Consider the following 57,671-nt stretch of genomic DNA (forward strand, 5'->3'; position numbering starts at 1 on the left):
ACGCCGTTTGCGAAACCAATGGCAAATAAGTGGTATTTTCTGTGTAGGTAAAAGTATCGTTATCTGTCGTCCAGTTGCTGGATAAATACAGCTCATTATTTAATGGATCTATAAACCCGTTGAAATCCTCTCCTTCAAAACGATAACCCTGAAATTGGCAAGGCGTAATACCATCGTTACATAAGCTATGCGTAGTTTTGGCAGGATAAAACGTAACTGAGTAGGGTGCGTTATCGAGCTTTTCTCCTAGTTGCTTTGTTTGTAGTAATCGTCCCAGATCAGGCGCGACCAATAGCATATCACTACAGGTCACATGTCCTTCTGAGCAGCCTTTATATAGATTAAGACGCTGACCTTGGATATCCATACCCAAAATAAAGTTTGATTGTATTGGCGTTACTGCCGAGCCTACCGTAGTCACTAAAGCTAGGCTTAAGAACACCATAATACGCTTGAGTGAGCGGTATTTATGAAGGCTTGAGACAGACCTAGCAATAGACATATCGGTTTACACCTGCAATAAAAAATTACTTAGCAAACGCTTAGCACCTTCAGTGGCAAAGGACTCAGGGTGGAATTGTACGCCTTGAATCGGGTAGTTTTTGTGTGCCAGCCCCATAATCTCATCGCCTGTCAACGCAGACTCATCAAAGCTCAACGTCGCGCGTTCGTCATTGGCGACGACTGAGGTAATGGTCAGACAATCTGGAATGGTGTCTGCTTTTACGACGAGTGAGTGATAGCGCATGATCTCAAGCTCTTGCGGTAATCCTTGATAGATGCCTGTGCCATCATGACGAATAGAGGATACTTTGCCGTGCATCGGCACACTGGCGCGTATCACATCACCGCCGAATACATGGGCAATGCCTTGCATACCCAAGCAGACGCCTAGTAGTGGTACTGTCTTGCCCAATGTCTCAATAACTTCCGCACAGATGCCAAAATACGCTGGATCATCAGGCGAACCAGGGCCGGGTGAGATAATGATTCTATCTAAATTCATGGCTTGTACGTCAGCTAGAGTGATCTCGTTATTACGTTTGACAGTGACTTTGGCTTCATTGCTGCCGTCCAAAGTTTGTAAAATCTCGCCGACATACTGATAGAGGTTAAAGGTAAACGAGTCGTAGTTATCGATAATTAAAACATTCATGGGACATAAACTCTTTTGTAAAAATATAACGAGGTAAAATAGGGTCAGTTGGCGCACGATGCTTAGTGCCAATTACGGCTGCATAAAGCTGTCTAATACGACTTTCATCGCAGACAGTTTGCGCTGAATCTCCAGATACTCATCGGCTGGATTTGAGTCATAGACATTGCCACCGCAGGTCTGGGCGTAGGCTGACTCGCCGCTGATAAACAGGCTACGAATAGGAATGGCAAAGATACAATCGCCATTGAAGTTGAATGATCCTAGCGCACCGCCATAAGCACCGCGTCCATCTGGCTCTAGCTCATTGATGACTTTGATGGCCTCTACCTTAGGTGCGCCTGATAGCGTGCCCGCAGGGAAGTTGCTGGCAAGGGCACTAAACATATCCTCATCAGGATGCAAGATACCGACGATCTCAGAGGAGATATGCTGCACGTGCGAGAAGCGTTTGATATCCATGAGACTACGGACTTTTACCGTACCAAATCGCGCCACACGGCCGATATCATTGCGGTGCAAGTCGACCAGCATGTTGTGCTCGGCAATTTCTTTGTCATCGTTGAGTAGGGCGCGGGCAAGCTTACGGTCTTCTATTACATCGACGCCGCGCTTAGCCGTCCCTGCTAGTGGGTAAGTCTCCATCTCGCCTTGACGCAAGCGGAACAGCAGCTCAGGCGACGCGCCAATGATGCACTGTTGCGCAAATTTCATAAAATACATGTGCGGTGATGGATTGACCGCACGCAGTTTTTCGTAGATAGGCATCTTGTCACCAGCGATACGATATTTGGATTTGAACCCAACTTCACACTGAAAGATACGGCCAGAGATGATGTCTTCTTTGACTTGCATGACGACGTTGGCATGTTCTTCTTGGCTCATACCATCGCCCAAGAACTCAACGGTAGGCGCTTCATAATTTGGAATCGGGTCATTAAGTAGCGCTTTGATCTGTTCGATACGGTTGTTTTGCTGCGCAGTTGGATAATAAAAGTAGAAAATCTCGCCTGTCATCTTATCAAGCGTCAATCCATCTAGATACACACCAAACTTAAACGGCTCAAAGTCTTCACTGGCTTTTGCCGTCAGGCTTGGCTCAAAAAAGTTCACACAGTCATAACCCAAATAACCGACAAGTCCGCCGCTCTGATCACGGGCAATAACATGTTGCGGCGTGATGGCGCGTAGTAGCTCATAAGGGTTTTCGGTTTGGTAATGGCGTGTTTCAGTGGTTTTGTTATCAGTGATAGCAAGCGTATGGCGGTCTAACGCTGCGATGGTAGTCACAGGGTCGAAGCCGATCGCATGATGGCGCGAAATATGACTGTCTTCACCCAACGATTCGAGCAAATAACAGGTATTAAACGAGCTCTCGATACGTTTGAATAACGCAAAAAAGTCAATATCCTGTGTGAGCTTAATGCGCTGTGGTTTGCTAGGGATATCGATAGGTGCAGGCTGGGTCTGTGCAAGTGTACTAGAAGTCATAACAAAGTCCGAAATTCATCAAATAGGTGTCGATTAGGCAATTAATAAAGTAGTTATTAAGAAGGTAGTTAGTAAAAGAGTAGCAAATGCGCTATATAGTGGTTTAAGAGCGCGCTCTATGAGTAGCAAGTAACGCGCTTACATCATGGCTTTGCATGGCTCTAGCACCGCGAGAGACCGTGGCAATACCAACGCCCAGTTGCTCAGAGATATCACGTTGTGTAACGCCTTGCTCGAGCAAGTCAAAAATACGAATACGATTGGCAATATCGTGTTGCTCTTTATTTGTCAGTAGCGCACTCAATAGCTTATCGATGTCTTTGCTATCAGTACTGTTTGTCAAATGGGTTAGTAAGCTCTGATAAGGATCGGTAGTCATAGTAGTCATCTTAAAAAAAGGAGACAGCACATTCGTCAAGCAGCTATTCTGCAAAGAACTGCCTTGTTTCAGTATTCTAGTACAGTAGTACAAGAAAAACAAGGGCTAGGTGACCTACTATTGTCTATCGATATGATCTGTCATTCATCAATACAGTCTTGAGCTGTTCTTCGCTGTCATATGTCATCAGAACCAAGCAATGAAGGCTGAACAATCAAAGCCAAGTGAGTATGAGTGAGCATAGAGTTGAATAGTGACTCGAGCTGTTGATACCGCTGTGCTAACCGATATAGAAACCTCACATCTTAGGTTTACCCTTAGCCAATGTCATTCATGTAAATTCTGCACATTAATTATTGCCAAATTGTTAATACTTCGTTATTATGCCCCACATAATTAAATGCTAATCATTATCATTAACATTAATGATGTTATTCGCATATCAGCTTGAATATATAAAAGAAGATGTAGTTTAAAGGGTAGTGTCATAAGAGACCGTTTATCGACGGCTTAAAAATTCTAATAGTAAATAAAGTGAGTGTGTTATGCGTGAAGTAAGGTTATCTAGCCCATTGACTGTGCTATCTGTAGGCGTGGCAGCGGTATTGTGGACACAAGCGGCCAGCGCCGCTACGGCAGATGATATGCCAAATACCACACTACAGACCATTACAGTGACAGCCAACAGCTCGGTACGCGATAGTGTGCAAGAGGACTCTGTTTATATAGATGACTATACCCCAGCTGCTCAAGCAAGCCATTTGAGTGATTTTTTAGATGTGGTACCAGGAGTAGATGTAGGCGGTACCTCATCGGTCAATCAGCGCATACGTGTGCGTGGTCTTGATGATACCAATCTGAAAGTCACTATCGATGGTGCCCGTCAAGAGGGTGCGCTGTTCTACCATATGGGCGATGTCACTATCGATCCAGACTTGCTCAAGCAAGCAGAAGTGTCAGTAGGTAATAACTCAGTAACGCTTGGCAACGATGCCATCGGCGGCGCGGTTGCTTTTGAAACCGTCGATGCAGCAGATCTACTCAAGCCTGGTCAAACAGTAGGCGCCAAAATCCACGCAGGCTATGGCAGTAATAACGATGAGCTGTTGACCTCGGCGACCGTCTATGGCGCCCCAACAGAAAACATCGACTTACTTGCTTATTATGGCAAGCGTGATGCCAATGCTGGCGAAGATGGTAGCGGCCGCAAAATTCAAACCGAAGACAGCGAAGGCGAAAACATTCTTCTAAAAGCAGGCGCATATGTTGGTCAGGATCATCATGCGGGTGCTAGCTTTAGCCGTACCGAAAACAAAGGGCTATTCCCATTACGTCCAGATTTCCCTGCTGGCGGTTGGAACCCAATCCTGCCGCAAGAAGTCAAACGCGACACTTACGCGCTGGATCATACTTATAATCCTGCCAATCAATTGGTTGATATAGACACTAATGTCTATCAGACCAGCACGCAGATCTTGCGTAACTCTGATGGCGAGCCTGGGTTCGAGTTTGATGCAGAGGTCAAAACCACTGGCGGAAAAGTACAAAACACCAGTATTGTCGATAGCAGCATCATTGATGGTATCAAAGGCACTCATAAGCTAATCGCAGGTGTTGAGCATTACAAAAAAGAATCTAAGATGTCACGAGACTTTGCGGATGCTAGTACCGATGAAGCAACCAATACATCGGTATACTTAGAAGACCAATGGCAAATCGGCAAACTTAGCTTAACGCCAGGCGTTCGTTACGACCGCTACGAGTCTCCTGAGTTTGTATCGGCAGGCAAGACTTATGACAATGTCGTTGGCGCGCTAGCGGCCAGTTATGAGATTGCACCACGCACCCAGCTATTTGCAAGCTATACCCAGTTGTTTAATGGTCCAGACCTGAGCCAAACGATTTTCAATACTGATGGTGCTGGCACCTATGTCAATGATGATCTAAAAGCAGAAGAAGGCGACAATGCCGAAGTTGGTATCGCAACGACTTTGCGTGGTCTAACGACAGCAAATGATTCGTTAAAATTAAGCGGTAAGTACTTTGAAACCAATATCGAAAACTACATCGAGTTTGTACGTGCTGGTGGTAGCAGAACTGGTCTGAACTGTACGACGGGACAGTTGGGTACGAGCGCTGCTCCTGAGCTGTGTCAAGGCGTTATTAATAACGACGAAGATTTCAAAATCAAAGGCGTGGAGCTGTCAGCGGATTATAGAGTAGATAACTTCAATATGGGTCTAAGCTATGCGCGTGCACGTAGCGAGGGTGAGGATACGGGTTATAACATCGCTTCAGTGAGCGGTAGTGGCTCTGAGTCTGGTGACAAGTACATGGTCAACCTTGGCTATGCACCCACTGAGACTACTGAGCTTGGCTGGCGCAGCACTTACGTCGCCTCAGTGACGCCGAACACCGCGGGCGATGACAACGAAAAACCAAACTATGACGTGCATGATATCTTTATGAGCTATACACCAACTCAAGTTGAAGGCTTAAAAGCCACGCTTGGGGTATACAATATCTTTGATGAGACCTATGCCAGCCATGCATCACGTAACTCTATAGATGATGACTATACTGACTTTGAGATGGGACGCAACATCAAAACCTCATTAACGTATCAGTTCTAATCTCACTTATCTGGTTTAATTTAATATAAATCTAATCGTATCAATAGAGTCAGCTGTCTACATATGGGAGCTGACTTTTTATTGTGGATAGGTTTTAAATTATCACAACAGCGATGACGTATGCGCTAATGAGCACTCGCTGATAAGTGTCTACTGACAAATGCTCATTGATAAGTACCTACTAAAATATTATATGAATAAAGAACAAAAACTCATGACTTCACTCAATCCGCGCCAAGTCTGTTTATGGATTCACCGTTATACTGGGCTTGCTATGGCAGCCTTTTTGATCATTGCCAGCATCACTGGGACATTACTGGCGTTTCATCATGAGCTTGATGATGTATTCAATCGCAAGCTGGTCAGTATCGACGCCCAAAAGTCACCGCTTCTGTCTATCGCAGCGCTACATGATAAGGTTGTAGCGAGCTACCCCGCACAAAAATTCTCCAGTATGCCCACATCTATAGAACCCGATAAGGCAGTTGTGTTTTCGGTCGATAGGAGCCGAGGCAGGAGCGGCAATAAACCAAAACCAGCATTCCAAGAAGTATATATTAACCCCTATACTAGCGATATCATTGGCACGCGTGACAAAGACGCGTGGGCATGGAACAACACCATGTGGAAGGTGTTTTGGTTACACCGCGACTTACTGCTTGGTGATATTGGTAAATGGGTATTAGGTATTGTCTCATTGGTCTGGACGATTAACTGCTTTATTGGCTTTTATCTGACCTTTCCACGAGCCATCAAACCATCCAAAAACAAGCAGCCTTCTCACAAAAAACGGGCATCATTCTTTAAGCGTTGGTTACCTGCTTGGAAGATTCGTCGCAAGACCAATACCTTTAAGCTCAATTATGATTTGCACCATGCTTTTGGATTATGGCTTTGGGTCATGTTGTTCGTCATCGCATGGTCGAGCGTCGGCTTTAATCTAAAATCCGTCTATCAACCAGTTATGCAAGCCGTGGTCGGGCTAACACCAAGAGAGGGCCGACCTACCAAATCTGAACCGAACAAACCAGCGGAGCAGCAGGGTAGAACAGAGAGAGCGGCAAATTCGCATACGCCTGTCAGCAATAGTACAAATGACGCGCATATAAGCACGCAAGTTGTCGGCAAGTCCAATAGCATTGCCTACTTAAGCACGCAAGCCGAGATTGCTGCTAAGCAGAACGGCGTATTTGTACAGCAGCTATTAGGTATCCGCTGGGTTGAAGAAGACAAACAATGGCAAATGCGCTTTAAAACAAATAAGGATATTGGTGAAAAAGGTGGGGCATCATCTATCACGGTTGATGCCGCGACAAGCAGGGTTGAGCGCGTCAATTTTGGGTATCAAACTACCTTTGGTACTAAGGCAGACCAATGGTTATCTACCTTGCATATGGGGCATATCGGTCAAGGCTGGGGACATAGACTGTACCAAGTATTCTTAGCGATGATTGGACTGGCCGTTGCAGTACTGTCAGGGACAGGCGTCTATCTGTGGTGGAAAGGTCGACAACAGCGTTTAAAGGCATTGCAAAAAAGTAGATAGTGGTTATCACTGAGATGTAAGGTCAGTACGTTTGATAGGCTAAATATAATACCGATACAGATGTAGCGGTAGGCGTACTGACAGGGTATCGAGCCGTCTGATTACTGATCAATCAACTACTAGTCTCTAAACTGTATCGACAATCACGGGGCGTCCTTGATGGCTTAGGACCGTAACATCGACGTTGTACAGATCTTTCATTGTCTCTTGGGTAATGACCTCAGCAGGACGACCTATAGCAGTCACTTGACCTGATTTCATCGTAACCACCGTATCGGCAAACTGCGCCGCTTGGTTGATATCATGCAGGACGATCACCACGGTTTTTTGCTGAGAATGACTAAGTGTGCGCAGCTCACGCATGAGGCGACCAGCATGATACATATCTAGGTTGTTGAGTGGTTCATCAAGCAGTAAATAGGGTGTTTCTTGACAGACAATCATGGCAATGAGTACGCGCTGCCGCTGTCCACCTGATAGCGTTGACAAAAAACGCTCGGCAAGGGGTTCAAGCTCAAAGCGTTCGAGGATCTCTTGGACTTTTTGCACATCGTCTGCGGTTGGTTGTCCTTGATGATAAGGGTAACGACCAAACATCAACAGCTCGTGTACGCGTAGGCGTCCTTGTACTTGATTGTCTTGTCCGAGCATGGCGACGGTCTTGGCAAGCGTACGCGCCTGACAACTGGCAATATCATGCTCGCCAAAGCTTACTTGTCCAGCCTGTAGTGGTTGCAAGCGCGCCATCACCGAAAACAATGTCGATTTGCCCGCACCGTTAGGGCCAATCAACGCAATGACCTGCGCAGTAGGTAAGGACAGCGTGATGTCATGTAGGATTTGCTGCTTACCAATATGGTGAGAGATGTTATTTAGTCGAATCATAATGCGTCTTATCTCAAAAAGGTCTTGTATGAGCTTTAAATAATAATGCTGGCTAATCGATCAGGACGTACGGCGCTGAGACATAAATATCAATGCCAAGAACATCAAGCCACCTGCCAGTTCTATGACGACGGACAATACGCCTGCCATGTCTAGCACTTGCTCAAAAATAGTCTGCCCTAGTACCAAGCAAATCATAGCAACCAAGCTCACCAATATCAGCCGCTCACTATGATACATATGACGAGCCATACGATTGGTCAATGCGCAAACCAGTAGCCCAAAGAAAGTCACTGGACCGACCAATGCGGTGGCAGTAGCGACCAATACGGCAATGATGGTTAATAAACCAAATGCCAGACGTTGATAATTAATACCAAGATTGATGGCTTGCGACTGACCGAGCATCAGGACATCGCACTGATAGCGCCAGCGCCAGACAAATACTGCCGTGATGGCACAGATAATCAGGCTAATGCCAAGCAGTTGTGGATTGACCGTGTTGAACTGAGCATAGCTTGCAGACTGCACGACTATAAAGTCATCTGGATTTATGAGTCGTGCAATAAGCGCTGATAAACTGCGAAACAACACGCCAAAGATAACGCCCACCAGTATCAAGCGCGTCAAATCCTGACTGCTCTTAGAAAATAGCAGCTTAAATAATAACAAAGACGCCCCAAACATTAGGACAATCTCTAGCGTGAATTTAGCGATAGGGTCAAAACTGGTAAAGCTAATCGCACCCAAAAAGAACACTAGCAAGCTTTGCAGCAGCACATAAAGTGAGTCAAACCCAAGTAAAGAAGGCGTCAAAATAGGATTGTGGGTCAATGTCTGGAACAGCAAGGTTGATACGCCAATGGCATAGCCAACCACCATCAATGCCAACAGTTTCTTGCCCCGTAGTGGTAGCGCAAAATCCCAGTAGCCATTGACATTTAACGTCAAAAATAAAGTTATGGAGATCAGTAGGGTGACAGCTGCTATAGACTTTGGATGTGCCGCTATGAATTCCCAAAATTTTGCCAACTGACCTTGTGCAGCGGCTGAATACTGTCCGTTTGCTAAAGATGAATTATCTATCGCGGCGCTAGTTTTGGTAGCATCAGTCTTGGTGGAAGTAAGCTTAGTCGATGAGAACATAAAAAATCCTATGGTGCCAAGCCTATCTAGTAATAAAAAAATGAGCAATGGTCATTCAGCTTTTAAGGCGTTGAACACTGAGTATTCAATCCGCTATCGCTCAGATGGCGCACGTAATAACAGCCACAAAAACAGCACCGTACCCACCACGCCAAAGACCGTGGCGACAGGGACTTCAAATGGATAGCGAATAGAGCGACCGATAATATCGCACAGCAATACCGCTGAAGCACCGAGTAGGGCAACGGCTGGCAAGCTGCGACGTAATTTATCACCCATCAGACGGCTGACGATGTTGGGTACAATTAAGCCAATAAAAGGAATCATACCGACCGTCACGACGACAACAGCGCTCATCATCGCGACCATTCCCACGCCGATCCATGTGACCTGCCGCTTACTGATACCCAGGTTCAGCGCGATATTGTCGCCTAGACCGATGATGGTTAGTTTGTCTGCGATGATATAAGCGAGCACACACAGACCGCCTGTCAGCCATAGCAGCTCATAGCGACCTGCCAGTACGCCTGAAAAATCTCCAAACTGCCACACACTGAGCATCTGTAGCGATTCGGTTTGGTAGGCAATGAATGTCGTCACAGCCTCGATAATGCCACCAAAGACAATCCCAATCAGCGGAATCATCAAAAAATCAGTCGGCGGTATACGATGAATCAGTAGCATAAAAAGCATCATGCCGACTACAGCGGCAATAGTCGCCACGCCCATTTTTATGATGAGTGCACTGGCAGGAAATAGCAGACTGACCACCAACAATCCAAGCGCCGCACTTTGGGTGGCACCAACCATAGATGGCTCTACAAAACGGTTCTTTAGGACCACCTGTATGATCATCCCAGCCACTGCCATCGCAACACCAGTCAAGATAATCGCAATGGTGCGTGGTATACGGCTGACCATCAGTAGTGAGCTGTCGGAGTTGGCACTATGGCTAATGATGCTTTGCAAAATACCTGACCACGAAAAGTCTGCCACCCCGATAGATAAACTTAACAACACCAAAAGCCCCATAATAATGAGGCTTGCGGTATTTATTAACCATGGTGGTATGGCAGCACGTCGAGCTTCTGTGCCTAGGTTGTGGCTGGCACTTCTTCGCCAAGATGATGTTGGCAAAGAAGTGTTAGGTTTGAGCCTAGCGTGAGTACGGTGTGAAAATAACGACATAATCTCTACTGGCTAAAAAATAAAAGATCATTACAGTGACTATGCTTAGTGATTGTGATTAGTGACTGTCTGAACAGGGACGGCTGACTAAAAACGAAAGTCTAATTAACCGTTATTTGGCGCTAGCAAAAGCACCTTTAATAGTGGTCAGATCTTGCATCCATTGATAGTAGCCACCAAATGCAAGGTAAGAGTCTGGGCTGAGATAGACTACCTGCTGCTTGCTCCACGCATTGGTTTGGGCGACCAATGGATTGTCCAATACGGCTTTGGCACCAATACCGTCTTCGCCGATTGCCGCACTGCGGTCGATGACAAACAACCAATCTGGATTGGCCTTTTGTAAATATTCAAAAGATATTGGCTGACCATGAGGCGCATCAGCAATTTGGTTATCTGCCATTGGTACACCCAGTACAGTATGGATAAAGCCATAGCGAGACTTGTCGCCATAAGCTGACATCTTGTTGCCATTAACCATAACGACCAGACCAGTACCTTTGTTTTCTTCGGTGAGGCTATTAGTCTCGTCGATGAGGTCATCTATGTTTTGTTGTAGTGTGGCTGCCTTATCGCTTTTACCAAACAAAGCTCCCAAGTCATGTAGGCGCTGCTTACTAGACTCATAGATATTGGCTGTATCAATACTCATATCCAACGTCGGTGCGATGCTGGATAACTCATCGTATTTTTCTGCCATACGTGAGCCAACCAAAATGGCTTGCGGGCGCATCGCATTCAATGCTTCAAGATCTGGCTCAAACACCGTACCAACTGATTTTGGTTCAGGCTGCGTGTCGGAGTGTAGGTTATCCAAAAGCATCCCGCCAGGCATCCCGTCAACAGCCACATCTAATGCTGCCAAATCTTGCATCAACGTCATGTCATACACGACGAGTGGTGATGGGTTGATGGGCATCTCGACATCGCCTTTTACGGTATTTACCGTAATCTTTTCGGCAGAGACCGCATCATTACTGGCGACATTTGATGATTCATCAGCCGTCTGGTTGGCAGTGTTGGCATCGGCTGGCTCAGAATCGTTCGCTTCGTTTGAGCTACAACCTGTCACGCCGATAGTCGCGACTAAAGCGGTTATCATAGCTGTCAACAATGGACGTTTAAAAAGAGGGCTGGTAGGGCGTGTTGATAGTGAACTAATAGACATAATGGACTCGGTATATCAGATGTTTGGATGATCTTTTTAGAAGATAACGTCAAGTATTAGACCATAACAATATATGACAATAAAAATGACAAGAATCGACTGGGTATAGGTATGCCAATAGGATGTCTGCTCCTATCGATATTTAATTTTTCGGCTTATTTTGTTCTTAGCGAATTATGTTCTTATAAATAGGGCATTGCTATACCCCTTTTTTACGAAAATATATGGATAATAAAACAGCCGTTATGATAAATTAATTGAGACTCATTATCAATAAAAATGATAATGGTTTTTATTACCAATAAATGATTGTCTAAAGAATAGGTAGCTGCCCAAAAAGTGAGCTGCTAATGTCACGTTCCGATAGGGGTATTTGCTTACTCAAGGTTGGATATAACTGCAGTACATGGTCAAAGTAAATGCTTCAGTCAATTATAGGACGGCGTGTAGAGAGCTTAATGGATATGGCTCTGAGGAGAAAATATTGTAAATTATTATTGATAATAATTATCGTTTGCATTATTATCTACGCCATTCCGTCTTGGACAATAAATATTAGGCTGTTATGAGTTCAACAGAGTTAGACGCGCCGCCAATCAGATCGATACTGTTAGCCATCATCACAGTGGTAGGGTTACACCTGCTGACAGCATTTGCATTGGTAACCATAAAAACGCCTACAATAAAACCTGAGCCAGAAACAGAGACACCACCTGTTGAAATTCAGTTTGTGACGTTACCTACCAAAAGTGCAGCGCCCAAAGCTGAAGTATTGCCACAAGAAGTCAGCGTCCAAAAACCAGCGCAACCAACAGTAGAACCGCAGTCTACAACACCGCCTAAAACTGAGACGCCGCCCAAACAGCGTGTCGAGACACCCATAGAACCTGTTGTGAAAAAGAAAGCACCTGAAGCGGTGCCTGTTATTGCAACAGAGCAGAATGCTCCTGACAGCAGTCAAAAACCTCTGCCAGAACAAGCAGTGCCAAAAAAGACAAGCCCAGAACCGATAGTTGATACGTCAGCTGCTGATGAACGTCGCAAAGAAGCTGCCGCTCAAGCAAAAAAATCCGCTCAAGACGCTGAAGCAAAAGCGGCTGGAATCGAAAAGGCTAAACTCAAAGAAGCTGAGCTCAAAGCCGCGAGAGCTGCCCAAGAAGCCAGAAGCATTGCAAATGCCAAAGCCGCTGCACAAGCAAAAGCTGCTAAAGATGCAGCAGAGGCGGCTGCACGAGCGAAAGCCGAGGCAGAAGCTGCAGCTCAGAGTAATGAGCCAGTGAGCTTTACTGCTAGCGCGGCCAATTGGGCGTCTGCACCAAACTTTAGTTTTCCTGAGCGTGCGGCACGTCGCGCCCGATCAGGGGATACACTAAACGTGGTTCTAGTATTGCGAGTCAATAAGCAAGGCGGGATAGACAGTGTTAGCGTTGCTCAGTCATCAGGTAACTCACTGCTAGATCGAGAAGCCCAGCGTCAGGTACGTTCTGGCAAGTTCAAACCCTTTACCAAGAATGGTGTACCGGTCGTGGGTAATGTAACCTTGCCGATCAGCTACGCGGTTCCTTGATGGTTTATATTTTATAACAACGTATTTATTGATAATCTTTCATAATAAGACTAAACATGATACTTATCTCAGTAGCATGTGCTTGCATTACACATTAAGGAGTCTGACATGGACTTTATGCAATACTGGCAAATCAGCGACATGGTGACAAAAACATTGTTCTTTTTGTTGCTTGCGTTATCTATTCTCTCTTGGGTGACGGGTATCGTACGTGTGCTGCAAAGCCGCAAATTGGCAAACAGTGTGGCAGACGACTTGAGCCAACAGTTGCAAGCTAGGCAAGCTGACTTGGTCGGCTCTGATTCGGCGGCTCGACGTTTGATTACTGAGCAGACACTGCTCAAGCACATAGGCCGCTACCGGTTTGCGAGCGAGCGCGGTTTACCTATTCTTGGTACCACGGCCGCCATCGCACCATTTATTGGACTGTTTGGGACTGTGTGGGGTATTTTCCACGCGTTGCATAATATCGGTATGAGTGGACAAGCAGGTCTAGGACAAGTAGCAGGGCCTGTTGGTGAGGCACTGATTATGACAGGTCTAGGTATCGCCGTCGCCATTCCAGCTGTCGTTTTTTATAACGTAGCGGTACGGATCAATCGCCGCATCATGTACCAAGCCAACGATAGAGCACATGACCTACTGGCAGTATCTACTGATAATAATGCTGGCGTAACATCAGTACAAGCCGCAAAAACCAGTCGCTCAAATACGCTTGAGACAACCGCGAAGCCTCAGCAAACGAGTCATTACAACAGTTCAGTTCCGGAACAGCTATAAGCCAGAGCAGCTATAAGAAGTATTGAAATACGGGATAGAGATGTGAGAGCAGCGCAGTATTTGGGCATAAAGCAAAAATACCAAACAGCGAATAAGTACGGCGCAGCCTTTTAGTAGTATGAAAATAAACACAAGTATTGAGAGTAACTATGGCATTTCAATTGGGTGATGATGACGTACGCAGCATGGATGAGATGAACCTCATTCCGCTCATCGATATCATGCTGGTATTGATGATTATCTTTTTATTGACCGCAACTGTGCTGAACCCGACGGTGCCTTTGGACTTGCCAAAAACCAGTGCTGAGGTAAGTCAGACCCCGCCAGAAGCCATTCAGATCAGTATTGATAAGGATGCAGGGCTATTTTGGGACAGTGATCCCATCAGTATGGAAGCGCTAGAGATGCGTCTACAACAGCAAGGCGCAACAGATGAGGATATTCCAGTACAGCTGCGTGCAGATAAAGAAGGCAAATACGATACGGTCGCTCAAGTCTTGGCAGCGGCAAGTAACGCTGGACTGACCAAAATTGCTTTCGTCAATGAATAGTCTTGGTGCTCAATAGTGGCAGGTAGGAAGTAGACACTATACTTATAAGGGCTATTATGCTCACAAAAGCTATAGCTATTTGTGAATCATAGTTGTGGCTCATGATGTCTATAAGGCGCAATATCTATAAAACAATGTCGATAATAAAGTGCCGTATCGATGCCGAAGTGTTTAGTGACAAATCACATAGCTATAGCAAAAAGCGGGCTAGATAGAACAAAAAGCCAATCAGTAGAACGACCATAACCGCAATAAAAAGAACAATTAAAATAATAAGTTTTTCTCCAACCTCATTGACGACTTAAACCTCAAATTAAGTCATCAGTGAGGTTTTCTTTTTACTAGCCATTTACCAGCCATAACCAAATGGGCGATAGCCGTAGCCGAAGACCCCATGTCCATAGCCAAATGGGTAAGGCGATCGCAAGTAGTCTAGATCGCGCTGACGAATATAGTAGTAGCGCCCTTGAGAATAAGCCTCTTCTAATTTCTCGATACCCTCTAGTGGACAGACAGGCTGCCAATCATAGCCTTCGCGGCCAATCTTATAGGCGTTTAGCTCGGTACAGTAGTTTTTGAGCCCTTGCTGTCGTCCTTGTTCCCACTGTATGCGGTTGGGGCTAGCGCCGCCTACGCTAGCGCAGCTGTTGGTATAGTGACCGAAGTGAGCACCTGAGCGCCCTTGTAGACCGTCAGCAAAACCAACGTCCTGCCAGTTACTGCTTTGACATTGTTGGAGCGTCAGGTTTTGGGTGGTGGCACAGCCCGATAGTGTTAGTACAACGGCACCGAACAATGACAGGCTCATACCCGTTTTGCTCATAAGTTTACTGGTCAGCTTGCGAGCGTTACTAGCATTAGAAGCGCTCGATGCGTTCGACTTGATAAGATAATTCATAATAAACCTGCGCGCGTTTAAAATTATGGTTTATCATAGCACTTTTTTGCGCCGACCACGTTTCGTATCTGGTTTTTGTATAGGACTATGATACGTATATCTACGTATGCTAAATAGTTGATTTAACAGTGTAATTAATGAATAGGTAGTGAGGTGTGACGCTGTCTGTTGCGCCATGGATGAGCTACTATGCTTGATTTTTCAGGGTTTGGGCTCATTATAAGCCTTGCTATATCGTTATCTGTTATTCGGTATTGAGCAGGTAAGATAATATTGTCTTGCTTATGCGTTAGCTATTTATAAGACAGTGGTGTTCAGGCTGAGCATAGCTAGCAGTGGTTATACTTATATTATTTAGCTTCACTTTTATTTAGTCAAAAGGTCAGAGCCTCATGGGAACATTGATTGGTATTGTCATTGTACTATTCGTATTAGGGAGTATGATGGCGCTCAAACCGAACGGTATCGATCAGCGTTTGGATAAGCTGCGTATGACCGCGCGCCGGTTAGAGTTAAACCCAAAGCTCGTTACTTGTCCTGATTGGATAAAGGGGAAGGATAATGAGTATGGTCGCGGTATGCTTGGGCAGTATTGCCTGATATTAGAAGAGACCAAGCTGCCGCACACCCGTTATCAAGTGATTGATGGGCAGTGGCGACCAGACAGTAGCTTTGTCGATACCAGTACTGATGACAAGATACTAACTATTCCAAGTGCTATTCGTTCTACTCAAAGCAAGAAAGTAACGGTCAGTAAGACCAATTTTAGTCTGGACAAAGCGTCATTAGACTTGCCAGTAAGTATTGAGCCGTTTGTTAAAGGGTTATTGACCAAAGCAAATAGTATTGTCATCTATTGGGAAGATATTGCGTATGTGCGTCCATCATCCAATCCTGCGTACCAGCAAAAAATGATTGAGGCAGATCTGTTAGTGCTCAAAGCAAACCTAGAGAAATGGGCATTACAAATGCAGCAGCAGTCATAAACCTAGTAAAGCATTTGTTTGTCTCCATTAAGAGCAATATATATGCGATTCGTCATATTCAATTTATTTAAAGTTGACATTTTGACGCTTAGCAGTGTAACGTCTTTATAACTATATCTTTATTTTATGGTTATAATTTGTTTTATAACCTTTTTTATTAGCAGCACTTATTACTATAAATCGCTGAACCATAGCAAAACTATGAGTATCCGCTTCCATAAATCGCCGTGCTGCTAAATTTACTTTTAATCTACTTATATTATGGTGTCGTCAAATATGGCAAAAACCACAACCAAAAAAGCCGCAGCATCGACTGCTGATAGCCCAAAAGGCAAGTCTTTGGTGATCGTAGAATCACCAGCCAAGGCAAAAACGATCAATAAATACCTTGGTAATGACTTTGTCGTACGTTCAAGTATCGGTCACGTCCGCGATTTGCCAGTCAGTGCAAGTAAGAGTGCAAAGAAAGCGACAACTGCCAAAAAAGATGACAGTCTGACGAAAGAAGAAAAAGCACAGCAAGCGCTGGTACGTCGTATGGGCGTAGACCCAGAGCACGACTGGGCAGCTGTCTATGAAGTCCTGCCGAATAAGACCAAAGTCATTAAAGAGCTCAAAGCACTCGCCAAAGACGCTGACAAAATCTATCTGGCAACGGATATGGATAGAGAAGGGGAAGCGATTGCTTGGCATCTAAAAGAAGTCATCGGCGGTGCTGATAGCAAATACCAGCGAGTGGTGTTTAATGAGATTACTAAATCTGCCATCCAAAATGCCTTTAAACAACCATCGAAGCTCGATATCGATCGTGTCAATGCGCAGCAAGCGCGCAGGTTCTTAGACCGTGTGGTTGGCTTTATGGTATCACCACTGTTATGGCAAAAGATTGCTCGCGGACTATCAGCAGGTCGTGTACAGTCAGTCGCCATGCGTTTGGTTGTTGAGCGTGAGCATGAGATTCGTGCGTTCATTCCAGAAGAGTACTGGCAGATTCATGCGGATACGCATATTGCTAATGACAAAGCCAAAAAAACCTCAGACGCTGAACAAATCGGCATACGCTTAGAGGCTACCAAGCAAAGCGGCAAAACCCTAAAGCTTGGCAATAAAGAGCAGACCGATAAAATCTTAGAGATACTCAAAGCCAGTGACTTTATTGTCAAAGAGCGTGAAGAGAAGCCAACGCAATCGCGTCCAAGCGCGCCTTTTATCACCTCAACTTTGCAGCAAGCCGCCAGTACGCGTTTGGGATTCTCTGTCAAAAAGACCATGATTTTGGCGCAGCGTCTGTATGAAGCGGGGCATATTACTTATATGCGTACCGACTCGACATTCTTGTCTGGTGATGCACTTGCTGCGGTCCGCGGTCATATCGAAGACAGCTATGGCGCAAAGTATGTGCCAGAAAAGCCAAACTTCTATGGCAACAAGCAAGGCGCACAAGAGGCCCATGAAGCGATTCGTCCCTCTAACGTCAACATGAAATCAACGCAGCTAAAAGGCGTGGAGCGTGATGCTATTCGTCTATATGAGCTGATCTGGCGTCAGTTTGTGGCGTGTCAGATGTTGCCTGCCAAATATCTATCAGTGAACCTATTTGTTGGTGCCGATGACGTCGAGCTAAAAGCCCGTGGTCGTACCATGGTGTTTGATGGCTATACAAGAGTGATGCCACCAGCCAAGACTGACGATACCCTATTGCCTGATGTCAAAAAAGGCGATAAGTTAAACCTAGATAAACTAGATCCAAGTCAGCACTTTACCAAGCCTGCGCCTCGCTATACTGAAGCGAGTCTGGTCAAGGAGCTTGAGAAAAAAGGTATTGGCCGTCCATCGACCTATGCCTCAATCATCTCAACCATTCAAGATCGCGGTTATGTAAAACTTGAGAATAAGCGCCTGTTTGCCGAAAAAATGGGTGATATCGTCACGGATAGGTTGACGGCTAGCTTCCCAGACTTAATGGACTATACCTTTACTGCGGCGTTAGAAGACAAGCTCGATCATGTGGCAGAAGGTGATCAAGATTGGAAAGATGTGCTCGATAATTTCTATGGCGAGTTCAAAACAACGCTTGAGCGCGCCAAAGAAAAAGACGGTATGCGTCCAAATGATCCAACTGATGTGCCAGATGTTCACTGTGATATTTGTGATCGTCCGATGCAGCTGCGTACAGGTTCAACTGGTGTATTCTTAGGCTGTACGGGCTACAACTTGCCGCCAAAAGAGCGCTGTAAAGGCACCAAAAACTTGATGCCTGTTGAAGCGTTTGCCAACTTGGATGATCCAGAAGGTGATGATGAAGCGGCAGAAGTTAAAGATTTGATGGAGAAAAAACGCTGTCCAAAATGCGGCACAGCGATGAATGGTTATATTGTCGATGGCGGTCTCAAACTACATATCTGCGGTAACAATCCTGATTGCGATGGCTATATCTTAGAAGAAGGTAAATTTGAAGTACCCGGCTCAGATGCGCCAACCATCGACTGTAACAAGTGTGATGGGCAAATGGAGCTAAAGACAGGTCGCTTTGGTCCTTACTTTGCTTGTCAGAATTGCGATAACACACGCAAGGTACTAAAGACAGGCGAAGCTGCGCCGCCGCGTATGGATCCAATCCATCTCCCAGAACTGAAATCAACCAAGCATGATGATTACTTCATCTTGCGTGAAGGAGCGGCTGGCATGTTCCTTGCGGCTTCTAAGTTCCCAAAAGTGCGTGAGACCCGCGCACCAAAGCTTGCTGAGCTACGCGATGTTAAAGATAAAATGGAAGACAAGTTCCAGTATCTGTTCGCAGGGCCAGATGAAGATCCAGATGGCAATCCAACTATTTTGCGTTGGTCACGTAAGAAAAAAGAGCAGTATATCGGCTCTGAAAAGAATGGCAAAGCCACACGCTGGGGTGTGTACTGGCGTAAAGGTGAATGGGTAGAAGAATAAGTTTTTCTATTGAGCATAAAAAAACCTCTTAGATGCTAAGAGGTTTTTTTATGCTATCCATAATAGCTTAAATGTAGATGCTATTAGTTCTTTTCGATAATACCACAAGCAACGCGATCGCCTGCATCACCTGCTGGTTGGCTGGTGTAGTCATCAGTACCAGCATGAACGATAAAGGCTAAGCGATTGACACTATATTTACCTGCTTCATCAGCAGTGATCTTTTTATTCACATAGTTAATAGTAGCCACGCCGTCTTCACTGGCTGTCAAGTTAGGTAAGTCACCTGCGTGACCATTCATATCATCTGGATTAGAGTGTGGGTTGTTGTCAGGGTTGAAGTGACCACCTGCCGCTTTACCCATGTCGGCACAGCTGCCTGTTTCATGAATATGGAGCGCGACTGTTTGGCCTGGCTGTAAGTTCATTAACTTACCATAGACCTGTACACCGCCATCGACTGGACGTAGAAAAACTTGGCCGACTTCTTTTTTGTCACCGCTTACTGTGTTGATGGTTGATTTTAGGGTAGGCTGCGCCAAAGGGTTACCCGTTTGCATTTGGCTTTGTACCGTTTGGCAACCAGTCATCGCCAACGCTGATCCGCATAGTAGGGCACTTGCTAGCATTGTCTTATTCATTATTATCTCCGATTGTTTTATTCATTATTGTAATTATCGTCATTATAGCTGTCGTCAAAGTCACAAATATTCAGAACTGTTTTTGTATTAAAACAGGTATCAATATTCGTTAACAACAGGGTCAGTATAGCTAAGCGATGCTCGTAGTTATTCATCAAATGCGCAACAATCAGTTAATATATGTAAGTTTCGTATGGGTTTACAAAACCAGATGGTACAAAAAACCTATGAAATCAATTGAACAACAAAATGCATTTGACTACTCAAAAAACACGAGTTGGCAATGAATAAGCTATTAGTAAACGAACGGCTAATAAGCATAAAAAAGCCGCCCATCATTGTGATGAGCGGCTTTTTACTTTTTCGAGTTAACTAACAAATACGCAATTAGTTATGTAGCGCTTTACCTGAGGTTTTATCAACCGTTACTTTTGCAGGCTTCAGTGGCTTTGGCATACTGACCAAGGCAACCTTTAATATCTCTTCAATCGTCGCAACTGGCTGAATGGTTAAGCCTTCTTTCACGTTATCAGGGATATCAGCCAGATCACGCTCATTGGTCGCTGGGATCAAGACATGCTTGATACCGCCGCGATGCGCTGCCAGTAGCTTCTCTTTGAGACCACCGATACGCAGTATTTTGCCGCGCAAGGTGATCTCACCTGTCATCGCGATGTCTGGACGAATGGCGATACCCGTCAAGGCAGATACGAGTGCCGTCGTCAATGCACCACCAGCAGAGGGCCCGTCTTTTGGTGTGGCACCTTCTGGCATGTGCACATGGATATCTGTGGTTTTGACTGTCTCATAGTCAATGCCAAGACTGTCACCGCGAGCACGCACCACACTCATCGCCGCACGAATCGACTCTTTCATCACATCCCCTAGTGAACCGGTAAAGCTAAGTTCGCCTTTACCCTTCATAGCGACCGCTTCAATAGTGAGCAGCTCACCACCAACCTGTGTCCACGCCAGACCAGTGATACGACCGATCTCAGGCTCTTCTTCTGCTAGGCCGTAGTCATACTGATGCACGCCTAGATAGTCATCAATGTTCTTGTCATCAACTGTGACGAGCTGACGTTCCGCTTTTTTCGGAGCACGTGCGCCGTGGTTTTCAACTGAACCGCGAACTACTTTGCGGCAGATTTTATTGACTTCGCGCTCAAGGTTACGCACACCTGCTTCACGGGTATAGCGCTGAACGATGCTGTGCAGTGCGGCTTCGACAATCTCAATTTCGCCTTCTTTGAGACCGTTATTCTTAATAGCTTTTGGCACAAGGTACTTCTGTGCAATATTGACTTTTTCTTCTTCGGTATAGCCGGGTAGACGAATCACTTCCATACGGTCAAGTAGCGCAGGTGGAATATCCATGCTGTTGGCAGTACAGATGAACATCACTTGTGACAGATCTAGGTCCATATCTAAATAATGGTCGTTAAAGGTGTCGTTTTGTGATGGATCCAATACTTCAAGCAATGCTGATGCTGGATCACCGCGGAAGTCTTGCGCCATCTTATCGATTTCATCCAACAAGAATAGCGGGTTTTTGACTTCTACTTTGGCCAATGACTGGACGATTTTACCTGGCATCGCACCGATATAGGTGCGGCGATGACCACGAATCTCGGCTTCATCACGGACGCCGCCAAGCGCCATACGCACAAACTTACGTCCCGTTGCACGAGCAATTGACTCACCCAATGAGGTTTTACCGACACCTGGAGGACCGACGAGGCATAGAATCGGACCACGCAGTTTTTTCACGCGTGATTGTACGGCGAGGTACTCCAAGATACGGTCTTTCACATCTTTTAGACCATAATGATCTTCGTCCAAGACGGTTTTGGCTTTATCTAAATTAATAGACACTTTGGTCGTCGCATTCCACGGCGTATCTAAGATCCACTCAATATAGTTGCGTACGACTGATGACTCGCTTGATGCAGGCGGCATCATTTTGAGCTTTTTGAACTCTTGCTCTGCTTTTTTGCGTACATCGTCTGGTAGATCAGCATCTTCGAGACGTTGCTCTAGCTCAGCCACGTCATCTTCACCATCGAACGCACCGTCATTCATATCTGACAGCTCGTTTTTGATGGCTTTCATCTTCTCGTTCAAGAAGTATTCGCGCTGATTGTCTTCCATCTGCTGGCGCACAGCATCTTGGATATCTTGTTCGATATTTTGCTCAGCACTTTGCTTGACCAGGTATTCCGTCAAAGTGTTGATGTGTGTTTTGATATCGTTTTCTTCTAAGAACGACTGCTTGATATCAAGATCCATCGACACGCGAGTTGAGATGAAATACACCAGCTCAAGCAAGTCATCAATACGCTTGGCGACGCGAGTCAGCTCACGGGCATTACGCAAACGCGCATCTGCATAGCTTTCAAACAGGGTAGTCAACGCTTGGATGGTATTTTTCTGTTGGCTCTCATCCATGCTGATATCAAGATCAGCACGCTCAAATCTTGCCATCAATAACTCGTCATGGCCCTCTATGTTGTCGACACGGGCGCGATATTGACCTTCGATCAGTACTTTAATGCAGTTCTCATCGCTATCGTGCGGCATAGTGCTGACGATACGGCACACCGTACCGTATTGATACAAGTTGTCTTGATCGATGTCTTCGGTCAGTGAGTCTTTTTGGGCGACGACCAGTACCTTATTGCCATACTCAGCTTGTGCCAGCTCAACAGCTTTTACAGACGGCGCACGTCCTACAAACAAGGCAATCTGCATGTGCGGATAGACGACGACATCGCGTAATGCCAGTAGTGGCAGATAGCTTTCGTCTTGATCATCGTTTGCTTTGTTGTCAGTATCAGTAAGCGTACTGTCATCAAGATCAGTATCTTTGGCATCAGTCGTTACAGCTTCTCGCGTGTCAGTTGACGAGGTATCTGCCTCGTTGTTTTCTACGTCAGTCGTTGAAACGTCAACATCAATGTCGATATTGTCTTGGGTTATTTTATGTTCACTCATATATTCTTCCTCGTTCCCCAGACTTGTAAAGTCAAGTTCGTGGTTCATGTTTAGATAAATGGTGTCCGCATATAAAATTGCAAGGCTTGGTGGCAAAGTCGTCTGCTTATCTTTGTTAAATAATCATTATGTGTTGATGTCTACTTGGTTCTATACGTGGGCTTTGTACCCAAAATAAGGTAAACTGGCGCGCGTCTAAAAACACGTCTAAAAAAGCACTAATACGGAAGCATTTTGGACGGCGTAGCGCTATTCATCAGTTGCAATATTCATAGGTCTAAATAAGATCAAAGTATAAAGAACAAGGGGCAATACATGGCCATCAATGCGGTACTGCTGGCAGTTATCATTATGCTAGGACTGTCACTGTCGCGAGTGCACGTAGTGCTCAGTTTATTAATCGGGGCATTGGCAGGTGGGCTATTAGCGGGTCTGGGTATCACCGATACGCTCGATGCCTTTCAAGAAGGTATCCGCAATGGCGCACAGATTGCGCTATCGTATGCTTTGCTGGGAGCTTTTGCAGTAGCCATTGCCCATTCAGGCTTGCCGCAGTCGTTGGCAGGGGCGGTGATTAGACGCATTGATGCTGCTGGTACGAGTGGCATGATTAAGTATATGCTGTTTGCAGGTCTTATCACCATGAGCTGCTTTAGCCAAAATTTAATCCCTATTCATATTGCCTTTATTCCGTTGTTGGTACCGCCATTGCTACTGGCGTTCAACCGTATGCGCATTGATAGACGCCTGATTGCCTGTTTGATTACGTTTGGACTGGTCACCACCTACATGTTTATCCCTTATGGGTTTGGTGATATTTACCTCAATCAGATTATGCTAAAAAACGTGGGTGAAGCGGGTATTGATGTTGGTAATATCTCTGTGGTGAAGGCCATGGCAATTCCTGCGCTTGGCATGCTACTTGGTTTGCTAGTCGCTGTATTCTTTAGCTACCGTAAGCCGCGCGAGTATCAGCACATAGCGATAGACAAACAAGCCCATGATGCGGCTGTCGAAGGGGATGCCCTAAGCAAAACCGCAGCTGGCGCTCAGTCACAAAGTAAGTTAAAAACATTGGTGGCATTGGCTGCGATTGTCACCGCGTTTGTGGTACAGCTCTATACTGACTCGCTACTGCTCGGCTCGATGTTTGGCTTTGGTGTGTTTATGGCGACGGGCGTGGTGAAATGGCATGAGGCTGATGGCGTCTTTAATGACGGTATCAAGCTGATGGCGATGATTGGCTTTATCATGATTACGGCGCAGGGCTTTGCGGAAGTCATGAAAGCCACTGAGCAGATTCAGCCACTCGTTGATGGGGCGGCGTCATTGTTCGGTGGTAATAAAGCGATGGCGGCGTTTATCATGCTATTGATTGGTCTGATTGTGACCATGGGTATCGGCTCGTCCTTCTCGACCATTCCTATTTTGGCCGCGATTTATGTGCCGCTATGTATCTCTTTGGGGTTTTCGCCATTGGCCACGGTTGCGATTATCGGTACGGCTGGCGCGCTGGGTGATGCCGGTTCGCCTGCGTCAGATTCGACATTGGGACCAACCTCTGGTCTTAATATTGATGGACAGCATGACCATATCAAAGACAGTGTGGTGCCGACATTCTTGCACTATAACATTCCGCTACTGGCATTTGGTTGGATTGCGGCGATGGTGCTTTAGTTCGTTAAACTTAATAGAAAATATGCACCCAAAGTAAACTACCGATAAATAAAAGGCCGCCAGCAGTAGACATTAATGATGAGTCAGTGAGAGAACTTATTATTAAAATGATAAAGCTCAATAAGAACAGAAATATCCCGAGGAAAAATAAACTATTTTTTGTTAAGGAAGGTGTTCTCTTATTTATCGGTAATCTGAATAGAATGACTAGAAACATTACAATTGCAATCAAACAGATAAAAACACCTATCTGAAACAACTGTATATCAGATGATAAGGGGGAGTGATGAAGGTGTTTTTCTATTAAAAATTTCGTAGATAGCATGACGACAATAATAGTCACTATAGATAACAATCTAAATCGGTAAAGCTGTATCCTCGTTACCAAGTTATAGGAACAGTAAGGGCATCTATAACCATCGCTGCTTCGATCGTCAATACTCATCATTAGCTTAAAGCGATTTGGTAAGTTTTTTTGACAGCTACTACAGTTCATTAATTACTATCATCCTCATCAAAATCTTTCAACTCGTCACTTAAACCATTCAAAAACGCATCACTTTGCGCCAGCAACGCATTTAAGCGATCTTCATTGACTAGCCGTGTCATTTCATCAGCGCTAAATGGTTGCTCTTGACTGTAGTAACGTTGCTCTCTAGCGTCCTCTTTGCCTAACGTTTGCAAATACTCATCTACACTGTCTGCACTGGAATCAGCAGCGCTAGAGTCTTTTTCAAGTTGTTTATTATCTTTCATCAAAACCACCTTATCCCATTTGGCGTAATTAGGCCATCTAAGGGCACATCCCACGGTTGACGCGCTAATTGCTCAACGACCTGAAAATCATAGCACCAGCCTATCTTTAACGGCCTTGACGCCCCTGAGCGATAGCTTTTGCCAAGTGTGGTGTCATAAAAGCCGCCACCCATACCCATACGATTACCATTTAAGTCTACAGCCACAAGTGGACAAATAATCACGTCTAGTTCTGTCGCCCATAGCAGAGCGCGGCTATGATTTTGTTTCATGCCGAGTTGATGAATACGGGTAGGGATACTGACCAGTTTTGAATGATAAACAGGGACAAAACGTAAACGTTTATCCTCATTGCCACTACTGGTACGACCGAGCGAACCGACGACTGGCAAATAAGGAAAATAGCCTAAGCGTTGACACCAGTCCAGTAGTGGCTGAGTGGGCAACTCACCGAACCCATCATAATAAAGCCCAATACGCGCACGTTTTGGTAGCCGCTGTTGTAATTTGCTCAAATGCAAGCTCGCTGACTTTGCCAAATTTCTACGGGCACCTTCACTCAGCTGGCGACGCTGGCGGGTAAAGTGTCGTCTAGGTGGGTTACTTAACGCCGATTCTTGTGAGTTAAGCGTTTTTGGCTCAGTGGGTATGGTTTCAGAGTGCATAAGTAGACTATCCAATGAGATATCAGATTGATAAAGAGCATTTTTAGACATTCGTTTTTAGGCGTTGACCGAGGCGATTTGTGAATATTCAACACGCCCTAGTCATGCTATCATAACGCCACTTTATATCGTATTCTCCTTTATGTGCAGCAGATGTTGCATTTTTTAGAGCAGTCATAAAACAACAAACCATCAAAGAGGGTAGTTATGTCGACACAGAATCAGGCAACTCGTACCGAAAAAGACACCATGGGTAACGTAGAAGTCCCAGCTGATGCTTATTGGGGCGCGCAAACTCAGCGTAGCCGCGAAAACTTCAAAATCGGTGGCGAAACATTGCCGCGTCCGATGATTGAAGCGATGGCACTGGTCAAAAAAGCCGCTGCGATTACCAATGCAAGCCTAGAGCGTATCGAAGGCGACAAGCGTGATCTCATCGTACAAGCCGCTGACGAAATCATCAATGGTGGTCTGGTCGATCAGTTCCCATTAGTCGTATGGCAGACAGGTTCTGGTACCCAGTCAAACATGAACATGAACGAAGTACTCGCCAACCGCGCCAACGAAATTGCTGGTTCTGAGCGTGGCAGCTACACGCCAATTCACCCAAATGACCATGTCAACCATGCACAGTCTACCAACGACAGTTTCCCAACGGCGATTCGTGTGGCGGCTGCTCGTCAGATCAACAGCTTGTTGATCCCAGCGGTACAAGCATTGCGTGATACTTTAGACAAAAAAGCAAAAGAATTCGATAGCATCGTAAAAATCGGTCGTACGCATTTACAAGACGCGACGCCTTTGACGCTAGGCCAAGAGTTCAGTGGCTATGTGAGCCAACTTGACCACGCGTTAACTCGTATCGACAACGCGCTACAAGGTCTATATGAGTTGCCACTAGGCGGTACTGCGGTTGGTACTGGTCTAAACGCCCATCCTGACTATGCAGTAAAATCAGCTGAGCAACTAGCGACTTTGACTGGCTTACCGTTTGTTACTTCACCAAATAAATTTGAAGCACTAGCGGCTCGTGATGCAGAAGTATTCGCCTCAGGCGCACTAAAAACGCTAGCCGCTAGCTTAAACAAAATCGCTAACGACGTACGTTGGTTAGCATCTGGCCCTCGTTGTGGTCTTGGCGAGTTGACGATTCCTGAAAATGAGCCAGGCTCTTCTATCATGCCGGGTAAAGTAAACCCAACGCAGTCAGAAGCAATGACCATGGTTGTTGCTCAGGTCATGGGTAACGACACAACTATCAGCATGGCTGGTGCATCAGGTAACTTCGAGCTAAATGTGTATAAGCCAGTGATCGCGTTTAACTTGTTGCAGTCTATCAAACTGCTTGGTGATGCTTGCAACAGCTTCAACGAAAACTGTGCCGTTGGTATCGAGCCAGTAAAAGACAAAATCGATGATTTCTTGCACAATTCACTGATGCTAGTGACGTCATTAAACCGTCATGTTGGTTATGAAAATGCAGCAAAAATTGCTAAGACGGCGTATAAAGAAAACAAGACGTTGAAGCAAGTGGCGGTTGAGCTAGAACTACTAACTGAAGCGCAGTTCGATGAGTGGGTCATTCCTGCTGATATGGTGCATCCTAAGTAAGCAGTAGACCAAATAATGACCTGCTACGGCGTCAGACTCGGTTAATGTACGATAAGTACAATTTGCGCTCGTCTTTCTGGTAACAGTGTCATATTTTTTCCACTGAGAGCTTAGAAATAGAAAAGACCTTGTCATGTAATGTGGCAAGGTCTTTTTTTTAAATTTAATTAAGTATTTCTTACACAGCATCTTCAAAGAACATATATACAATCATTGAGCTTGAACCACACACCGCTTGCTCCCAAGTTTGCAAAGTAATAATATATTAACTATTTCTAATAAAAAAAGTGAGGTCTTAGTTGAACGACGTACTGATCAGTATAGTTTCTAGTGCTATAACGGTTGGAGGTCTTTGGGTACTTTTAAAAGAGACTTTAATTGAATCGGTAGGAAAAACTATTACTTATAATTTCGATAAAAAACTACAAGATAATCAGAAATTGATAGATATTGAACTTAAAGTAATGGATTCTCAACTTAGTTCTAATGGAGCTCAGGTAGAAGCTTTAGTTAGCAGTAATCTAACAGCTTTAGACTTTGGCAGACAAAAACAAATTGAGGCGATAGAAATTCTTTGGATTGAAATGATGCAGCTGAGACAGCTAATTCCGGGATTTGTCTCAGTTTTAGAGCTTATGCCCTCTGAGTTTCATGAACAATTTATCGTTAATATGAATATAGAAAGAGATTTAAGACAATTTTCTCTAGATAGCTTCAACGATTGGGTGAAACAGTCGCAAGCAAGATCCAAAAGAGTATTTTCAAGTGAGTTAGTGTACTCATATTATGAACTTTACCAATCTATTGTTACTATGTGCTTAATGCATATTTCCGTAGAAGGGTTAGATGGGAAGTTTAGTCATTGGTATGAAAAGTATGATGTTGAGGCAACTTTTTCTAACCCTAACGTAGATTTTAGAGAAGCTGAAGGTAAGTTAGGAAAAACTCAGTATCTACTAGGCATGATTGAGAAGAGTTTTCTTTCTGATGCAAAAAAGGTAATTAATGGTGAAATTCAGATGTACGAAAGTGACGCACGCGCGAAAAAAATAAATAAACTACGTTCACAACTTATCGATTGAAAAGTAAAAATAGATCAAGTTAGTGATACACCAGATTGTCTTATTAGATCTAATCGTTAAAAAAAACCTTGCCACACCATGCGACAAGGTCTTTTTTTTATCAAAAATTAAATCTCAATTAGAACTTATAAAGCAAACCAAGCGTCGTGGTTGATTCAGTACGTGAGTCGACCATGGGGCTATCGTACTGCTCATTGGGTACATAGCTCACGCTTTGATTGGCAAATCCTGCCCATTTATCATTAAAGTCATAGTTGGCACTAACGCTGACATACGGATTTAAGCTTGAGTTAGATTTATAAGCGGCAACGCCTGTTTCCGCTGATTCCTCTTCACTGACGCCGTAGTAGTATTCGTTATAGTCAGCATCATGATACTCAAAGCCGATGCTTGGATAGACCGTCAGCTTGTTTCTCGTGATCTTGGCAAGGTAAGTTAAGCGTCCAGTATTACCGCCACTTTCGTCCAACACATCGGTCGCAAACTGACCGCGAAACGCACCGATAGGCGTGCGACGCTGGTAGCTTATACCTGCTTCTGCGGATAGTTTGCGCTCATCGAGACCTTGTAGGGCACCATTAGCATCATCAGGATCAAACGAATTTCCTGCGAGCTGCGCGTAAGCAGACAGCTGATTGACACCATCATTGATCAAGTACGCACCCGCTTGAGCACCGCGCACATAAAACCGATTATTATCATAAAATGCACCCGGTAATACACGTATTTCGGTGCTGTCTTCGAGATCATAGGCGGAGTTGACGGCCATCACATTGACCCCAACGCTCAGCTCAGCGTCTTGAACAGTCGGTAGGTTTTTATTAAGAAATGGGATGGCGCTAGACATGCTAGACACACTGAGTAATGCAGTAGCGGTTAACGTGCTGAGTATGGCGCGCGTAGAGAAGTGAGGTTGCGCTGCAAGTTTTAACATAATGGGGTCTCGTGAGTGAGTATAGATAACTAAAAAGGGACGTCAGATAAAAGGGCGAGCAAAAAGCGAATAAATGGTCTATATCAGTACGCTGTTATCGGAAGCTATTTAGCAATGATAGATAAATACGCGCATTTACTCAATGGCTTTTAGCACTTGTAGTATTTGCTGATGAATATCTTGCCACCACCAAACAAAGCCAATACTAATAAGTAGCATCGCAAGCCATGGCAATATTTGCCAAATAACCGAAGGTTTTATAGGGTCTGTGGGTTCGATTACGTTGTGAATGGGGTTGCTATGAGTGGTGCTGTTGTTTGATGCTAAGTTTACAACCGTACCGCCTTCCATATCGCCGTCATGCATATTTGGCGTATTTATATTGCGGTTATTCAGTCTAGAGTCGTTGTGATTCAGCTTAGCATTTTGCGTGAAGTCATCTTGATTAATAATATCTTGATTGGTCAAATCATCATTAAGAGGCGGCGGTTGATCAATAGGACTACTGCCATAACGGTCTGAGTTATCGAGTGGGTCATTGTGCTGGCTATTATACTTATTGCTGCCTTGGTCACCATAGTGATAGGTGGTTTGATAAGGGTGGGCACGCTTTGCTTGCTTAGATGCAGCATTTTGCATAGCGACCGCGAGACGCTGACGATAACCAATCGCAAAAGCCAAGGCAATGACGAGTCCTGTGATCGCACCGCCAATATGTCCGGCATTATCAATACCGGGTACGGCAAACCCGTAGACAAGGTTAATGCCCATGATAAATACCAAGCTCTTGAGATTGAGAACCATGCCATTGACCGATATCTTAAACAGTGCCGCGATTAATAATGCCGCCCCAATACCCATGATACCGCCAGAGGCACCAGCTGATATGCCAGGCTGTCCTGTGCCGTCTATAATACCCTGCCATGTGACGTAGTTATTGAGCAAATTACCACCGATTGCCGCCAACAAAAACAACGCCAAAAATTTGGCTGAGCCAAACATCGGCTCGGCAACCTGCCCAAAGAAATACATGGCAAAGCCGTTAAATAGCAGATGCATGAGACCAATATGCAAAAACGCACTGCTGACCAACCGCCACGGTTGATCACTCATCGTAAAAGGTAGGGCGTTGGCACCCCATGAGAGCAATGCTTCAGTCGATGGGTTATTGGCATCGACCCCCGACACTATCTGCAAGACAAACAGTCCAATAAAGCTGGCTAATAGCAGGGTAGTGATAGGGGCTGTTTTTAATAATTGCAAAATGGTCATAAACGCAAGATATCATCAAAATATTGTATATACAGTATAAAGGGTATGGCCAAATAATGTTATGTATCCGCAAGTCATCATGGCACAAGTTTATATAGCCTTGATAGCCTTGATGGCGGATAGCTTTTAAAACTAGATAGTTCTCAAAACTAGATAGCTTTTAAAAATGAATAGCTCTAAAAGTGACCAACCTTAAGATTCTCATAAGTACCTTTTACCAAGATATCATCCGTCACTTTATTGATATCAGTATGACCGCAGAATGCCATTGAGATATCACATTCTTTATAGATGATCTCGAGCGCACGGCGTACGCCATCTTCACCATAAGCGCCCAATCCATAGAGAAAAGAGCGCCCAATCATCGTGCCTGTTGCGCCCAATGCAATGGCTTTTAGCACATCTTGCCCAGAGCGGATACCACTGTCTAGCCAGACCTCGATATTACTATTTTCGGCTTGTACGGCTTGCACGATGTCTGACAGGGCCGATATAGAGGAGAGTGCGCCATCTAGTTGACGACCGCCGTGGTTTGAGACGACCAGCGCATCTGCGCCGCTGCGAGCTGCCATGATGGCGTCTTCAGGCTCCATAATGCCTTTGATGATGAGCTTGCCGCCCCACATGTCTTTGATACGTGCGACATCGTCCCAGCTCAAGCGTGGATCAAACTGCTCTTCCGTCCAAGCACTCAGAGAAGACAAGTCTTCGACACCCTTAGCATGACCCACGATGTTACCAAACGTGCGACGCTTAGTACCCAGCATATTCATACACCACTGCGGCTTGGTCATTAGGTTCATGATATTGGTAAGGGTCGGCTTGGGCGGTGCAGATAGCCCATTTTTGATGTCTTTATGACGTTGTCCCATGACCTGCAAGTCGGCAGTTAATATCAGTGCCGAACAATTGGCTTCTTTTGCCCGCCGGATCAGATTGGCGACGTAGTCTTGATCGCGCATGACATAGAGCTGAAACCAAAACGGCGCACTGGTATGACTGGCAACATCTTCGATAGAGCAAATACTCATGGTAGAGAGTGAGAAGGGCAAGCCGAACTTTTCTGCTGCGCGTGCTGCATGGATCTCGCCATCTGCCCACATCATACCCGTAAATCCTGTTGGGGCGATGGCTACTGGCATCTTGGCAGGCTCGCCAATCATATGAGTCGCCAGACTACGGTTGTCCATATCGACCAGCACCCGTTGGCGCAGCTTGATACGATCAAAGTCAGTCTCGTTACTACGATAAGTCGTCTCAGTCCATGAGCCGGAATCCACATAATCATAGAACATACGAGGTACTTTACGCTCGGCGACACGGCGTAAATCTTCGATTTCGGTTACCTTCTTTAAATCTTGCATCGTTTCTCACCACTCTATCATCGTAATACGGTGTCTTTACTATAGGACTACTGCTATCAAACAAGTAATTGCTGTAAATCCATCACCGAAAACGGATAGTTTAATCGTCTAGATGGCGTCAAAATGACGGGAATAGTTGTGGCAAAATCCATCATAAGTGCCTCATCAAAGTCTGCAATATCGACATTATGGTAAGTGATCGGCTGTACCGCCTGAAACTGTGCGAGTGTTTGCTCAGCGATATCACATAAATGACACCCAGAGGTACCCAGTAGCCACCATTTATGACTGTTTTCATCAGTCCCAAGGCTAGGATGTTGTGCAATAACACGCGCTCGTAATATTTCTATATTATTATGTGAGTCGTTATGCGAGCTGTTGTGTGAGCTATTATGAGAATTGTTATTGTCGGACATGGTTATTCTCTTATCTTAATACTGGTTAAAAGGCGCCTACTCTTAGTACGTGCTGATAGCAAGCGCTGACAGTACCTGCTAGTAGTACGCGCTGAGCTAAAATTTAAAATACCCCAATGATCATTACATCATAAAGAAGTGGGGTAAATAATGACAGCGATTGTGAGATTAGGTAAGATGACCTGCTATTGGTCATTATTGAAGACCAATAGCTGACTGTTCATGACTAAGAGCAAAAACAGACTTATGACGATGGGCTCGTCGCTGTTTCTTGGTCATCAATAGAGCGTTCATCTTATTACTTTTTTAATCACTCGGATATCGCACATGACAAGTTTTGGCACATTTATCAAACGACTGTTATTGGCAATCATGTTATTACTCGTCGCCTTCCATGTCTTGGTCGCTGGGCTGTTATTAATCTGGAAAACTCAGCCGATCAATAACAGCATGTTTATGCTGACTCATCGTCTCACGGGTGGCACAGTGACGCAGACATGGGCTGAGTATGATGCTATTGCCAAGTCTGCCAAGCAAGCGGCAATCGTGAGTGAAGACTCGACCTTCAGTCAGCACAATGGCTTTGATATAAAAGGTATCAAGGCGGCACAAAAGAAAAACGAAAAGACTGGCACGACGTCTGCTGGTGGCTCAACCATTACGCAGCAACTGGCAAAAAACCTATTTTTGACCTCGCATCGCTCCTATGTCCGTAAAGCGGAAGAGGCTGTCATCACCATCATGATTGAAACGCTATGGGATAAGCAGCGTATTATGACCGCTTATCTTAACGTGGCAGAATTCGGTAACGGCATTTATGGTATCGACGCGGCAGCGCATCATTATTTCGATAAGTCAGCTGCCAATCTGAATCGAGATGAGTCAGCGCTACTGATTGCCATGCTCACTAACCCAAAGTATTACGAGGACAACCAAGGGGACAGACGTCTGCGTAACAAACAGGCAATTATCAAGAAGCGAATGAAAAACGCTGCATTGCCACAAGCGTCTTAGGAGTAAATTGGAAATAAATTAGGAATAAACAACCGTATTAGCCGAACTGTCATTACAGTCGTTTATATAGCAGTGTAAATCCATCGTAGACAGAGTAAAGCAGTAAGGATGACGAAAAATAGAAGAGATATCGGTTAAAAATACAACAACAGCCGATGACCTTTAATAAGCCATTAGTTCAGTCGTATTGTGGGCGAGATGATTTTAGATAGACATAAGATGATGGCGTATCGATAACGCAAAAGGAGTAACAACGTGGTAGAGACAAACAACAATCAGGGTAGTGGTGATGCGAGCGAGATGATTGATGTCAATCATCACAGCGAAGATACGGGCGCAAATACAAATCAAGACATGAGTGTAAGCAGTCATCGTGAGGAACTAGCCGAAATAGAGTGGCAGCGCTCAGAAGATGGCAGCTATTCACCCAGCAGTTATATCAATCGAGATTTGTCTCTATTACAGTTCCATCTACGTGTGTTGGCACAGGCATCCAGTAGTCGCCACCCGTTGCTTGAGCGTTTGTTCTTTTTGATTATTTTTTCATCCAACCTCGATGAGTTCTTTGAGATTCGTGTCGCTGGTATCATGCAAAAGCTCAATATCGGTGATGTGTCAACCAGCGCCCATGGTATGCGTCCGAGTGAAGTGCTAAATGAGATATCCATCATTACTCATGCTGCGATCAGTGAGCAGTATCGTATTCTTAATGAAGATATCTTGCCCGCCCTTGCGCTCGAAGATATTCGCTATCTAAAGCGTGATGAGCTGAATGCTGAGCAGTCTGCTTGGATGAAGCGTTATTTTACTGAGCAAGTATTGCCTGTATTGACCCCCATCAGTATTGATCCTGCCCACCCATTCCCGCGCTTGGTTAATAAAAGCTTGAACTTTATCGCGACACTAGAGGGCAAGGATGCCTTTGGTCGTGATATTAACTTGGCCATTGTACCTGCACCTCGCAGTCTACCGCGTGTCATTCGTCTGCCTGATGAGCTGACTGGCGGCAAAGAACATCATGTGATGCTCTCCGCCATCATTCATGAGCATATCGGTGAGTTATTCCCGGGTATGAGCGTGACCGGTTGTCATCAGTTCAGACTCACACGCAACGCCGATTTAGATTTGGCAGATGACGTTGAAGATATTGCCAAAGCATTGGAGGGTGAGCTTGAAAACCGCCGCTTTGGTGACAAGGTTCGTCTTGAGGTGACCACAAACTGTCCTGCCCATATTAGCGATTATTTACTCAATGAGTTTGAGTTGCATGACAATCAGCTATACCGTGTCAACGGACCAGTTAATCTGACGCGTTTGCTTTTTGATTTTAATCTTCCTGCACTGCGTTATCAGCCATTCACTCATGTCGTGCCAAAACCATTCCGCCGAGAGATGGACAAGTCCGACAAATCGACCAGTATGTTTGCTGCGCTGCGTAAGAGCGATGTGCTCGTGCATCATCCTTTTCATGCCTTCTCGCCCATTATCAACTTGCTTTGGCAAGCAGCGAGCGACCCCAAAGTGTTGGCGATTAAGCAGACACTATATCGTTCAGGTACCAATTCAGAAATTGTCAAAGCGCTAGCCGCGGCCGCCCGCAACGGCAAAGAAGTGACGGCTGTTATCGAGTTGCGTGCCCGTTTCGATGAGGCTTCTAATATTGCTGTTGCCAATTATTTGCAAGAGGCAGGGGCCGTTGTGGTTTATGGTATCGTCGGCTACAAAACTCATGCCAAACTCATGCTCATCGTACGCCGTGAAGAAGATCGAATCCGCCGCTATATACATTTAGGAACCGGTAACTATCATGCGGCTAACGCTAAAGTCTATACGGATTATGGTTTGTTTAGCGCCGACCCTGATATCTCAGAAGACGTACATAAGATTTTTCAAGAGCTGACAGGGATGGGTAAACCTGCCAATCTCAAAAAACTGCTACATGCGCCGTTTACCTTGCACGACAAACTGATGAGCTTTATCGATGATGAGATCGCTCATGCCAAAGCAGGCAAGCGCGCCCATATCATTATCAAGGCAAACGCCCTGACTGAGCGTCGTCTTATCGATAAACTATATGACGCGTCGCAGGCAGGCGTCAAAATCGAGCTGATACTACGGTCTATGTGCTGTCTACGTCCGCAAGTAAAAGGGCTGTCTGAGAACATCACCGTACGCTCTGTTATTGGTCGGTTTTTGGAGCATACCCGTATCTATTATTTTTACAACGACGGTGATGAGCGTCTGTATTGTGGTAGTGCCGACTGGATGGATCGTAACTTGTTCCATCGCGTAGAAGTCGCATTCCCGATTGAGAATAGAAAGCTGTTTAAGCAGATTTATCAGGATGGGTTGATCAATTATTTACAAGACAATGTGCAAGCATGGACACTGAATGGCACAGGTGTATGGCAGCAGCGACAACCAGTGGCAGGCGAAGAGCCTCACGTCGCACAAGAGCAGTTATTAAAACTGATCAACCGTGTTGAAGAGTCTAACTAATTTGTCAAAATGCATTTAGCAGATTTCTAGCGCTTTAATTATCTATTTAATTAGCTATCCAAACAAGCACTGGTGAATACCAGTGCTTGGTTTTTTTTGTGCTGACCAACTGGAAAAGTTACAAACTGTCTTGTAACCTCACATTTATTCACATATTGATACGGCAGTACACTGGTGCAATATACGTTGTCCTACTTATAATTAATCTCGATTGTGACGCTATCTGATCTGTAATCGAAGACTTATTTGTTTGTACTTCATACAATTATATAGTGTCATAAAGTTTCTAAAATAATCGAACTATAAAGAACAGGGAATACACTATGAGTACTGAAAATAATAACACTTCGGATATCAAAAAAGCGGTTGATCAAGTGAACAGTCAAGAAATAGAAAAGAACCTAAAAGACAGTAGTAAAACTGACGCTCCTGAGCAGCTAAGTGAAGAAGAGCAAACACCTTTTATTGATGATGCATTACGTACCGATAAATAACAGTCCATATTGGCACTCAAATTAAAATACCAAATTAGCAACTAATAAATAATAATCGTGCGAGGGAGAGACCATGACGATTCAAGGACAGAAAAATAATGAAGAAAAAGTGGTTGTGGACGATCCAGCAGCAACAGTATCAGATAACCCTAAAGACAGTTACGAAGGACGCAAGCACGAGCCAGAAATAGATGGTCCTGAACAAGACTCTCAAGAGACTGACGAAATATACGCTGACCCACGTAAAGAAGAGAACTTACCGGCGGGTGGCAAAAACGTTGGAGAGTTGAATGCTCATGATTTAAGCAGAAAAGCCGACTGATAATTGCTGATAATTGCTATAAATGGCATATTAAAATCGCCATAAATGGTACATTAAGATTTTAGTAATACAAACGATAATTATAATAAGGACAAGATAATGGAAACCAGAGATCCCGCTTTAAGTAAAACTAAAATAGCAAAAACTGATACTCATGAAACACTAGATGATTCGCAAACAGTCGAAAATCACGATGAATTAGAAGAAAACGTTAGCGAAAATAAAGGCACTGATACGTTTGAAGAAGGTGTGGTAGCGTCTGAACATGTCAACAAAAATGACAATCCAGCACGTCAGCCTGATCGCCGTGATCAGCCAGGTAATGGTTTTGATGATAATATCAATGAAGAAACTGTCCGTAGTGAAGGGCCTGATAGCGATAAAATCAATAATATGAATCGCTATGCAAACATTGATAATGCCCAAACGCGCACTTTGAACCCTGATGACAAAGACTAGTTGCATTGAGAACTAGATGCACTGAGCAGAACCAAGTGAAGACAAATGGCGTCCATAACGCCATCGGTTGTATTTAACGTATCAAGCAAAACTGCACTGAGCCGAAGATGTACTCGGCAACAAATAAAAATAATAGGGGATACCGATGACCAAATCACATGATGAGCATGCTACTGACGAATATAGTTTAAAAGATGCAGATGACAACAACGGTATCGTGCCAGACGACGCGCTACAGAAAGTAAATCCAGCAGCAGACGAAGCAACTGGAGATCATGACCCGCACAATGTTGCCAAAAGCAATAAGCAATATGACAGCTCGCTTATGGAAAATAATAAATAGCACTAGTAGCCAATACTAGCCTCGATATCAGCTTCAGTATTAGCATAAATAAAAAAGGCACTGCAATTAAAAGAGTCTATCACTCAAGCAATTGCAGTGCCTTTTTCTATGTCTGTTGCATATGGTAGTAACGAAATATTAGCGACAAGATATCGGTTATATAGGCATTTCTAGGCAGGCGTGCCACTATGAAAGCGCAGTTCAGCATCAGGACTGTCTATCAGTTCAGCCTCTACCTCTTTAAAAAATGCAACCCGCTCATCGATATTATCCTCTGATAACGATTGAGCAAGCACAAGGTAGTCCTCGAAGTGACGACTCTCTGACTTTAGTAAGTAGCGGTAGTACTTTGCTAGGCGTTCATCATCGATAACCTCGGCCAATGCTGCAAAGCGTTCGCAAGATCGCGCCTCGATAAATGCACCAATAATCAAAACATCTACCATCGCTGCTGGCTCATAAGTGCGCTTGTGCTTTAGCATACCCTTAGCATAGCGACCAGCACTCAAATATTTCCAGTCCTGACCACGCTCATTCATGATACCTAGCACTTGCTCGTAGTGCAGCATCTCTTCACGTATCAGCTGTGCCAATTTACGCTGCAAGTCATAGGAGAACTCATAACGGAATATTAAGTTCATCGCGGTACCCGCAGCCTTCTTTTCGCAGTTGGCATGATCTTGAATGATCAGTGGCAAGTTATTAAGGGCAGCATATACCCAAGCTTGTGTGGTGCGCGCGCCCAAAAAACTATAAACAGGAGATAGATCTACTTTGATAGGGGAGCGCAGATGCGCGATATCGACACTGTCTTCCTCCATCTCGATATTGCCCTGTGCGATAACGTCTGTCTTGGAAACATCTGCTTTAGAGATACTGTGTTCAGCTGCTTCTTGAGAGCTATCATCATGAGCTTTGCATTTGTTAATCGTATCTGACGGCATTAATGTTGAGAGTTCTGGCTGGTTTGTGGTCATAGTATAAAAGAACTTTTTTATAAGTGTGGGTTTAGGAAAACTGGTTGGCAAGCGCTTGCAACACGATTGATATTAACTTCTATCTACCAGTCTATGTATTGAATGATAGAGGGTATTTGAACACTACTTTACATAGCAATGGCTACTTACTATTCAGATGAAACTGAGCATTCACAAGTTTGTGTTGGGCAGTCATAGCCTCTATAGCTTACGCTCTGTACGGTATCATTATTATACAACCTCAGTATTTATCTACTAAATGAGGATTGCTTGTTTATTTTATTATTTGATAGTAGGATGATATTCTGCTTTTTAGGCATAGTGTCTTACTACTGATTGTCATTTAGTAGCGGGTAGTGTGTATTATAGCAACTGCTAATCCTGTATCAAAATATAAGATTTATACAGTCTTTCTTTATAAATGGTCGAAAATCCCTGCTACGATATTGAACATACATTATATGTTGGTATATATGCTGATTGCTAACTTATATACATAGCCATTGGCAACACGTATTTTTCAATAGTGATCATTACAACTTAGTATTACCACACCTCACAAACAAATAAGGATAACAACATGGGCCAGTCTTCTAACGCCAATCGTATTCAAAAAGGTATTCTTGCCATCGACCAGCAGTTGTATGACTTTATTGAGAATGAAGTGCTACCAAAAGTCGGCGTCGACTCAGACAGTTACTGGTCAGGCTTTGAAAAAGTTATTAAAGAATTCACACCACGTAACAAAGCGCTGCTTGCGACTCGAGACAAGATTCAAGCGCAGATTGACGAGTGGCACTTGCAAAACCCTGCCAAAGAGGGCGAGATCGATTACCCAGCTTATAAAAAATTCTTAAAAGAAATCGGTTATCTGTTACCAGAGGGTGATGACTTTACGGTCGATACAAAAAACGTCGATGATGAAATTGCTCATATCGCAGGTCCACAGCTAGTCGTACCAGTACGTAATGCTCGTTACGCGCTCAACGCGACCAATGCGCGTTGGGGCAGCTTATATGATGCGTTGTACGGCACCGATGTGATCAGTGACGAAAATGGTCAAGAAGCAACAGGCAGCTATAACCCTACTCGCGGGGCAGCCGTTGTTGCCTATGCTAAGGCATTCTTGGACGAACATTTCGCATTAGCATCAGGGTCATATAACGATGTGACTGGCTTTAAGATTATCGATGGTCAGCTTGAGGTCGTACAAGGCGATAGCACTACCGCGCTACAAGACACCAGTAAGTTTGTCGGTTTCGTTGGTGCAGCTGACGAGCCTACAGGCGTGCTACTAAAAAATAATGGCTTGCATGCTGAGATTCAGATTGATGCCAACCATCCAGTCGGCAAAGATGATCCAGCAAATATTAAAGATGTGCTACTTGAGTCAGCCATGACCGCAATTCAAGATTGTGAAGACTCAGTTGCTGCTGTAGATGCAGAAGAAAAAGTTGAAGTCTATCATAACTGGCTCGGCCTGATGAACAGCGATCTACAAGAAACCTTCGAAAAAGGTGGCAAGACACGTACTCGTAAACAAAACCCAGACCGTGAATACAATACACCAGATGGTGGCAAGCTAATCCTACCAGGTCGCTCGCTACTGTTGATCCGTAATGTTGGTCATTTGATGCAAAACCCTGCAATTTTAGTTGATTTGGGCGACGGTCAGGAGCAAGTGTTTGAAGGCCTAATGGATGGTCTAATCACGCCATTATTGACACTCAACGATATCAAAGGTAAAAACGAGCTATCAAACTCACGTAAAGGCTCTATGTATATTGTTAAGCCAAAAATGCATGGTCCTGAAGAAGTTAAAATGGCCAACGATTTGTTTGATGCGTCGGAGGACTTGCTGGGTCTAGAGCGCAATACGCTCAAAATCGGTATTATGGACGAGGAGCGCCGTATGACGGTCAACCTAAAAGAAGCCATTCGCCAAGCAAAAGAGCGCGTTATCTTTATCAACACAGGATTCCTAGATCGTACTGGCGATGAGATGCACACCAGCATGAATGCAGGTCCATTTGTACCAAAAGGTGAAATGAAATCGCAAGCATGGCAGCCAGCTTATGAGCAATGGAACGTGGATATCGGTTTAGAGACAGGTCTACAGGGACATGCTCAGATTGGTAAAGGTATGTGGGCGAAACCTGATGAAATGAAAGAGATGATGGACACTAAGGCGGCTCATCCTAAGTCTGGTGCCAGCACGGCGTGGGTACCATCACCAACAGGTGCTACCTTGCACAGCATCCACTATCATCAAGTCAGTGTGGCCGACGTACAAGACGATCTAAAATCACGTGAGCGCGCCAGCTTAGACGATATCCTGACTATTCCATTGGCAAAGAACACCAATTGGACTGACGAAGAAAAGCAGCAAGAGCTTGAAAACAATGCTCAAGGTATCTTGGGGTATGTTGTACGCTGGGTAAATCAAGGCGTTGGCTGCTCTAAAGTACCTGACATTAATGATGTCGGTCTAATGGAAGATCGCGCGACCTTGCGTATCTCTAGTCAACATATTGCCAATTGGTTGCATCATGGTGTCGTCAGCGAGCAGCAAGTGATGGATACCATGAAGCGCATGGCAAAAGTCGTAGATGAGCAAAATGCAGGCGATAGTGATTATCAGACAATGGCAGATAACTTTGATAGCTCTTATGCCTTCAAAGCAGCATGTGATTTGGTATTTAAAGGTCGCGAGCAGCCTAGTGGTTATACTGAACCACTATTGCATCAAGCGCGTCTTGATCTAAAAGCAGATGCTTAAGCTTCAAGTTAGATGTAACAAAATCTCCTAATCCCTAAAGTATAGAAGCCAATATTGCTTATTTGTGACTATCAAATATGTCAAAAATAAGACAATAGACCTTCTATCGATGCTAATTATTTATCGATAATTAGCATTTGTAACGGTTCATTTAGCCGTATTTATTAACATTGTTAGTAATGATATTAACCAATGAAAGCCCTATCTAATTGAGTAGATAGGGCTTTTTTTTGTGAGTGGCCAAAGTTTGATAGTGGTTATGTATTCGATACTGGATGTATCGAAAAAGCAAAAAAACATGTTGCAAATTATGTCAAAGTTGTTATGCTTGTATTCGAAGTATGAGTTTGGTAACGGATGTTACGCACGGAGCAATAAAAAATTAAGTTTACATGGCAGTTACGTTGTTTAATCCCAGTCATGTGAGTCATGGTTTTTTATCTTACTGTAATAGAAATTCGCCACACTTGTTTCTGACTAATCTCGGTAGCCAGTTACACATTATATCTTTGAGGATTTGTGACGATACCATTATGGGCGCCAGCTACTTATAGCTTGCTCATTACTACAATTGTAAAGTGGAGATACCCCATGAAAAAACTACTTTTAGCATCAGCAATCGCAGCCCTATCTGTATCTGCCGCACAAGCAGCACCTACCTTATATGGTAAAGCATTCGTTACTACTGACTACGTAAATGCTGAACTTGATCGCGAAACTATGGACGGCGATACTAGCATCAGTACAGACAGCGATTCAGTACAAATCAACTCAAACATCTCACGCCTTGGTTTTAAAGGTTCTGAAGCAATGACTGCTAACACTGATGTTATCTATCAGTTAGAGTATGGCATCAAGATTGATGATACTGGCGAAGACAACATCGCTTTCAAAAGCCGTGACACTTACCTTGGTCTAGTAAACAAAGACTTTGGTCAGTTCCGTTTTGGTCGTAACTACTCAGTATCTGATTATATCAACAACGTCACTGTTACTGAAGGTTACTGGGATAACATTGGTGCAAGTTCTTTAAGCAGTGGTGATGTGGCTGAAGCTTTGACACTAACTGATGGTGGCCGTGTAAACAACTCTATCGTATGGATCGCACCTAAGTACAACGACCTACCATTAGAGCTAGCATTACAGTATGGCGCTGATGAGCGTTTTGTTGATGATAGCGATGATCGCAACAATGGCTATGGTGCCTCATTGATATACAACCCAGGTAACGGTTTCACTGCTGGTATCGCATTAGATGACGATATGAGTATTGATGGTGAGATCTTACGTGGTAGTGCGACTATCGATTTGAGCAAGTATGTTGCTTATCCAGTAAAATTGGGTGCACTATATCAGCAAGCTGATTATGATGGTTTAGACGAAGAAGACGGTTTAATCTTAAGTGCTGAAATGGGTCTGGCTAACTTCGCTCGTCCAGCAACTGTATATCTTCAGTACAACAAAACTGAAAACTTGAGTGGCCTTAACGGCAACGACTCAGACCAAGTTGTATTGGGTGGCACGTACTCTTTCAAAGACAACATGATTGCTCACGCTTATATCGGTCAAAACTCAGCTGATCTAGACAACGGTCTATTCATCGTAAGAGATGCTGAGACTGATCAAGCTGGTGACGTGATTGATGCACGTGGCGACGCTGATGTATTCGCTATCGGTGCTGGTCTAGAATACTTATTCTAATATCACACGTAAATAGATAGCATATAAAAACTCATCCTTCGGGGTGAGTTTTTTTTGTTCTATAATCAGTAGCGTGTTTCAAACAACAGCGTGTCTTAAATAACAGAATCCGTAAAATTAATAGTAACAACCGTGTAAATTTTGGTTTTTTCACCTTACTGTAATATTTGGTTGGTAAAGTTGTGTCTAAGTAATGCTTCTGGCTCATATATATGAATGTTTTATAGGGTAGTCACCCAACCATTATATGTATCGGCCAATCCTAGCCAATTTATCACTCAAATCGTAAAGTGGAGATACCCTTTGAAAAAATTACTTTTAGCCTCAGCAATTGCAACGCTATCAGTTTCTGCCGCTCAGGCAGCGCCAACTGTCTACGGTAAAGCATTCGTGACTGCTAACTATGTCAATGCTGAACTTGACCGTCAGTCTATGGATCTACCTGGTGATACTATCAACGTCAACGAAGATAATAGTTCGGTGCAGGTCAATTCACATTCTTCACGTATAGGGTTCAAAGGGTCTGAAGCCATTACTGCCAACACTGATGTTATTTACCAGTTAGAATATGGCATTAGCATTGATGACAGCGGTAGTAGTAACATTGGCTTCAAAAGCCGTGATACTTATCTCGGTCTAAAAAACAAAAACTATGGTCAGTTCCGCTTCGGTCGTAACTACTCAGTCTCTGATTACATCAACAACGTCACCGTAAACCAAGGCTATTGGGACAACATCGGCTCAAGCTCTCTTGATGAAGGGACATTGAGCGAAGCATTGACCCTTACTGATGGTGGCCGTATCAACAATTCTATCGTATGGATTGCACCGAAATACAATGGTTTACCGCTAGAGCTGTCTTTACAGTATGGGGCTGACGAGTCATTTGTCTCTGACAACGATGACCGTGACAGCGGTTTTGGTGCGTCTTTGATGTTTGACCCAGGTGCTGGTTTTACAGCTGGTGTGGCTTATGACAAAGACATGTCTGTCTCAGATGGTGGCGAAATTCTTCGCGGTACTACTAGTATCGATTTGAGCAAATATATGGCTTATCCAGTGACACTAGGCGCGCTATATCAGCAAGTAGATTTTGATCAGCAAGACGAAGAAGAAAAAGGATTGGTTGTCAGTGCTGAGATGGGCCTGACCAATTTTGCACGTCCTGCCTCTATTTATCTACAGTATGACAAGACCGAAAACTTAGCGGGTCTTGATGGTAATGATTCAGACCAGATTGTACTGGGTGGCAAATATATGTTTAAAGACAACATTATTGCTCATGCCTATATCGGGCAAAACTCTGCAGATCTAGACAATGGTCTCCTAGTAGTCAGAAATTATGATGACGATACGGTTGCTGAAGTTGCTGCGCGCGGTGATGCAGATGTATTCGCTATCGGTGGCGGCTTAGAATACAAATTCTAGTATAGCTACTCTAGTATAGCTACTACGGTAAATATCGAAAAACTCATCCTTCGGGGTGGGTTTTTTGTTGTATGGCGTTTTAATAATAGAAAAATGTTTGTTACCTATACAAAAGAATAAGAGTTTCAGACAGTTTGCATTTTTGCCCTATATTTTATGGTGTATTTTTAGTAAAATCCTTCTTTACCAATTACCGACAGAGTACTATGACCAAGTTTATATTCGTGACCGGTGGGGTAGTGTCCTCACTAGGAAAAGGTATCACCGCAGCCTCTCTTGCAGCGGTATTAGAAGCACGTGGCGTGACCGTCACGATGACCAAAATGGATCCGTATATCAACGTCGATCCAGGTACGATGAGTCCGTTCCAGCATGGTGAAGTCTTCGTTACCGAAGATGGTGCAGAGACGGATTTGGATTTGGGTTATTACGAGCGCTTTTTACGTCATTCAAAAATGAGTAAAAGTAATAACTTCACCAGTGGTCGTATTTACCAAAACGTTCTAAATAAAGAGCGCCGCGGTGAGTACTTAGGTGGTACTGTACAGGTTATCCCGCATATCACTGATGAGATCAAAAGCAAAATTCTGGCCAGTGGCGAAGGGTATGATATCGCTATTATCGAGATTGGCGGTACGGTTGGTGATATCGAATCACTTCCCTTTATGGAAGCTGTACGTCAGATGCAAGTAGAGCTGGGGCGCAATCGCGCCATGCTGATGCATCTTACTTTAGTGCCGTATATTGCTAGCGCAGGTGAAACCAAAACCAAGCCGACACAGCATTCAGTAAAAGAGCTGCGCTCTATTGGCCTACAGCCTGATATCTTAATCTGTCGCTCTGATCATCATATCTCTCAAGATAACCGCCGCAAGATTGCGCTATTTACTAACGTTGAAGAGCGCGCGGTTATCATGTGTGAAGACGCACAAAGTATCTATCAAATACCGCGTACGCTACACGAGCAAGACCTAGATGATCTTATCTGTGAGCGTTTTGGTTTGGATGTGCCTGAAGCTGATTTGAGCGATTGGGACAAGGTTGTCGAAGCACAGCTAAATCCTGAAGGCACCTTGACGGTAGCTATGGTTGGTAAGTATGTTGAGCTTCCGGATGCCTATAAGTCTATCAATGAAGCCTTATTGCATGCAGGTATCACTCACAAAGTAGATGTCAAGATCGACTATATCGATGCTGAGCTTTTAGAAAGTGATGAGCAGTTATTTGCCCGTCTTAATGATGCCAATGCCATCTTGGTACCAGGCGGTTTCGGTGAACGCGGTACGATGGGTAAAATAAAAGCCATCACTTATGCTCGCGAAAACAATGTGCCGTATTTAGGTATTTGTCTTGGTATGCAGCTGGCTGTCATTGAATACGCCCGCAATGTACTGAGTATCGACGCTAACTCTTCTGAGTTTGATCGTAAGACAGCTGAGCCAATCATTGGGCTTATCACCGAATGGTTAGATGAGCGCGGCGAGCTACAGATTCGTAGTGATGACTCAGACCTTGGCGGTACCATGCGTCTAGGCGCACAGCAAGCAGAACTCGTTCCTGGTAGTAAGCTTGCCCAGATCTATGGCGCTAACAACATCACTGAGCGTCATCGCCATCGCTATGAGATGAATAATCGCTATATCGAGCCATTAGAGCAATCAGGGATGACGATCTCTGGCTACTCTGCCAAGCAGCATTTGGTAGAGTCTGTTGAGATTACTGAGCATCCATGGTTTGTCGCGGTGCAGTTCCATCCTGAGTTCACCAGCTCACCACGCGGTGGTCACCCATTGTTCAATAGTTTTGTAAAAGCAGCAAAAAACCATAGCGAAGCTAAATAGTGCTTGGCATGTAGTGTAAAGTAGAATCGCTATTCTTAAAAAGACTGATCTTCGGATCGGTCTTTTTTTTGCTCAATGACAAGCAATGACAGCTCATAAGTTTGGTTGTCTAATAACGGCCTTATAGTACTCTCTATCGATAATGGCTAATTACGCTTACATACTTTTTTTAATTGGGCTATCGGTTACAATATGGGATAAGTATATTAATAACAATATAAGAGGTAATGACTTCATGGAAAATTTATTGACAGCACAATCACACATCGCACTGAGCACGCCTACTGGCGGTACGATTAACATTGGTAACGACCAGCCTTTTGTATTATTTGGTGGTATGAACGTCTTAGAGTCTAAAGAGCTTGCATTCGAGATTGCAGAGCAGTATGTAGATATCTGCAAGCGTCTAGGTATCGGCTATGTGTTCAAAGCGAGCTTTGATAAAGCCAATCGCTCAAGCCTGCACTCATACCGAGGCCCTGGACTTGAGCAAGGAATTGATTGGTTAGGTCAAATAAAAGAAAAGTTCCAAGTACCCATCATTACCGATGTGCATGAACCGCATCAGGCCGCCCCAGTCGCTGAGGTCGCTGATATCATTCAGCTGCCAGCTTTTTTATCACGTCAGACGGACTTAGTCCATGCGATGGCAAAGACAGATGCGATTATCAATATCAAAAAGGCACAATTCTTGGCGCCGCATGAGATGCGCCATATCGTCAATAAGTGCTTAGAGGGTGGTAATGATAAGCTCATACTATGTGAGCGTGGTAGTGCCTTTGGTTATAATAACCTAGTCGTTGACATGCTTGGTTTTGATACCATGAAGCAGATGGATATCCCTGTATTCTTTGATGTGACGCACAGTTTGCAGCAGCCAGGTGCGCGTAGTGATAGTGCAGGCGGCCGCCGTGAGCAGATCACAACGCTTGCCCGTGCGGGTATGGCGACAGGATTGGCAGGGTTATTTTTGGAGGCGCATCCAAATCCAGAAACTGCAAAGTGTGATGGACCCTGTGCGTTGCGTATGAGCCAACTAGAGCCGTTCTTACGCCAGCTCAAGCAAATTGATGATTTGGTAAAAGGTTTTGATGTCTTGGATACTCATTGATATCGAAATAATAGGAGGGTTGTACCATGGCAATTCAAATGGCTAAAGTCAGTATCGAAAATATAAATGATGAGCAAGGTCTAGATAGCGTAATGACAGCGCTCAAAAATATCTCAGGCGTGATCAAGATAGATCTTGATCCTGCTCATGACGTCGCCATAGTGAGCTATGATGATACGGATACCAGTATCCATGCTCTAACAGCGGCAATCAGCATGGTGGACTATGTGACGCAGCCATTCCCTATTGAGGCACCGCAGAACCCGCACCATCACGATTAGTTTGTGTGCATCATTTTGTTTAAATGCACGGTTAGTCCTTGCCTGTTTAGTCGTGAAATATCGTGTCAGTAATAAAGTAACAACCAAACAGTCTTGTTAGTGAAAATGATAAAGTTTATGCTTATTTAACACCACTCTGATAGTGTGTCTAAAGACCTAATAGGGTCTATAAAGATAGGTAACAAGAATAAATAGTCGAGAGACAACGATTATAGACATTTTCACTATTAGCCATTTTTATTTATAAAAATAAGGAGCCTAATATGGCAGACCAAACACGTATTATTCAAATTGATGGTATGACTTGTGGCGGCTGTGTGGCAAGTGTACATGCGGCTACCGCTGACATTGACGGTTTAGATATCATCACAGTTGATTTGGCTGACAGCTTAGCCACGGCCACCTTTGATGATAGCAAAACCAGCGCAGAGACTATTGCCTCAGCTATCAGTGATGCTGGATTTGAAGCAGCAGTTGCCAACTCGTAGATCATGTTATTTCCCAAAAAACCAGCTAACCTGTTATTACTAGCATGTTAGCTGGTTTTTTAATGGTGAGCATTTCTAAACTTAAGGCTGTGTTTCAGATTTCTTTAGCTTACTGCTGTTGACTAAGTAACAGTGCTTCGTTTGAGTAGCTGGGTAATAATGACTGTCTACAACGTACTGTTTGAGGCTATTGCTGTATGTCTTTGCGTTATAGGAATAGACCCTAAACAGCACTTTTTATAATCATTGCTGTGCTTGTTTTATTTGAATATTTTATTAATCCACTGATATTGTATGATGGCGCTTATGTAGTTATAGGTGCTATGACGAGTTATTTCTATGAATAAGAACGCCCATACCGCCACTGAAGAGCCTTACGACGTCGATACTGATGTGGAGTCAAACACACCGATCACGCCGCAACGTGCCCATCTACAATTAGCCATTGATGGTATGACGTGTCAGGCCTGCGCGTCACGAATTGAAAAGGTGCTTAACAAGAAACCGTCGGTCTACGAGGCGAGCGTGAGTTTTGCTGGTGAGACTGCCAATGTAGAATACGATCCAGCTGAGACGACACCTGAACAAGTTACAGAATGGGTGAACAAAACGGGATTTGTCGCCAACCTACAAGCCAGCGATAGCTTATTTGCACAGACAGATGAGGGTACGGCAACTAAGTATCCATGGCGTTTAATTGGATTGTGGATTTGTCTGATACCATTTTTGGTTGGTATGGCAGGCATGCTGACAGGTTCTGGCATGGCGTGGATGCCACATATCTGGGTTCAGTTTATCTTAGCAACGATTGTGCAGTTTGGCTTTGCGCTACCGTTCTACAAAAGTGCTTGGGCATCGATCAAAGGTGGTCTTGCCAATATGGATGTACTGGTAGTTATTGGTACTGTCACCATATGGGCGTATTCGACTTACCTTTGGCTCACGCATGGCGATGGTACTTTAAACAGTCTTTTGCAAAGTGGACATGCAGGTGGACACGGTGCGAGTAATAGCCCAGCCGTATATTTTGAAGCAGGGGTGATGGTCATTGCCTTTGTGCGTACAGGTAAATATCTTGAGGAACGTACCAAGAAGCACAGCCTAAACAGTATTGATTTATTATTGTCATTGACACCTGATGAAGTAGAGCAGCAGCAACCAAATGGTGAATTTCATAATATTGGGTTATCTGATGTGCAAATGGATGACGTCCTACGTGCTAAGCAAGGCAGCCGTGTCGCTACTGACGGCACCGTGATATCCGGTAGTGGCTGGTGTGTGGAGAGTCATCTAACGGGTGAATCAGTAGCGCTCAAAAAAGAGCAGGGTGATGAGTTGCTAGCAGGTGCATTGGTAGAGAATGGCAGCTTGCTCTATCGCGTTAGTGCCAAGGGCAGTGACACAAAACTTGGTGATATGGTAAGAGCATTAAGTGATGCCCAAGGTTCAAAAGCCAACTTAGCTCGTCTTGCTGATCGAGTGACCGCAGTATTTGTTCCAATCGTGGTTGCTATTGCGTTGATTACTTTTGGAGTCACGTGGTGGCTAACAGGCATGGTTGATACTGCGTTGATGCATGCCGTATCGGTATTGGTCATTGCGTGCCCTTGTGCCCTGGGTCTAGCCACACCAGCGGCTATCATGGCTGGTATGGGTGTGGCGGCGCGTCATGGCGTATGGTTTAAAGATGCGCAAAGTTTAGAGGCTGCAGGCGATATTGACACAGTGGTACTTGATAAAACGGGTACATTGACCATCGGTAGACCGACTATCGTCGATCATGTCATGGTAGATCGATCGCTTGCTGTTGATGATGTGTTGCAGATCGCTGCCAGTATCGAGGCGCATGCCAGTCATCCATTAGCGACAGCGTTAGTCAATACAGCCAAAGCCCGTCAGCTGTCACTATTCGATGTGACTGATGTTAGTGTGATAAAAGGTGCTGGCATACAGGCAAATATCGAAGGGCTTGGGCTGATAAAAATTGGTACGCCAGAGTTTGCGAACTTAACGTTACCTAAACTGATGCCAAAGGTCTGGCAAATTGCCAGTACGGTTGCAATCAGTATTAACGATGAGCCGTTAGGGGCATTCGCTCTCGCTGACGACTTAAAAGCAGATACGCCGCAGGCAATCACTGCGCTACAAGATGCGGGTATCAATGTGATTTTGATGAGTGGTGATAAGCAATCTGTCGTCGATCATGTGGCAGCACAGCTTGGCATCGACAACGCTTATGGCAAGATGAGTCCACGTGACAAGGCTAGCCAAATTGCACGTTTGCAAACGGCTGGTCATAAAGTAGCCATGGCAGGAGATGGGGTTAACGATGCGCCAGCGATGGCGACCGCTGATGCCAGCTTTGCTATGTTCGAGGGGACGGACGTGGCGCAGCATAGCGCCTCTGCACGATTGATGGGTGAGTCGCTCATGCATATCGATGCAGCGCAAAAAATCGCTCAAGCAACACTACGCAATATCAAACAGAATCTATTTTTTGCTTTTGTTTATAACTGTCTTGGTATTCCGCTTGCTGCACTTGGGTTTTTGAATCCAATGATTGCAGCCGCTGCTATGGCGATGAGCTCCATCTCTGTCTTAATGAATGCACTACGGTTGACACGTTTTCAGACAGCCGTTGAGTTTGAGCAGGTAGTACCCGTTTCCCCTACGGACAAAGACCCTTTAATAAAAACATAAGCATAAGTAAAAGTGTTGGCTTGGCTGTAGGGTTGTATGAATACAGACCGAAACATTATAGTAGATATGCTTATCTCTGATTATATTTATGACCGCAAGTCAGTGTAAGATAAGGGAAGTTTGGTAAAATATATGCTATGATGCCAAGCACTATAGCCAACCATTAACGCGCTCAAAAAACCTGTCATTACTATGTCAGTATAGTTATATGACATATAGGGTTAGGGTGTTCTTGGTGTATGTGCTATATGATATTTTGCTTTATCTTTTTTGTATTCTAGTTGCCGTTATTTATCTCACAAACTTGGCATGACCAAAGGAATTAACAGACATTATGTACGCTGAAGAAACCAACAACGTCACCGCAATTAAAGACATCCGCGCTCGTGAAATTTTAGATTCACGCGGTAACCCAACTATCGAAGCTGATGTGATCTTAGCTGATGGCACTGTCGGACGTGCTGCTGCTCCGAGTGGCGCATCAACAGGCTCACGTGAAGCGCTTGAGCTACGTGATGGCGATAATGCTCGCTATATGGGTAAAGGCGTCAAAAAAGCCGTCTCTAATGTCAATAGTCAAATTCGTAGTGCTTTGATGGACAAAGATGTGACTGAGCAGCAAGGTATCGATGATGCCATGATTGCATTAGATGGCACAGAAAACAAAGAAAGCCTAGGCGCCAATGCCATGCTAGCGGTGTCACTTGCTACTGCCAAAGCGGCAGCTAAGTCACAAAATCTACCATTACATCAGTACATTGCCAACCTGCGTAATCAGACGTCATTGACTATGCCTGTACCGATGATGAACATCTTGAACGGTGGTGAGCACGCAGACAATACGGTTGATATCCAAGAATTTATGATTGAGCCTGTAGGCTTCACTAGCTTTTCAGAAGCGCTGCGTGCTGGTACAGAGATTTTCCACAGCTTGAAATCTGTGTTGAAATCACAAGGTCTAAATACAGCAGTCGGCGATGAAGGTGGGTTTGCACCAAACTTACGTAGTAACGAAGAAGCCATTACCGTCATTATGCAGGCGATCGAGCAAGTCGGTTACAAAGCCGGTGAAGATATCCATTTGGCGCTAGATTGTGCAGCCAGTGAGTTTTATAAAGATGGTCAATACGTTTTGGCAGGCGAAGGCAACAAAGCGTTTGATAGCCAAGGATTTTCAGACTACCTAGTTGGGCTGGCACGCCAGTATCCTATTATCTCTATTGAAGATGGTCTTGATGAGTCGGATTGGGATGGTTGGAAGTATTTGACTGAGCAGATCGGTGATAAAGTCCAGTTGGTTGGTGATGATCTGTTTGTGACCAATCCTGCGATCTTGCAAGAAGGTATTGATAAGCATATTGCCAATGCTATTTTGATTAAGTTTAATCAAATTGGTACCTTGTCAGAGACGCTAGATGCGATCTATATGGCGAAGAAAAATGGCTACGCTACTATTATCTCGCATCGTTCAGGTGAGACTGAAGATAGCACTATCGCAGATTTAGCAGTTGGTACGGCAGCAGGTCAGATCAAAACAGGCTCGCTATGCCGCTCAGACCGCGTTGCAAAGTACAACCAGTTGCTACGTATCGAGCAGCAAGTACGTGCAAGCTATCGTGGCCGTGAAGAGTTTATCGGTTTACGTGGTTAAGAGATTGACTGGGATTTTTGATGTGTATTGTACGTCAAAGATCCCGATATCGTAAACTGAGATGACAGTCAAAATCAGGCGGTATATAATCACTTATGTATCGCTTGATCAGCTCAAAACCCTAATATCATTCTTTCTATGTCGTTTGGCGTTATCATCTTATGAAATACTTTAGCCAATTTATACTACTTGCTTTAGCCGTTGCAGTGCTTTTGGGATTGCAATATCAGTATTGGCTGGGTGAAAATGGTCGGTTTGAACATAATAAGTTGACCACTCAAATTGAAGATCAACAGCGCATGAATGACAATCAAGTGGCAGCAAACAACCTATTACGTACCGATGTTCAAGACTTAAAAACCGGACTTGAAGCGGTAGAGGAACATGCGCGTCTAGACCTGGGACTGATTAAGCCCAATGAGACCTTCGTTCAAGTGTCTACTGCACCTACGACCCATAGCGCTTACTAGTTTGTATGAAGTACTACCGGACGTTATGACCTATCACAAAATCAGTAATTACCTTTCACCTCTTCAGCGTTCCCCTTTAAATATACTGTCATGGCCCCAACCATGAGTACACCACTATGAATAAACCCCCAAGCATTCACGCTATGATTGTCGCAGCTGGTCGCGGCAGCCGCTTTGGTGCGTCTATCGCCAAACAGTATACGACACTGCAAGATCAGACATTATTGCAGCATAGTTTGGCACGGCTCGGTCGTAGTACCTATATCGATAAGTGTCTGTTGGTTATAGCGGCAGATGATAATACAGCGCAGCAGCTAGAGTTTGCTATCCCTATATACTACGCAGTCGGCGGAGAAGAGCGCTGGCAGTCGGTAAAAGCAGGGGTTGAGTCAATCAGTCAGACAGGCGCGAATGATTCAGATCTGGTACTAATTCATGACGCGGCTCGTCCTGCAGTGCCTGTTGCTGATATAGATCAAGTTATTGAAGCGGCGATGAGGGAGCCTTATGGCGCTATCTTGGCAACACCAGTAGCAGATACGTTAAAAACCTCTCATACAAAGCCGGTATCGATAGAAGAGGGCAGCAGTAAAAGCCCTTATGCCAAGCGTACTATTGACCGTAGCAATATATGGCAAGCACAAACGCCGCAAGTATTTCGTTTAGGGCAGCTCAGACGGGTCCTAAATTATGTATCGGAACACCAGCTCAGTATTACTGACGAAGCCAGTGCTTTTGAATATTTAGAGTTACCGATACGTCTAGTGTCTGGTAGTCGACAAAACATAAAGCTTACGTATCCCGATGATGCGGTGTTGCTCTCAGCAATTCTGACTATTCAATCCTAACTCCATTCCCCTCAACACGATCAAGTTGCTTTTTATATAAGGCAGCTACCATTCTCGATTCACATATTCTATAAACATCAATCATTAGTTGGTGTCTTAATGCCTTCTCAAATATCAAATCATAGTAAGTAGTAAAAAGCCTATATCACGGTATATACCAGCTCGCATATATTAACTTGAAATATAATATATTGTTGTTACATGTTTTTTGTACAGAGATGAGACTATCAATCGAAAGAGGTTGCTTTGATGACTAAACTAACCTATGATGTAACTAACTTAATACAATTAATATAAAAACTTATAAAATCAATAATATATCAGACTCATTCATCACGCATAGAAGCGTTGTCTCTATATTTTTCTGAAGTTAGTATGATTGTTTTAGCGACATTTACCTAATAATAGGGAGAAGCTGATTGTCAACAATCAACGATTCGACAAATCCAGTAACGACAGATCTCTGCCGTCTTGTATATATAAGCCGGATTACCTCTACTGGTCTTTCAAGTCCTAGCACGCTTAATGACATTTCAGAGACCGCAGTTGATAGTAACCATACCAATAATATTACGGGTATCCTTTGCTACGGCAACGGTTACTTTTTCCAATGCGTAGAAGGTTCAGAACAGGCGCTAACAAACTTAAAAAATCGCTTGTTAGTAGATGATCGACACAAGGATTTAGAGATTTTAGATTTTTCGGAAATTACTGAGCGCCGATTTGGTAGCTGGTCATTACGCTCTATCACACTTGAGCGTTGGATGACCAAAGACCCTGAACTCAAAAAGCTCATGCCGTTTAAGCCCCAGACTTGGAACACTAGTGAATGGGAGAGGTTCTTAGATGTTTTGCAGGGCTATTACGAAGAACGAAGTAAAACAGGTGAAATCGATACGCCACCTGTTAAGTATAGTACTCTGGGGGTAACTTTGAGCAAAGTTGTTGGTCAGCATCAGGCGTTCTTTTTGATTCAGACGGTACTGGGTTTGATGATAGCTGCTACATTGTTGTGGCTAATGCTGTAATCGATAGACCTATATCATAGTAGGTAATATTTAGCTTAGAATATAATCGAAAAAAGCCAGCACTAGATGCTGGCTTTCTTGTTTGAATGAATCGTTTGAGCACTAAAAATCAACATAAAAAAAGCCCCCTCCATAATAGATTATGAAGGGGGCTTTTAGTGGTACGCTTATTAGTCTAATCGAATACTAAGTATTTGTGCTAATAAGTGACGCCGAATAGTGGCGTCCCCAGGGGGATTCGAACCCCCGTTACCGCCGTGAAAGGGCGGTGTCCTAGGCCTCTAGACGATGGGGACTAGTAACAACACTCCAACTGCTTTCACCGTTTATGCTGAAGTGGTGCGTATTTTAATAGCGTCGGCGCTTCCTGTCAAGCCTTTTTCTACGTCTTTTTAAAATTAAATATCTTTTTTTAATTGCACGGCGAGGGTGTAGGTCTTTACGCTTTAAATGATGTCGAATCCATAAAGAAGTACAAGCGCTGATGGTCAAAGCAAGTAGCATATAACCAATGATAGTCCCCCATAGTTTCAGTTGTGGATCCATAATGAAGTCCCTCCAATTAGGTCTTAGTAGTATTGGCTACCAAGACAGTGTGAGCAACTCAAATCATCTATAGGATATAACTGTATCGCTCAAAAGCGATATTTCACTATAAGTTAATCATATTGTTCATCCTAGAATATGATACTTACTGTCATAAAAGTAATCCCGCCTGCTTATCGTGATATCAATCATATCCCTATTGATTATCAAATCAAGATGTCAAAGTCATCAAGTATTACAAATAGCACTATTACGTGTGGTTGGCAATACATGATATGTGACTTATTCACTATTATTGTCGGCTGATTCTTCTTTGGCGTCTTCATTATGCATGGCATTGGCCAACATAGGGTAATGGTTGAGTATGTGGCAGAACAGCTCAGCAGTTTTTTGAGTATCATATAGTGCTGAGTGTGCGTTTTTACCATCGAATTCAAGCCCTGCTGCTTTGCAAGCACGTGCTAGCACAGTTTGACCAAATGCCAGTGCGGATAAAGTCACGGTATCAAATACTGAAAAGTTGTGAAAAGGATTGTGGTTTTTACTATTGGTACGTAATACGGCAGCGTTCAAAAATGCCAAGTCAAAATGCGCATTGTGACCAATTAAGACACACTGACGACAGTCTTCCTCACGCCGCACATCTTTTAATCCCTTGAAAATACGGCGCAAGGCAGACTTTTCGTCTTCAGCAATGGCTTTACGCATGGGATTATTAGGATCAATACCAGTAAAGGCAAGAGCACTTGGTTCTAAATTTGCTCCTTCAAACGGCTCAACGTGAGCATTAAGTGCCTCGCCCGGATAAAATACACCTTGCTCATCAAGTAGCACAGGAATACAGGCGATTTCTAGTAGCGCATCAGTCTGGGCATTAAAACCCGCTGTTTCAACATCGACGACAACAGGTAAAAATTTGCGAAAACGATCTTTTAAACGCATAGGTGCGTGTTCGTCATCTACCTTGTCATCCGCCGCAGTATTTACAGTCACATTGAGGCTTGTGTCAGTAGGGTTTGATAACTCTTCGCTTGGCAAAGTTACTGTATTTTGGTTGGTCATATCAAGTTAAATCACTTTTATCAGTCGTACTGGTATATTGAATAAGAAACAAGCATCCTATGATATTAATAATGCCTTTAATACTAAATAATATAGTACAAAGGCATCGTTAATATCATGATGTTAATAGATCTCTTTATAAGTGCTAAAATCTGCGATCACTATGCCTTTAGAGACCAAGGCAATGTTTCACCTGCCATAAGCGGCGTCAGAGAAGCACCATCAAAATAAGGATAGTCAGTTGGCACTTGCATAGGGGTGTTAACGAGTGTAATGGTACTCTCGTTTAGAGGTAGACCATAGAATTGCGGACCAAAACGACTGGCGAACCCCTCTAGCTTGTCTATTTTTCCCACACTATCAAAAGCAGTGGCGTATAACGGTAGGGCAGTCGCTGCACTATAGCAGCCAGCACAGCCACAAGCGGCTTCTTTTTTATCCGTTGCATGTGGCGCAGAGTCGGTGCCTAGGAAGAATTTCGGATTACCACTGGTTGCAACATCCAGCAGCACCTTTTGATGGCTTTCACGTTTCAGAATAGGCAAGCAATAAAAATGTGGCTTGATACCGCCAACCAACAGATGATTGCGATTGAACATCAAATGTTGCGGCGTGATAGTCGCTGCAACATGGTTGCCTTGGGACAATACAAAATCCGCAGCATCGCTGGTGGTGATATGCTCTACCACGATTTTTAGTGTGGGGAATTTGACGATGATCTGAGCCAACACTTCATCTAAGAAACGTTTTTCGCGATCAAAGATATCTACGTGGTCTTGGGTGACTTCGCCATGTATCAATAGTGGTAAGTTGTGCTTTTCTAATGCTTCAAATATATCGACACAAGCGTTGATATTAGTGACGCCATCGGCAGAGTTGGTAGTCGCCCCAGCTGGATAC

48 protein-coding genes and 1 tRNA gene (2 of these 49 cut by a window edge) are annotated in these 57,671 nt (G+C 44.3%); 28 read left to right on the forward strand and 21 right to left on the reverse strand.

Translation table 11 applies throughout. The annotated features are described in order from the left end of the window. The 4 genes from AC5JP1_RS00260 to AC5JP1_RS00275 form a co-directional block, all read right to left on the reverse strand. Positions 1-502, reverse strand: partial view of a lysozyme inhibitor LprI family protein gene (locus AC5JP1_RS00260; protein WP_493842676.1) — the 5' portion only. It extends 296 nt beyond the left edge of the window; the window shows 502 of its 798 coding nt (coding positions 1-502); its start codon is at positions 500-502; the stop codon falls past the left edge of the window. 6 nt (positions 503-508) lie between these two features. Beyond that, on the reverse strand, positions 509-1,156 hold the full coding sequence (locus AC5JP1_RS00265; protein ID WP_493842677.1) for an anthranilate synthase component II: 648 nt from the start codon (positions 1,154-1,156) through the stop codon (positions 509-511). Positions 1,157-1,228: 72 nt separating this feature from the next. After that, positions 1,229-2,647 (reverse strand): anthranilate synthase component I family protein, encoded by a 1,419-nt coding sequence (locus AC5JP1_RS00270; protein WP_493842678.1) that lies wholly within the window; start codon positions 2,645-2,647, stop codon positions 1,229-1,231. Positions 2,648-2,750: 103 nt separating this feature from the next. After that, a complete protein-coding gene (locus AC5JP1_RS00275; protein ID WP_493842679.1) occupies positions 2,751-3,026 on the reverse strand; it encodes a Trp family transcriptional regulator in 276 nt (91 codons plus the stop codon). 545 nt (positions 3,027-3,571) lie between these two features. Between AC5JP1_RS00275 and AC5JP1_RS00280 the strand changes: the two genes are divergently transcribed. Both AC5JP1_RS00280 and AC5JP1_RS00285 read left to right on the forward strand, forming a co-directional pair. Next, positions 3,572-5,659 (forward strand): TonB-dependent receptor domain-containing protein, encoded by a 2,088-nt coding sequence (locus AC5JP1_RS00280; RefSeq protein ID WP_493842680.1) that lies wholly within the window; start codon positions 3,572-3,574, stop codon positions 5,657-5,659. Between the two features lie 214 nt (positions 5,660-5,873). Next, positions 5,874-7,205, forward strand: a complete 1,332-nt coding sequence (locus AC5JP1_RS00285) for a PepSY-associated TM helix domain-containing protein (RefSeq protein ID WP_493842681.1) — start codon at positions 5,874-5,876, stop codon at positions 7,203-7,205. A gap of 126 nt (positions 7,206-7,331) precedes the next feature. Here AC5JP1_RS00285 and AC5JP1_RS00290 read toward each other — a convergent pair whose 3' ends face one another. From AC5JP1_RS00290 to AC5JP1_RS00305, 4 genes are all read right to left on the reverse strand, one after another. Continuing rightward, positions 7,332-8,090, reverse strand: coding sequence for an iron ABC transporter ATP-binding protein (locus AC5JP1_RS00290; RefSeq protein WP_493842682.1), 759 nt, complete (start codon positions 8,088-8,090; stop codon positions 7,332-7,334). A gap of 60 nt (positions 8,091-8,150) precedes the next feature. After that, complete coding sequence (locus AC5JP1_RS00295) at positions 8,151-9,236, reverse strand: iron chelate uptake ABC transporter family permease subunit (RefSeq protein WP_493842683.1); 1,086 nt, start codon at positions 9,234-9,236, stop codon at positions 8,151-8,153. Between the two features lie 93 nt (positions 9,237-9,329). After that, positions 9,330-10,424 carry an ABC transporter permease gene (locus tag AC5JP1_RS00300; RefSeq protein ID WP_493842684.1) on the reverse strand — a complete coding sequence of 365 codons (1,095 nt, stop codon included), beginning with the start codon at positions 10,422-10,424 and terminating at the stop codon, positions 9,330-9,332. 112 nt (positions 10,425-10,536) lie between these two features. Beyond that, the gene (locus AC5JP1_RS00305) at positions 10,537-11,592 is read right to left on the reverse strand and encodes a siderophore ABC transporter substrate-binding protein (protein WP_493842685.1); all 1,056 of its coding nucleotides are present in this window, start codon (positions 11,590-11,592) and stop codon (positions 10,537-10,539) included. A 565-nt stretch (positions 11,593-12,157) separates the two neighbouring features. On the opposite strand from AC5JP1_RS00305, the gene AC5JP1_RS00310 reads away from it, so the two are divergent. From AC5JP1_RS00310 to AC5JP1_RS00320, 3 genes are all read left to right on the forward strand, one after another. Further along, the gene (locus tag AC5JP1_RS00310) at positions 12,158-13,159 is read left to right on the forward strand and encodes an energy transducer TonB (RefSeq protein ID WP_493842686.1); all 1,002 of its coding nucleotides are present in this window, start codon (positions 12,158-12,160) and stop codon (positions 13,157-13,159) included. A 108-nt stretch (positions 13,160-13,267) separates the two neighbouring features. Continuing rightward, complete coding sequence (locus AC5JP1_RS00315) at positions 13,268-13,939, forward strand: MotA/TolQ/ExbB proton channel family protein (RefSeq protein ID WP_493842687.1); 672 nt, start codon at positions 13,268-13,270, stop codon at positions 13,937-13,939. Between the two features lie 149 nt (positions 13,940-14,088). Then, positions 14,089-14,490 carry an ExbD/TolR family protein gene (locus AC5JP1_RS00320; protein ID WP_493842688.1) on the forward strand — a complete coding sequence of 134 codons (402 nt, stop codon included), beginning with the start codon at positions 14,089-14,091 and terminating at the stop codon, positions 14,488-14,490. A 349-nt stretch (positions 14,491-14,839) separates the two neighbouring features. On the opposite strand, the gene AC5JP1_RS00325 is transcribed toward AC5JP1_RS00320, so the two are convergent. Beyond that, complete coding sequence (locus AC5JP1_RS00325) at positions 14,840-15,388, reverse strand: DUF2799 domain-containing protein (protein WP_493842689.1); 549 nt, start codon at positions 15,386-15,388, stop codon at positions 14,840-14,842. Positions 15,389-15,780: 392 nt separating this feature from the next. On the opposite strand from AC5JP1_RS00325, the gene AC5JP1_RS00330 reads away from it, so the two are divergent. Together AC5JP1_RS00330 and topA are read left to right on the forward strand one after the other, a co-directional pair. Continuing rightward, the gene (locus tag AC5JP1_RS00330; protein ID WP_493842690.1) at positions 15,781-16,374 is read left to right on the forward strand and encodes a hypothetical protein; all 594 of its coding nucleotides are present in this window, start codon (positions 15,781-15,783) and stop codon (positions 16,372-16,374) included. 276 nt (positions 16,375-16,650) lie between these two features. Beyond that, positions 16,651-19,317, forward strand: coding sequence for a type I DNA topoisomerase (gene topA, locus AC5JP1_RS00335; protein ID WP_493842691.1), 2,667 nt, complete (start codon positions 16,651-16,653; stop codon positions 19,315-19,317). Positions 19,318-19,400: 83 nt separating this feature from the next. Here the strand turns inward: topA and AC5JP1_RS00340 are convergent, their stop codons facing one another. Together AC5JP1_RS00340 and lon are read right to left on the reverse strand one after the other, a co-directional pair. After that, positions 19,401-19,958, reverse strand: a complete 558-nt coding sequence (locus AC5JP1_RS00340) for a superoxide dismutase family protein (protein ID WP_493842692.1) — start codon at positions 19,956-19,958, stop codon at positions 19,401-19,403. 387 nt (positions 19,959-20,345) lie between these two features. After that, a complete protein-coding gene (gene lon, locus AC5JP1_RS00345; protein WP_493842693.1) occupies positions 20,346-22,952 on the reverse strand; it encodes an endopeptidase La in 2,607 nt (868 codons plus the stop codon). Positions 22,953-23,267: 315 nt separating this feature from the next. Between lon and AC5JP1_RS00350 the strand changes: the two genes are divergently transcribed. Beyond that, positions 23,268-24,629: a Na+/H+ antiporter family protein gene (locus AC5JP1_RS00350; RefSeq protein ID WP_493842694.1), complete on the forward strand. Its 1,362-nt coding sequence runs from the start codon at positions 23,268-23,270 to the stop codon at positions 24,627-24,629. Between the two features lie 495 nt (positions 24,630-25,124). Here the strand turns inward: AC5JP1_RS00350 and AC5JP1_RS00355 are convergent, their stop codons facing one another. Both AC5JP1_RS00355 and AC5JP1_RS00360 read right to left on the reverse strand, forming a co-directional pair. Continuing rightward, on the reverse strand, positions 25,125-25,385 hold the full coding sequence (locus AC5JP1_RS00355) for a hypothetical protein (RefSeq protein ID WP_493842695.1): 261 nt from the start codon (positions 25,383-25,385) through the stop codon (positions 25,125-25,127). Beyond that, positions 25,385-26,050, reverse strand: a complete 666-nt coding sequence (locus AC5JP1_RS00360; RefSeq protein ID WP_493842696.1) for a 5-formyltetrahydrofolate cyclo-ligase — start codon at positions 26,048-26,050, stop codon at positions 25,385-25,387. The genes AC5JP1_RS00355 and AC5JP1_RS00360 overlap by 1 nt, the downstream gene beginning before the upstream one ends. 207 nt (positions 26,051-26,257) lie before the next feature. Between AC5JP1_RS00360 and fumC the strand changes: the two genes are divergently transcribed. Further along, complete coding sequence (gene fumC, locus AC5JP1_RS00365) at positions 26,258-27,661, forward strand: class II fumarate hydratase (protein WP_493842697.1); 1,404 nt, start codon at positions 26,258-26,260, stop codon at positions 27,659-27,661. A gap of 299 nt (positions 27,662-27,960) precedes the next feature. Further along, positions 27,961-28,743 (forward strand): hypothetical protein, encoded by a 783-nt coding sequence (locus AC5JP1_RS00370; RefSeq protein WP_493842698.1) that lies wholly within the window; start codon positions 27,961-27,963, stop codon positions 28,741-28,743. 118 nt (positions 28,744-28,861) lie between these two features. On the opposite strand, the gene AC5JP1_RS00375 is transcribed toward AC5JP1_RS00370, so the two are convergent. From AC5JP1_RS00375 to AC5JP1_RS00390, 4 genes are all read right to left on the reverse strand, one after another. Beyond that, on the reverse strand, positions 28,862-29,677 hold the full coding sequence (locus tag AC5JP1_RS00375) for a MipA/OmpV family protein (RefSeq protein ID WP_493842699.1): 816 nt from the start codon (positions 29,675-29,677) through the stop codon (positions 28,862-28,864). A gap of 135 nt (positions 29,678-29,812) precedes the next feature. Next, on the reverse strand, positions 29,813-30,949 hold the full coding sequence (locus tag AC5JP1_RS00380) for a rhomboid family intramembrane serine protease (RefSeq protein WP_493842700.1): 1,137 nt from the start codon (positions 30,947-30,949) through the stop codon (positions 29,813-29,815). A gap of 176 nt (positions 30,950-31,125) precedes the next feature. Further along, complete coding sequence (locus tag AC5JP1_RS00385; RefSeq protein WP_493842701.1) at positions 31,126-32,313, reverse strand: alpha-hydroxy acid oxidase; 1,188 nt, start codon at positions 32,311-32,313, stop codon at positions 31,126-31,128. A 56-nt stretch (positions 32,314-32,369) separates the two neighbouring features. After that, the gene (locus AC5JP1_RS00390) at positions 32,370-32,729 is read right to left on the reverse strand and encodes a glutaredoxin family protein (RefSeq protein ID WP_493842702.1); all 360 of its coding nucleotides are present in this window, start codon (positions 32,727-32,729) and stop codon (positions 32,370-32,372) included. A gap of 327 nt (positions 32,730-33,056) precedes the next feature. Here AC5JP1_RS00390 and mtgA point away from each other — a divergent pair, with 327 nt between their 5' ends. The 6 genes from mtgA (at position 33,057) to AC5JP1_RS00420 (ending at position 37,860) form a co-directional block, all read left to right on the forward strand. After that, complete coding sequence (gene mtgA, locus AC5JP1_RS00395; protein WP_319051274.1) at positions 33,057-33,743, forward strand: monofunctional biosynthetic peptidoglycan transglycosylase; 687 nt, start codon at positions 33,057-33,059, stop codon at positions 33,741-33,743. 354 nt (positions 33,744-34,097) lie between these two features. Further along, positions 34,098-36,242, forward strand: coding sequence for a polyphosphate kinase 1 (gene ppk1, locus AC5JP1_RS00400; protein ID WP_493844404.1), 2,145 nt, complete (start codon positions 34,098-34,100; stop codon positions 36,240-36,242). A gap of 323 nt (positions 36,243-36,565) precedes the next feature. Beyond that, positions 36,566-36,736, forward strand: a complete 171-nt coding sequence (locus AC5JP1_RS00405; protein ID WP_493842703.1) for a hypothetical protein — start codon at positions 36,566-36,568, stop codon at positions 36,734-36,736. A gap of 73 nt (positions 36,737-36,809) precedes the next feature. Continuing rightward, positions 36,810-37,058 (forward strand): hypothetical protein, encoded by a 249-nt coding sequence (locus tag AC5JP1_RS00410; RefSeq protein WP_319051272.1) that lies wholly within the window; start codon positions 36,810-36,812, stop codon positions 37,056-37,058. A gap of 99 nt (positions 37,059-37,157) precedes the next feature. Further along, the gene (locus AC5JP1_RS00415) at positions 37,158-37,517 is read left to right on the forward strand and encodes a hypothetical protein (protein WP_319051271.1); all 360 of its coding nucleotides are present in this window, start codon (positions 37,158-37,160) and stop codon (positions 37,515-37,517) included. Between the two features lie 145 nt (positions 37,518-37,662). After that, a complete protein-coding gene (locus AC5JP1_RS00420; protein ID WP_493842704.1) occupies positions 37,663-37,860 on the forward strand; it encodes a hypothetical protein in 198 nt (65 codons plus the stop codon). 170 nt (positions 37,861-38,030) lie between these two features. Here the strand turns inward: AC5JP1_RS00420 and AC5JP1_RS00425 are convergent, their stop codons facing one another. Beyond that, positions 38,031-38,681, reverse strand: coding sequence for a MiaE family protein (locus tag AC5JP1_RS00425; protein WP_493844405.1), 651 nt, complete (start codon positions 38,679-38,681; stop codon positions 38,031-38,033). Between the two features lie 736 nt (positions 38,682-39,417). Here AC5JP1_RS00425 and AC5JP1_RS00430 point away from each other — a divergent pair. From AC5JP1_RS00430 to AC5JP1_RS00485, 12 genes are all read left to right on the forward strand, one after another. Next, entirely contained in the window at positions 39,418-41,616 is a 2,199-nt protein-coding gene (locus tag AC5JP1_RS00430; protein ID WP_493842705.1) for a malate synthase G, read from the forward strand. 591 nt (positions 41,617-42,207) lie between these two features. Then, positions 42,208-43,317 (forward strand): porin, encoded by a 1,110-nt coding sequence (locus AC5JP1_RS00435; protein WP_493842706.1) that lies wholly within the window; start codon positions 42,208-42,210, stop codon positions 43,315-43,317. 303 nt (positions 43,318-43,620) lie between these two features. Continuing rightward, the gene (locus AC5JP1_RS00440; RefSeq protein ID WP_443525973.1) at positions 43,621-44,745 is read left to right on the forward strand and encodes a porin; all 1,125 of its coding nucleotides are present in this window, start codon (positions 43,621-43,623) and stop codon (positions 44,743-44,745) included. Positions 44,746-44,951: 206 nt separating this feature from the next. Continuing rightward, positions 44,952-46,586, forward strand: a complete 1,635-nt coding sequence (gene pyrG, locus AC5JP1_RS00445) for a CTP synthase (protein ID WP_493842707.1) — start codon at positions 44,952-44,954, stop codon at positions 46,584-46,586. 235 nt (positions 46,587-46,821) lie between these two features. Then, the gene (gene kdsA / locus AC5JP1_RS00450; protein ID WP_493842708.1) at positions 46,822-47,697 is read left to right on the forward strand and encodes a 3-deoxy-8-phosphooctulonate synthase; all 876 of its coding nucleotides are present in this window, start codon (positions 46,822-46,824) and stop codon (positions 47,695-47,697) included. Positions 47,698-47,723: 26 nt separating this feature from the next. Continuing rightward, positions 47,724-47,978 carry a heavy-metal-associated domain-containing protein gene (locus AC5JP1_RS00455; RefSeq protein ID WP_493842709.1) on the forward strand — a complete coding sequence of 85 codons (255 nt, stop codon included), beginning with the start codon at positions 47,724-47,726 and terminating at the stop codon, positions 47,976-47,978. A gap of 263 nt (positions 47,979-48,241) precedes the next feature. Continuing rightward, positions 48,242-48,466, forward strand: coding sequence for a heavy-metal-associated domain-containing protein (locus tag AC5JP1_RS00460; protein WP_493842710.1), 225 nt, complete (start codon positions 48,242-48,244; stop codon positions 48,464-48,466). Between the two features lie 339 nt (positions 48,467-48,805). Next, entirely contained in the window at positions 48,806-51,166 is a 2,361-nt protein-coding gene (locus AC5JP1_RS00465; protein WP_493842711.1) for a heavy metal translocating P-type ATPase, read from the forward strand. A gap of 334 nt (positions 51,167-51,500) precedes the next feature. Beyond that, a complete protein-coding gene (eno, locus tag AC5JP1_RS00470) occupies positions 51,501-52,817 on the forward strand; it encodes a phosphopyruvate hydratase (protein WP_493842712.1) in 1,317 nt (438 codons plus the stop codon). A gap of 161 nt (positions 52,818-52,978) precedes the next feature. Then, positions 52,979-53,287, forward strand: a complete 309-nt coding sequence (locus AC5JP1_RS00475; protein WP_319051264.1) for a septum formation initiator family protein — start codon at positions 52,979-52,981, stop codon at positions 53,285-53,287. 116 nt (positions 53,288-53,403) lie between these two features. Beyond that, on the forward strand, positions 53,404-54,135 hold the full coding sequence (gene ispD / locus AC5JP1_RS00480) for a 2-C-methyl-D-erythritol 4-phosphate cytidylyltransferase (protein ID WP_493842713.1): 732 nt from the start codon (positions 53,404-53,406) through the stop codon (positions 54,133-54,135). A gap of 419 nt (positions 54,136-54,554) precedes the next feature. Further along, positions 54,555-55,163, forward strand: coding sequence for a BLUF domain-containing protein (locus tag AC5JP1_RS00485; protein ID WP_493842714.1), 609 nt, complete (start codon positions 54,555-54,557; stop codon positions 55,161-55,163). A 220-nt stretch (positions 55,164-55,383) separates the two neighbouring features. Here AC5JP1_RS00485 and AC5JP1_RS00490 read toward each other — a convergent pair. The 3 genes from AC5JP1_RS00490 to pyrC form a co-directional block, all read right to left on the reverse strand. After that, positions 55,384-55,459 (reverse strand) — tRNA-Glu (locus tag AC5JP1_RS00490). Positions 55,460-55,991: 532 nt separating this feature from the next. Continuing rightward, positions 55,992-56,651, reverse strand: a complete 660-nt coding sequence (gene rnt / locus AC5JP1_RS00495) for a ribonuclease T (protein ID WP_493844406.1) — start codon at positions 56,649-56,651, stop codon at positions 55,992-55,994. Positions 56,652-56,932: 281 nt separating this feature from the next. After that, positions 56,933-57,671: the 3' portion of a dihydroorotase gene (pyrC, locus tag AC5JP1_RS00500; RefSeq protein WP_493842715.1), read on the reverse strand. It continues 332 nt past the right edge of the window; 739 of the gene's 1,071 nt are visible here — the last part of the coding sequence; its start codon lies beyond the right edge, outside the window; it ends in the stop codon at positions 56,933-56,935.

The sequence above is a fragment of the Psychrobacter sp. H29 genome (genome assembly GCF_059073055.1).

Coding starts and splice junctions, on each gene's coding strand:
- AC5JP1_RS00265 (WP_493842677.1), bottom strand. CDS start 1,156: ATGAATGTTTTAATTATCGATAACTACGACTCGTTTACCTTTAACCTC.
- AC5JP1_RS00270 (WP_493842678.1), bottom strand. CDS start 2,647: ATGACTTCTAGTACACTTGCACAGACCCAGCCTGCACCTATCGATATC.
- AC5JP1_RS00275 (WP_493842679.1), bottom strand. CDS start 3,026: ATGACTACCGATCCTTATCAGAGCTTACTAACCCATTTGACAAACAGT.
- AC5JP1_RS00280 (WP_493842680.1), top strand. CDS start 3,572: ATGCGTGAAGTAAGGTTATCTAGCCCATTGACTGTGCTATCTGTAGGC.
- AC5JP1_RS00285 (WP_493842681.1), top strand. CDS start 5,874: ATGACTTCACTCAATCCGCGCCAAGTCTGTTTATGGATTCACCGTTAT.
- AC5JP1_RS00290 (WP_493842682.1), bottom strand. CDS start 8,090: ATGATTCGACTAAATAACATCTCTCACCATATTGGTAAGCAGCAAATC.
- AC5JP1_RS00295 (WP_493842683.1), bottom strand. CDS start 9,236: ATGTTCTCATCGACTAAGCTTACTTCCACCAAGACTGATGCTACCAAA.
- AC5JP1_RS00300 (WP_493842684.1), bottom strand. CDS start 10,424: ATGTCGTTATTTTCACACCGTACTCACGCTAGGCTCAAACCTAACACT.
- AC5JP1_RS00305 (WP_493842685.1), bottom strand. CDS start 11,592: ATGTCTATTAGTTCACTATCAACACGCCCTACCAGCCCTCTTTTTAAA.
- AC5JP1_RS00310 (WP_493842686.1), top strand. CDS start 12,158: ATGAGTTCAACAGAGTTAGACGCGCCGCCAATCAGATCGATACTGTTA.
- AC5JP1_RS00315 (WP_493842687.1), top strand. CDS start 13,268: ATGGACTTTATGCAATACTGGCAAATCAGCGACATGGTGACAAAAACA.
- AC5JP1_RS00320 (WP_493842688.1), top strand. CDS start 14,089: ATGGCATTTCAATTGGGTGATGATGACGTACGCAGCATGGATGAGATG.
- AC5JP1_RS00325 (WP_493842689.1), bottom strand. CDS start 15,388: ATGAATTATCTTATCAAGTCGAACGCATCGAGCGCTTCTAATGCTAGT.
- AC5JP1_RS00330 (WP_493842690.1), top strand. CDS start 15,781: ATGGGAACATTGATTGGTATTGTCATTGTACTATTCGTATTAGGGAGT.
- topA (WP_493842691.1), top strand. CDS start 16,651: ATGGCAAAAACCACAACCAAAAAAGCCGCAGCATCGACTGCTGATAGC.
- AC5JP1_RS00340 (WP_493842692.1), bottom strand. CDS start 19,958: ATGAATAAGACAATGCTAGCAAGTGCCCTACTATGCGGATCAGCGTTG.
- lon (WP_493842693.1), bottom strand. CDS start 22,952: ATGAGTGAACATAAAATAACCCAAGACAATATCGACATTGATGTTGAC.
- AC5JP1_RS00350 (WP_493842694.1), top strand. CDS start 23,268: ATGGCCATCAATGCGGTACTGCTGGCAGTTATCATTATGCTAGGACTG.
- AC5JP1_RS00355 (WP_493842695.1), bottom strand. CDS start 25,385: ATGAAAGATAATAAACAACTTGAAAAAGACTCTAGCGCTGCTGATTCC.
- AC5JP1_RS00360 (WP_493842696.1), bottom strand. CDS start 26,050: ATGCACTCTGAAACCATACCCACTGAGCCAAAAACGCTTAACTCACAA.
- fumC (WP_493842697.1), top strand. CDS start 26,258: ATGTCGACACAGAATCAGGCAACTCGTACCGAAAAAGACACCATGGGT.
- AC5JP1_RS00375 (WP_493842699.1), bottom strand. CDS start 29,677: ATGTTAAAACTTGCAGCGCAACCTCACTTCTCTACGCGCGCCATACTC.
- AC5JP1_RS00380 (WP_493842700.1), bottom strand. CDS start 30,949: ATGACCATTTTGCAATTATTAAAAACAGCCCCTATCACTACCCTGCTA.
- AC5JP1_RS00385 (WP_493842701.1), bottom strand. CDS start 32,313: ATGCAAGATTTAAAGAAGGTAACCGAAATCGAAGATTTACGCCGTGTC.
- AC5JP1_RS00390 (WP_493842702.1), bottom strand. CDS start 32,729: ATGTCCGACAATAACAATTCTCATAATAGCTCACACAACAGCTCGCAT.
- mtgA (WP_319051274.1), top strand. CDS start 33,057: ATGACAAGTTTTGGCACATTTATCAAACGACTGTTATTGGCAATCATG.
- ppk1 (WP_493844404.1), top strand. CDS start 34,098: ATGAGTGTAAGCAGTCATCGTGAGGAACTAGCCGAAATAGAGTGGCAG.
- AC5JP1_RS00405 (WP_493842703.1), top strand. CDS start 36,566: ATGAGTACTGAAAATAATAACACTTCGGATATCAAAAAAGCGGTTGAT.
- AC5JP1_RS00410 (WP_319051272.1), top strand. CDS start 36,810: ATGACGATTCAAGGACAGAAAAATAATGAAGAAAAAGTGGTTGTGGAC.
- AC5JP1_RS00415 (WP_319051271.1), top strand. CDS start 37,158: ATGGAAACCAGAGATCCCGCTTTAAGTAAAACTAAAATAGCAAAAACT.
- AC5JP1_RS00420 (WP_493842704.1), top strand. CDS start 37,663: ATGACCAAATCACATGATGAGCATGCTACTGACGAATATAGTTTAAAA.
- AC5JP1_RS00425 (WP_493844405.1), bottom strand. CDS start 38,681: ATGGAGGAAGACAGTGTCGATATCGCGCATCTGCGCTCCCCTATCAAA.
- AC5JP1_RS00430 (WP_493842705.1), top strand. CDS start 39,418: ATGGGCCAGTCTTCTAACGCCAATCGTATTCAAAAAGGTATTCTTGCC.
- AC5JP1_RS00435 (WP_493842706.1), top strand. CDS start 42,208: ATGAAAAAACTACTTTTAGCATCAGCAATCGCAGCCCTATCTGTATCT.
- pyrG (WP_493842707.1), top strand. CDS start 44,952: ATGACCAAGTTTATATTCGTGACCGGTGGGGTAGTGTCCTCACTAGGA.
- kdsA (WP_493842708.1), top strand. CDS start 46,822: ATGGAAAATTTATTGACAGCACAATCACACATCGCACTGAGCACGCCT.
- AC5JP1_RS00455 (WP_493842709.1), top strand. CDS start 47,724: ATGGCAATTCAAATGGCTAAAGTCAGTATCGAAAATATAAATGATGAG.
- AC5JP1_RS00460 (WP_493842710.1), top strand. CDS start 48,242: ATGGCAGACCAAACACGTATTATTCAAATTGATGGTATGACTTGTGGC.
- AC5JP1_RS00465 (WP_493842711.1), top strand. CDS start 48,806: ATGAATAAGAACGCCCATACCGCCACTGAAGAGCCTTACGACGTCGAT.
- eno (WP_493842712.1), top strand. CDS start 51,501: ATGTACGCTGAAGAAACCAACAACGTCACCGCAATTAAAGACATCCGC.
- AC5JP1_RS00475 (WP_319051264.1), top strand. CDS start 52,979: ATGAAATACTTTAGCCAATTTATACTACTTGCTTTAGCCGTTGCAGTG.
- ispD (WP_493842713.1), top strand. CDS start 53,404: ATGAATAAACCCCCAAGCATTCACGCTATGATTGTCGCAGCTGGTCGC.
- rnt (WP_493844406.1), bottom strand. CDS start 56,651: ATGCGTTTAAAAGATCGTTTTCGCAAATTTTTACCTGTTGTCGTCGAT.